Below are 57,671 nucleotides of genomic sequence, written 5' to 3'. Positions count from 1 at the left end.
TATTCACTCTTTCATCCCCTCTAGAATTCTTTCATCGCGGTGGAATTTTCCTTAAACGCGACAGCGCAGCTGTTTTAACAAGCCTATTATATCCTGACAAGCCCGAACCAAACGGCGACCAAGCATGACAACTACCTAACTTAACGGTACAAAAAAAGACTGGCAAGTGTGATTTCGCCTACCAGCCAGTTTTTTAACAATAACGGCTACTTTACACCACTATTTGGCGGCCGCAGTGGCAATTTCAATACCAAAAGGCGAGTTCTGCAACGCCAGTGTCAGCACTTCATCAATGCGCTGGACCGGATGGATATCCATATCGTTGATCACATTCGCCGGCATGTCTTCCAAATCGCGTTTATTTTCGAAAGGGATTAATACCGTTTTGATACCACCACGGTGTGCAGCCAGTAGTTTTTCCTTCAGACCACCGATGGGCAACACCTGCCCACGCAGGGTAATTTCACCGGTCATCGCCACATTGGCTTTAACCGGATTCCCCGTTAGACATGAAACCAGCGCAGTGCACATGGCAATACCGGCGCTCGGCCCATCTTTTGGCGTTGCACCTTCCGGTACGTGGACATGGATATCCCTTTTCTCGTAAAAATCGGGATTAATACCCAGCTTGTCCGCGCGCGCACGCACTACGGTCAGCGCTGCCTGGATAGATTCCTGCATGACTTCACCCAGAGAACCCGTATAGGTCAATTTACCTTTACCTGGCACGCAGGCGGTTTCAATAGTTAATAATTCACCGCCCACCTCAGTCCAGGCCAGGCCAGTAACCTGCCCCACCCTATTCTCGCCTTCAGCCCGACCGTAGTCGAAACGCTGGACACCCAAATAGTCCTTGAGGTTGTCGCCGTTGACCAGGATATGCTTAACCGTCTTATCCATCAGCAGCGTTTTAACCGCCTTGCGGCAGATCTTGGAGATTTCGCGCTCCAGATTACGCACCCCAGCCTCACGGGTATAATAACGAATGATACCAACCAAAGCGCTATCTTCAATGGTTATTTCACCGCTTTTCAATGCATTACGATCAATTTGTTTTTGCAACAAATGTTCGCGGGCGATATTGAGCTTTTCGTCTTCGGTATAACCTGACAAACGGATGACTTCCATACGATCCAGCAGTGGTGCCGGAATATTCATCGAGTTGGATGTCGCCACAAACATCACATCGGAAAGATCGTAATCCACCTCAAGATAGTGATCGTTAAAGGCTACATTTTGCTCAGGATCCAGCACTTCCAACAATGCCGATGCGGGATCGCCACGCATATCCGAAGACATTTTGTCGATTTCATCGAGCAAAAACAGTGGGTTTTTAACCCCTATCTTGGACATTTTCTGAATGAGCTTACCCGGCATGGAACCGATATAGGTACGGCGGTGACCGCGAATTTCCGCCTCATCACGCACCCCACCCAGCGCCATGCGCACGTATTCACGCCCAGTGGCCTTGGCAATTGACTGGCCAAGCGAGGTTTTACCTACCCCCGGCGGCCCTACCAGGCACAGAATCGGTCCCTTTATTTTACTGACTCGGCTTTGCACCGCCAGATATTCAAGAATACGATCCTTAACCCGTTCCAGACCATAATGATCTTTATCCAGCACTTCCTGCGCCTTGACCAGATCTTTCTTTACCTTGGTACGGGAATGCCATGGCACCGCCAGCATCCAATCAATATACCCGCGCACCACGGTGGCCTCGGCGGACATCGGCGACATCATTTTCAGCTTTTGCAATTCGGCTTCGGTTTTTTCCCGCGCCTCTTTAGGCATTTTCGCTGCTTCAATTTTGCGTTTTAGTGCCTCATTTTCATCAGGGGCGTCATCCATTTCACCCAGTTCTTTCTGAATCGCCTTCATTTGCTCATTCAGATAGTACTCGCGCTGACTTTTTTCCATCTGTTTCTTGACGCGATTACGGATACGTTTCTCGACCTGTAGCAAATCGATTTCCGATTCCATCATCGCCATCAAATATTCTAGCCGCTCCGTCACGTCAGCCATTTCCAATACTGTCTGCTTGTCGCTGAGTTTCAACGGCATATGGGCGGCAATGGTATCGGCCAATCGCGCGGCGTCATCAATACTGTTTAATGACGTAAGGACTTCCGGCGGAATTTTTTTATTGAGTTTTATGTACCCTTCAAATTGATTAATCGCAGTGCGCACCAGAACTTCCTGTTCGCGCTCATCGATTTCGGGCGTTGCAAAATATTCAGCCTGGGCGGCAAAATGTTCGCCGCTATCCGACAAAGTGGTAATGCGGGCACGCTGCAAACCCTCAACCAGTACTTTAACCGTACCGTCGGGCAGCTTAAGCATCTGAAGAATCGATGAAACGGTCCCAACTGAAAATAGATCGTTTACGCCCGGCTCATCCGTCGAAGCTTCTTTCTGCGCCACCAGCATGATTTTTTTGTCGCTATCCATGGCTGCTTCAAGGCACCGAATCGACTTCTCCCGTCCGACAAACAGCGGGATGACCATGTGCGGATAGACCACCACATCACGCAAAGGTAATACGGGGATTTCTATGCGTTCGGAACGCTCAGCATTCATAGAGCTCTCTCTTAGTTTTGACCCGTCATCTTTTATGTTACAGGGGTAATGGCTACGCTCATTCCCCCAGATTACTTACCTGAGCAAGCCTCGAATTCTTTCGCTTGCCGCCTTCCTGCAACACTAAATCCGTCGAGCATAGCTTCCGCCAAGTTAGGGGATTCGCGAAACGCTTCTGTTGGCAGTTTCAACAAATAGGTAATTGAGTATATGGGGGCAAATCGCTTACATTCAACAGGCTGAATAGTGGAAAAACAAATGGGGGATAAAATCCCCCATTTGTTTACTTTTTGCCAGATATTATACCCGCCATCGATAACACTACAGAGGCGTTAGCAGTACCCGTTCACCCGAATCATTTATCTCAGTACGGTCCGGGTTTTTCGTTTGCCGCCTTCCTGCAACACCAACGCTATCAGGTATACTCTGTGCCATCGTCTGTTGGATTATTCGCCGGAAGCCTGCTGAGTTTCATGCTTACCATAAATCAACAGCGGCTCGGATTGCCCTTCAATGACCGATTCGTCGATAACCACTTTTTCAACGCTATCTTGAGAAGGCAGTTCATACATGGTGTCCAGCAGGGCACCTTCCACGATGGAACGCAGCCCACGGGCGCCGGTTTTGCGCGCCATGGCTTTCTTGGCTATTGCCGTGAGCGCTTCATCACGGAATTCCAACTCTACCCCTTCAAGATTGAATAACGCCTGGTATTGCTTGGTCAGGGCGTTCTTCGGCTCTTTAAGAATCTGTATCAACGCATCCTCACTGAGCTCATTGAGTGTAGCGAGTACCGGCAAACGGCCAATGAATTCAGGGATCAGGCCAAATTTAATCAGGTCCTCTGGCTCAACTCTAGACAAAAGCTGCCCTTCGGATGCCTTTTGGGCACTGCCTTTCACCGTGGCGCTAAAACCGATACCCCGGCCCGTATCAATCCGCTGTTCAATCACTTTATCCAAACCGGCAAAAGCACCGCCGCAGATAAACAGAATCTTGGACGTGTCCACCTGCAGGAACTCCTGCTGAGGATGTTTACGTCCACCCTGAGGAGGAACGGCAGCAACGGTACCTTCGATCAGTTTTAGCAGTGCCTGCTGCACACCTTCACCTGATACATCACGCGTAATCGACGGGTTATCTGATTTACGAGAAATCTTATCAATTTCATCGATATAGACAATCCCACGCTGCGCTTTTTGCACATCATAATCGCATTTCTGCAACAGTTTTTGAATGATGTTTTCGACATCTTCGCCAACATAACCCGCTTCCGTCAGGGTAGTGGCATCAGCCATGGTAAAGGGCACATCCAAGAATCGGGCCAGCGTTTCCGCCAGCAGCGTTTTACCACTACCGGTCGGTCCGATCAGCAGAATGTTGCTTTTACCAAGCTCAATACCGTTGGTGGTGTCGATGTTACGTAACCGCTTGTAGTGGTTATACACGGCCACCGCCAGCACTTTTTTCGCTTTTTCCTGGCCGATCACGTAGTCATCCAGATGGTAGCGAATTTCATGAGGCGTCGGTAACGCACTGCGTTCACGGTGCGGGGCCACTTCCTTGATCTCTTCGCGAATAATGTCATTGCATAAATCGACACACTCATCGCAGATATACACTGACGGCCCAGCAATTAGCTTACGCACCTCATGCTGGCTTTTCCCGCAGAAAGAGCAATACAGCAGCTTTCCTGAACCGTCTTTGCGCTTATCTGTCATCAGTAAACCTCTTTCTCTAGTCTTTGTCCCGCAGGCCAACCACGGCGGCAACGCGACTGCTTAACGTAAAACCGGCGCTTTGAGTGGTATTAGTCTACTCGAATGACTCACTACTGTAACTATAGTCTATCGGTATTCAGAATTACGCCGTCAATTCACGCTTGCTCAAAATGGAATCAACCAATCCATAGTCTACCGCCTCTTCGGCGGATAGAAAACGATCGCGCTCCGTATCTTTTTCTATCGATTCCAGCGAACGGCCAGTATGTTTGGCCATCAACTCATTCATGCGCGCCTTCACCTTAAGAATTTCCCGCGCATGAATTTCAATATCGGTAGCTTGCCCCTGGAATCCACCCAGTGGCTGATGGATCATCACCCGTGAATTGGGCATACAGAATCTTTTACCCTTGGCACCAGCGGTCAGCAGAAAAGCGCCCATTGAGGCAGCCTGTCCCATGCAAAACGTGCTAACGTCAGGTTTAATGAATTGCATCGTGTCATAAATGGACATCCCGGCGGTGATCACACCACCCGGTGAATTGATATAAAGATAAATATCTTTTTCCGGGTTTTCCGCTTCCAGGAACAGCATCTGCGCCACAATTAAGTTCGCCATATGATCTTCAACTTGACCGGTCATAAAGATGATTCGTTCTTTCAGTAGACGCGAAAAGATATCGTAGGAACGCTCTCCACGGGAAGTCTGCTCAACCACCATCGGCACCAATGCCATCTGGGGTGCCTGTTGTTCTATATCGCCACTGTATGACATGTCATCTCCTAGATAAAATTCACTCGGCGCCATTATTTTCCGATTCTACTTGAGATGAACAACAATCGCCATGCTCAAGGTGTCGACTGTGTTATTAGTTGGGGGGTCAATCGCCTATTTTCAACCAATTGCCCTATATTCTTTTACGGCGGGTTCCTATGCAACGGCCCACGTCGCGCTAATCTGCGCTCACTTTTAGCATTGTGACAGTGTTAAATATAGCCATAATTACTGATTTCTTTCATAGGGAAGCACAAACGAACAAAAAGCCCGCCATCGGATGATGACAGGCTTTAAATGATAAACATACCGTCTACGGGAAACGCAGAATCGAATATGGAGATCAGGCCGCGTTTGGCTGGTTCATCAATTCAGTGAACGTGGTCGGTTTGTCAACAACCTTAGCCTTGGCAAGCAACGCTTCGACCGCTTGTTCTTCCAAAGCAACATTACGCATATTATTCATCATTTCTTGATTTTTTGCGTAATACTCAATCACTTCACTAGGATCCTCATACGCTGACGCCATCTCTTCGATCAACGTTTTCACGCGGGCATCATCGGCTTTGAGCTCGTTAACCTGGATCACTTCACCAAGAAGCAGACCCACGCGTACACGTCGTTTTGCCTGTTCTTCAAACAGTTCACGCGGCAGTTCAAGCGCTTGCTTTTCATCCCCACCGAAACGTTGTGCCGCCTGACGACGCAGGACGTCGATCTCACCATCAACTAGCTTCGACGGAACGTCGATTTCATTCGCACCGATCAGTCCGTCAATCACCTGGTTTTTGACCCGATTACGCACAGCATTTTTCAGCTCGCGTTCCATGTTTTTACGCACTTCGGCACGCAGACCGCTAATGGAACCATCGGCTACACCAAACCGTTTAATAAAATCTTCGGTCAATTCAGGCAACTCACGTTCTTCAACTTTCTTTAGAACGATGGCGAACTTAGCGGCTTTACCCTTCAGATTTTCGGCATGATAGTCTGCTGGGAAATTCACATCGATCTCAAAGGATTCGCCGGCCTTATGACCGATGACGCCTTCTTCGAAACCGGGGATCATCCGGCCCTGACCCATGGCCAGAACAAAGTCGGTGGCTTTGCCGCCGTCAAATTCCTCGCCGTCAATGGTGCCAGAAAAATCAACGGTTACCCGATCTTCCGCAATGGACGCGCGATCGGTTTCTTTCCAGTCAGCCTGCTGCTTACGCAGAGTTTCCAACATCTGATCAACATCGGCATCGTTAACCTCAACCACCGGTTTTTCGACTTCAATAGCGTCCAGACCCTTCAACTCCACTTCCGGATAGACTTCAAATTCCACATGGAACATGAAATCTTCACCGTTTTTGTATTCAACAGGCACATAGCTAGGCGCGCCAACCGGATTAATCTTTTCCTGGATAATCGCGTCGACAAAATTACGCTGCATAATATCACCCAGTACGTCTTGGCGAACCGAAGCGCTATAACGCTGCGCCACAACGTTCATGGGGACTTTCCCTTTACGGAAGCCATCAATGCGAACCTTCTTGGCAACATTCACCAGTTCGCTTTTTACCGCTTGCTCTATGGTATCGGCGGCAACGGTAATGGTTACGCGGCGCCCCAGGCCTTCAGTGGTCTCAACAGAAACTTGCATCTTGTTACCTCAAAAAATCACAGTGCTCGGTCAACTCCAGAAGCCGTTTTCAAAGAAGCGGTCATCCAGGTCCACTGACATGAAAATGGCCTCTGAGAACCGGGAGGTCGGAGTGGATATAAACCTGTTCCCCGTCGTCGTCAGAAGCATCCCGAATACATTTCGGAAATATAAGACGCGGCATTATAGCGGCATAGAGTTTATGAGTCGAGAACAGCGCGAAAATTGCCACACACAGAGCGCCATGACGCACAAAATTAAAAAAAATGTCAACTTTACACGCCAAACCAACCGGCCGGTTCTGCACCCAAGCCAATCCGAGGGAGAGCGTACCAATGAGGCCGAAGCGGACATTTTCTGTCCGCCAGAGCGCCTCATGGTGCGCTAGGCCCTCGGCTCTTGGCACCAACCGGCCGGCCGGTTCTGCACCTAAGCCAATCCGAGGGAGAGCGTACCAATGAGGCCGAAGCGGACATTTTCTGTCCGCCAGAGCGCCTCATGGTGCGCTAGGCCCTCGGCTCTTGGCACCAACCGGCCGGCCGGTTCTGCACCTAAGCCAATCCGAGGGAGAGCGTACCAATGAGGCCGAAGCGGACATTACCGCGTACAGCCTCAGACAATAAGCTTGGTACCACGGCATGGCGGTGACACCGGCACGGAGTTATGCAAATTTGACCACTCGTCCAGCGTATACGCATGCAGCGCCAGAGCATGTACCGGCCCAGCCAACTCCTCCGATAGCACGCTATAAATCGCGCGATGGCGTGCCAAAATACGTTCCCCGCTAAAACGTTCGCTGGCCATCACCACCTTAAAATGGCTCTCCGCCCCTGCTGGAACATTATGCTGGTCGCTTTCGTTCATGACCTCAAGGTAAACAGGATCAAACGCGGCCTTTAATTTTGCTTCAATTTGTTCAAGAAACATGTTCTCCTCCTTACTGCGTCGGCAACGCGCGTTGCGCGATCTGTTAAATTTTAGCTTACGTTTTATTAACACAAAGTACTATTGCCATATGATTTTGTCTCGCTAAACCGGAACGTCATTCAGACAAATGGCAGCGTCGCCCGAATAATACCACGTGATAAAACAGACCTTTTGTGCCAGGCGTTCTGGCACGGGCCAAGAGACTCGCTCGTGACATGATTTAGCGTGATTCAGCGCTTCCCCCGGCGAACGGCAATGATATGATGTGGGCTATTGTCCCATCCCCCGTGCATCTTAATGATTGAGAAGGCGATTATGTTCAGAAAAATGTTTTTCCCCTTATTAGCCGTGCTGCTACTTGCCGGCTGTGCCAGCACCAGCAACACCATTGAAGTCACTCCCAAAATAGATCTGCCGCAACAAGATCCCACCATCCGTGGCACCACCATCAGCATCAACGGTGCCGACCAGCGCCCGGATCACGCGTTGGCCAAAGTCAACCGCGACGGACAACTGGTGTCACTGACGCCATCGCGCGACCTGCGTTTCTTATTGCAGGAAGTGTTGGAAAAACAGATGACCACCAGAGGTTACATGGTCGGTCCTAACGGCAGCGTCGATCTGCAAATCATTGTTAATAAACTTTATGCTGATGTCTCTCAAGGGGACGTACGCTACAACATTACCACCAGTGCCGATATCTCCATCATTGCCCAGGCCCGCAACGGCAGCAAACAGATTAAGCATTATCAATCGGTATATAATGTGCAGGGTGCATTTACCGCCAGCAATCAGAAAATTGCCAACGCGGTTAACAGCGTGCTCAGTGACGTGATCAGCAACATGGCGCAAGACACCAGTATCAGTGACTTTATCAAGCAAAACGCCAACTAATCCCTTTAGATCCCTTGTCCGATATGCTTCGGACCGGGGATCATCCCTAACGTCTTCCAAAATGAAAAGCAGCCGATGCCAAACCACTCCCTAAGTTTTGCCACGCTCGCTCAGCCACGTTCTCTGATGTTGTTATGCCTAGGGTTTGCCTCCGGACTGCCCTTGGCATTAACTTCAGGCACGCTGCAGGCATGGATGACAGTGGCGAACGTCGATCTCAAGACTATCGGCTTCTTTTCATTGGTCGGACAAGCCTACGTTTTCAAATTTCTCTGGTCGCCGGTGATGGACCGCTATACACCACCGCTATTTGGCAGACGACGGGGCTGGATCATTATTACCCAGTTGCTATTAATCGTCGGTCTTATTGCCATGGGTACCCAGGATCCCAGTCATGATTTATTAATGCTGGCACTACTGGCCGTGTGGGTTGCATTTTGTTCAGCCTCGCAAGATATTGCCTTCGACGCGTATAAAACCGACCTGCTGCCCGCGCAGGATCGTGGCACCGGTGCGGCAGTATCGGTGTTAGGCTATCGCATCGCGATGTTGGTATCTGGCGGTTTGGCTTTATGGATGGCAGACCGGTACCTCGGCTGGCAAGCGACCTATTGGCTGATGGCGGGCCTTATGCTGATAGGCTTGGTGGTGGCGTTCATCGCGCCGGAACCAGACGATGCCATTCCGGCGCCACGAACCCTTGAACAGGCCATTGTCGAACCGCTGCGGGATTTTTTTAGCCGCAACAACGCCTGGCTCATCCTAATGCTGATCGTGTGTTATAAGCTGGGTGACGCCTTTGCCGGCAGTCTGAGCACCACGTTTTTGATTCGTGGTGTCGGCTTTGCCGCAGGCGAAGTGGGCGTCGTTAATAAGAGTTTTGGGCTGATTGCCACCATTGTCGGCACCCTTATCGGTGGGCTACTCATGCAACGCCTATCGTTATTTCGCGCCCTGATGCTGTTCGGCGTGCTACAAGCGGTCTCTAACGCAGGATATTGGCTGCTGGCAGTAACCGATAAGCATCTGATCACTATGGGCGCCGCGATTTTCGTGGAAAATCTGTGTGGCGGTATGGGCACGGCAGCCTTTGTTGCCTTGCTGATGACATTATGTAACAAATCATTTTCCGCTACACAATTCGCCCTGCTTTCTGCACTGTCGGCGATTGGCCGCGTTTACGTCGGTCCCTTCGCTGGATGGTTTGTGGAACTCCACGGCTGGGCCTGGTTCTATATTTTCTCAATAGTCGCTGCATTGCCTGGGTTACTGCTTTTGCTATTGTGTCGCCACACATTGAAGTTCACCCAGGACACCGGCACCTTTTTACAGCGTGATAAATTTAGCGCGCCCTATCGCTGGGCCTTACGCCTGTTGATGGCCGGCGCCGCATTGCTTGCTATGGGCCTTATCCTGGAATTGCTTCAGGCGCTTGACTGGATTGTTGTCACGCAGATTACCGACTTATGCTGGCAAACTGGCAGCGTACTGCTGCTATTGAGTATATTTGCCGGTTGTTGGTTTGATTTTATTGCTTTGCGGCATGCGCGGCTCGGTGTTTAACACTCAAATTGTATATAAAAACCACAGTATTTAAGCCCACAAGGTGATAGTTAAAAACATCAATTATATTTCACAGAACATCTTCGTCGATTTATGGCCTATATTGTCTAAAAGTGCTATTTTTATGTTAATGCGATGCAGTCAAAAACGCAGTTTTATTCTTTCTTGTGGTATAAAAATAACGAAAAAAAAATTTTCGAGCTAAGCAGTTGGTAGTATTTGTGTTTTGTTATGGTTTTTTGTGTTTTGTTATGGTTTTTTCCGTTTGATCGTGCACAATTCAAAAATCGGAAACATGTTTCTGACAAAGACTTAAGCGTGTTTACAGTGCTGCAACCTTCCCGTAAAATACCCATACACAAGAAACGACATTAGAGCCCTTTTTATTGAGGTCGTTAGATGAGACTCAGGAAATACAATAAAACTTTAGGGATTCTGTCATTAGTTTGCGTCTCCGCGCTATTGAGCGGTTGCGATATGGCGTTAATGAATCCAAAAGGACAGATTGGACTAGAGCAGCGCTCACTGATACTGACCGCCCTTGGGCTGATGCTATTGGTGGTTGTACCTGCGATCGTTATGGCAGTGGTGTTTGCCATTAAATATCGCGCATCCAACACTGAGGCGACGTACAGCCCCAACTGGTCCCATTCCAATAAAGTGGAACTGGTGGTCTGGTCTGTGCCGATCCTGATTGTCATCTTCCTGGCGATACTGACCTGGAAGTCAACCCATGCCCTTGATCCCAGCAAACCCATACAATCTGACGCCAAACCGATAACTATCGAAGTGGTCGCGATGGATTGGAAATGGTTTTTTATTTATCCAGAGCAGGGGATCGCTACCGTGAACCAGATCGCATTCCCGAACAATGTGCCGATCAGGTTTAAGATAACCTCAAATTCAGTGATGAATTCTTTCTTTATCCCACGCCTCGGCGGACAGATTTACGCCATGGCGGGCATGAACGCGACCTTGAATTTGATTGCCAACGAGCCAGGCACCTATAAAGGATTTTCGTCGAGCTTTAGCGGGAGAGGATTTTCCGGCATGAAGTTCACCGCTATCGCCACACCGGATCGGCAAGGATTCGACGATTGGGTTGCTAAAGTGAAAGCTTCGCCGGAGACGCTCAATACTATGCAAGCCTATGAGAAGTTGGCTGCTCCCAGCGAAAACCACCCGGTAGAATTTTTCTCTAGCGTTAAACCTGACTTGTACCAAGCGGTCATTGGCAAATTTATGGATATGGGCAAAAGCACGGACATGACCAAGAAAGACGGTATGAAGATGGACATGAGTGAGCACTCTCACGCAGGAACCGAGGAATAACTACGATGTTCGGAAAATTAACGTTGGATTCGGTTCCGTTCCACGAACCGATTGTCATGGTCACCGTTGCCGCTATTATTGTTCTCGGCCTGGCGCTGTTGTCCATAATCACTTATTTCGGCAAATGGGAATACCTTTGGAAAGAGTGGTTTACTACCGTCGATCATAAAAGAATCGGCGTTATGTACATGATTGTGGCTTTTGTGATGCTGCTGCGCGGTTTCGCCGACGCTATTATGATGCGCTCGCAGCAGGTACTGGCATCGGCCGGCGAGGCCGGTTTCCTGCCACCACATCATTATGATCAGGTCGTGACCGCTCACGGTGTGATCATGATCATCTTCATGGCGACACCGTTTGTGGTCGGCCTGATGAACTTGGCGGTGCCGCTGCAAATCGGCGCACGCGACGTGGCTTTTCCATTTCTTAACTCACTGAGTTTCTGGTTCTTTGTGGCGGGGGTTGTATTAATTAACGTCTCGCTGGGCGTGGGTGAGTTTGCCCAGACCGGTTGGGTAGCCTATCCGCCGCTGTCCGGTAAGGAGTTTAGCCCAGGGGTCGGTGTGGATTATTGGATCTGGAGCATACAGATCGCGGGTATAGGTACCACGCTTACCGGCGTCAACTTCTTCGCCACTATCCTGCGGATGCGCGCGCCCAACATGCCGCTGATGAAAATGCCGGTGTTTGTCTGGACCGCCTTGTGTACCAACGTGCTGATTATCGCTGCATTCCCAATCCTGACTGTGACCATTGTCCTGCTAACCCTAGACCGCTATCTGGGCACCCATTTTTTTACCAACGAAATGGGTGGCAACATGATGATGTATGTCAACCTGTTCTGGGCCTGGGGACATCCTGAGGTGTATATCCTGGTACTGCCGGTATTCGGCGTATTTTCGGAAGTTGTGGCCACCTTTTCCAAGAAGCGATTGTTTGGTTATACCTCGTTGGTATGGGCCACTATCGCCATTACGCTGCTGTCATTCTGCGTTTGGCTCCATCACTTCTTTACCATGGGGTCAGGCGCTAACGTCAACGCCTTCTTCGGCATCATGACGATGATCATCGCCATTCCGACCGGGGTGAAGATATTTAACTGGCTGTTTACCATGTACCAGGGCCGGATTGTGTTTCACTCAGCCATGCTCTGGACGATAGGTTTTATCATCACCTTCTCTATCGGCGGCATGACCGGGGTGTTGCTGGCGGTGCCGGGAGCAAACTTTGTATTGCATAATAGTCTGTTTCTGATTGCCCACTTCCATAATGTGATTATCGGTGGCGTGGTGTTCGGCTGCTTTGCCGGCATGACCTATTGGTGGCCAAAGGCATTCGGTTATACCCTGAATGAAAAATGGGGCAAGCGCGCATTTTGGTTCTGGATTATCGGTTTCTATTTTGCCTTTATGCCGTTATACGTGCTTGGTTTTATGGGCATGACCCGTCGTCTGAGCCAGGATATCGATCCCCAGTTCCACACCCTGCTGGTCGTCGCTGCAGGCGGCGCGGCGTTAATCGCCATCGGCATTCTCTGCCAGGTGATCCAAATTGTCTTGAGTGTGCTCCAACGTGACCAAAACCGCGATTTGACGGGCGACCCATGGGGCGGACGTACCCTGGAATGGTCAACATCCTCACCGCCGCCGTTTTATAACTTTGCCATAGTGCCAGAGGTAAACAATCATCGCGATGCATTTTGGCAGATGAAAGAAGACGGTACCGCTTATCAGAAACCTACCGCATACGAGTCGATCCATATGCCGAAGAATACCGGTGCTGGTGTGGTAATTGCCGCCTTTAGCCTGGTGTTTGGTTTTGCGATGATATGGTATATCTGGTGGTTAGCGATTATCGGTTTTGCCGGCATGATCGTGACCTGGATTGTGCATAGCTTCAATGAGGACGTAGATTACTACGTGCCGGTCGCTGAGGTGGAACGCATCGAAAACCAGCATTTTGAACAAATTAGCGAAGCGGGCCTAAATAATGTCAACTGAGACTTTACATAATCACGACAGCCTGAATGCCCATGACGCCCATGGGCACCACGATGCAGGAGCCACAAAGGTATTCGGCTTCTGGATCTACCTGATGAGCGACTGTATCCTGTTTGCCACGCTGTTTGCGACCTATGCCGTGTTGGTTAACGCCACGGCGGGCGGCCCGGCCGGCAAGGATATTTTTGAGTTGCCCTTCGTACTGGTTGAAACCTTTTGTCTGTTATTTAGCAGCATAACCTACGGCATGGCTATGTTGGCCATGAATAGGGGGGAAACCAGTAAAGTCACCGCCTGGCTGGGAGTGACGTTCCTGTTCGGCCTAGCATTTATCTGTATGGAACTGTATGAATTCCATCATCTGATCGGTGAAGGCTTTGGGCCCGATCGCAGTGCGTTCCTTTCGGGCTTCTTTGCACTGGTCGCAACACACGGCTTGCATGTCACCTCGGGTCTGGTCTGGATCCTGGTCATGATGACCCAGGTATCGCGCCGTGGGTTGACCAAGACCAACCAAACCCGCTTGATGTGCCTTAGCTTGTTCTGGCATTTCCTCGACGTCGTATGGATTTGCGTATTTACCGTGGTGTATCTGATGGGGGCCATGTGATGAGTCAAACAACGACAGGGCACGGCGGCGCTAGCCACGGTAGCCTGAAATCTTACTTAACGGGTTTTGTACTCTCGGTCATACTCACGCTGATTCCGTTCATCATGGTGATGAACGGTTCCGCCACCAAAAGTACGCTAATCGTTGTACTGGTGGGATGTGCAGTGGTGCAGATCCTGGTCCATCTGGTCTATTTCCTGCATTTGGACTCGTCGTCCGAACAGCGCTGGAACGTGGTGGCTTTAGCCTTCGCGGCATTAATAATCACCATTCTGGTTGCAGGCTCCTTGTGGATTATGTGGTACCTCCACTACAACCTGATGATCCATTAATAGAGCGCGCCCTGATGATTAAGCAATACCTGCAAGTAACCAAGCCAGGAATTATTTTTGGTAATTTGATTTCTGTGATCGGCGGATTTCTTCTGGCCTCCAAAGGCCAGATTGACCATGCCTTGTTTCTCGCCACCTTAGTCGGTGTGTCCCTGGTGGTAGCCTCAGGTTGTGTATTTAACAACTTTATCGACCGGGACATCGACAAAAAAATGGAAAGGACCAAGAATCGGGTCCTGGTGAAAGGACTCATTTCGCCGAAAGTGACTCTGGTTTATGCTACGGTGCTGGGTATTGTCGGTTTTGTGCTGCTCTATCAGGCAGCAAATCCGCTGGCCATGTGGCTGGCGGTGATCGGTTTTATTGTCTACGTGGGGGTTTATAGCCTCTATATGAAACGCAAATCGGTTTACGGTACGTTGATTGGCAGCCTGTCCGGTGCCGCTCCGCCGGTGATTGGCTACTGCGCCGTTAGCGGTTCATTTGACATGGGGGCGCTGATCCTGCTGTTGATTTTCAGCCTGTGGCAAATGCCCCACTCTTATGCCATCGCAATTTATCGTTTTAACGATTACCAGGCGGCATCCATTCCGGTACTGCCGGTGAAACGTGGCATATCGGTGACTAAACACCATATCATCCTTTATATCATTGGTTTTATGGTGGCCACATTGATGCTAACGCTGGGTGGTTATGCGGGATATAAGTACTTTATCGTCGCAGCAGCGGTAAGTGTTTGGTGGTTGGGTATGGCGCTGCAAGGCTATAAATCCGCCAACGACGACAGGATCTGGGCGCGTAAGCTGTTTATCTTCTCCATTGTGGCAATTACCTCCCTAAGCGTAATGATGTCCGTGGACTTTATGGTACCAGCAAGTGGTAGTTTATTGTCTTATGTTTGGTAGTTCCCACCGCGATTGAACGCTGACAAAACCCGGGTTTTGTCAGCCACCGCCCCTGCCGAGATCATCATTCACCCTAGCGTTATTTATTGCCGCTGCCGTAAATCTGTTACATCTGTTTAAAGACGTTTAGTTTACCTAAAGTCACGTTAGGAATTACAATGGTCTGCTGTATCCTGCAATCACACATGAGTACCACTGGTAGTCATCTAGCGCGACAGGCGCGCACCACGCAGTAGAGTGGCACAAATCAGCAGCGAGCAACGCAGTGGCACACTTAACTCGCCCCAGTTAAAAGAGCCTCGACCCATTGCGAAACTCAGCCTAGGGTAATTCTTTTGAGGTAGCAATGAACGATAATAAAATGACCGGGGTCGAACTACGCGCCACCTGGGGTTTAGGCACCGTATTCTCATTGCGCATGTTGGGCATGTTTATGGTTTTGCCGGTACTGACCACCTACGGCATGGCGTTACAAGGCGCGAGCGAATCGTTAATCGGACTGGCCATCGGCATCTATGGCCTGGCGCAGGCGATTTTCCAAATTCCATTTGGCCTGATTTCCGATCGTGTGGGGCGCAAACCATTAATTATCGGCGGGCTACTGGTATTTGCCCTGGGTAGCGTTATTGCCGCCCTTAGCAACTCCATTTGGGGCATCATTCTCGGCCGTGCACTGCAAGGATCAGGTGCTATCGCCGCTGCAGTGATGGCGCTACTGTCTGATTTAACCCGCGAACAAAACCGAACCAAAGCCATGGCGTTTATCGGCATCAGTTTTGGCATCACGTTTGCCATTGCTATGGTGCTTGGCCCTATCATCACTCATGCCCTGGGGCTGCATGCCCTGTTCTGGGGTATCGCCATTTTGGCGCTGGCCGGCATCGCCATCACTCTGCTGGTGGTACCCGATACCACCGCCCACGTCCTGAACCGTGAATCCGGCATCGTCAAGAGCAGTTTTTCCAATGTACTGGCCAACGGGCAACTGCTGCGATTAAATTTCGGTATTTTCTGTCTGCACGCGCTGCTGATGTCCAGTTTTGTGGTCCTGCCGCTGATAATGGCCAAGGCCGGACTGGCCCCCGCCGATCATTGGAAAGTGTATTTGGTGACCATGTTGGTGTCGTTTGCCGCTGTAGTACCCTTTATTATCTACGCCGAGGTCAAACGGCAGATGAAACGGGTGTTTATGGGCTGTATCAGCGTGCTTTTGGTGGCTGAAATCGTACTGCTCGGTTCGGGCCAGCACTTGTGGATTATCTTTGCAGGCATCCAGCTGTTTTTCCTGGCGTTTAATATCATGGAAGCCATCTTGCCCTCGCTTATCAGCAAAGTGGCCCCGGCCGGATATAAAGGCACCGCCATGGGCATTTACTCCACTAGCCAGTTTCTTGGTGTTGCCATAGGCGGTAGCCTTGGTGGTGTGTTATATCAGTGGCATGGCGCCTGGCTGGTATTTGCGTTTGGCGCGGCACTGGCCTTGGTGTGGTTTGGGGTGAGTGTGAGTCTGCGCGAGCCGCCTTATGTCAGCAGCTTGCGGCTTACACTGTCAGCGCTGTCGGTAAAGGATAGTGCGCTGGAGCAGCGGCTAAAATCGCAGCCTGGTGTCACTGAGGTGGTGGTGATCCCGGAAGAACGCAGCGCGTATGTCAAAATCGATACCAAACGCACTAGCCGGCTTGAGCTGGAACGTCTAGTGGATGCAGCTTGAGTAAATATCCCGCCTCGGCGGGATATTCCATGATTAATCGCGAAAGTTAGTAAACTGAAAAGGTTGACCGAGTTCGCCGCCTTTCACTAGCGCCATGGCGCCTTGCAAATCATCACGAGATTTTCCGGTGACACGCACCTGTTCGCCTTGGATTTGCACCTGTACCTTAAGTTTGCTGTCTTTGATTAATTTTACGAGTTTCTTGGCCAGGGTGGTTTCAATCCCTTGTTTGAGTTTAGCCTCGATGCTATAGGTTTTGCCACTGCGACCCAGTTCGTCGGGTAGCTCAATGGCACCGCCCTCAATGCCGCGCTTCGCCAGTTTTTCACGTAGAATCTCTACCAATTGCTGTACCTGGAAATCAGATTCACTGGTGGCAGTGATACTTTGATCTTTTTCGTTGAGCTCAAAACTTGCGGGAACGTTACGAAAGTCCCAACGGGTGGTCAATTCTCGATTAGCGTTCTCCACCGCGTTACGAACTTCCTGCATATCTATTTCTGAAACGATATCAAATGAGGGCATAATGTCTCTCCGGCTGTCATTCTTTCGTGCGTATCATACCTGCTTGGTTTGCCAGATACAAAACAGTCAAGTAAGTGATGCTCGTCATGGCGCACAGACAGCAGATGGCATTAACTTTAGTAAAGGGTGAAGGAACATGAATATTACCGTTCTAGGTTGTGGCGCTATAGGTCAACTGTGGTTGGCGGGACTTTCTCGCCAAGGGCATAACCTGCAAGGTTGGCTGCGGGTACCACAACCGTTTTGCCAGGTCGATGTGGTGTCGACGCAGGGAGAGGAAACCCATTATCAGTTGCCTGCCAATAATAGTGCGCAGTTGGCCGATTGCGACCTATTATTGGTGACGCTAAAGGCCTGGCAAGTCTCCGGAGCCATCAGGACATTATTGCCACAGCTCAAGCCCGATTGCGCTATTTTACTGTTGCATAATGGTATGGGAACCCGGGATGAACTGCCTGCCCTCACGCAACCGTTATTGCAAGGCATTACCACACATGCCGCCTATCGTGGCGATAACGGCAATATTATTCATGTTTATGACGGCACCACCCGCATCGGCCCGTTAACCGCCAACGCACAACCCATTAGCCAACTGGCGGAAGTGTTGCATAACGCGCTGCCCGACGTTGCCTGGCATAACCACATTGCCGCCCCCTGTTGGGTAAAATTGGCGGCGAACTGCGTGATTAATCCGTTAACGGCGGTGTACGAATGCCGCAACGGTGAGATCGAGCAGTATAGCGATGAAATCGAAAATATTTGCCGCGAAGTGGCCATGGTGATGGAGCGGGAAGGTTACCATACTTCTTATGAAAGCCTGTTGTTCTACGTTGGGCAAACCATCCGTAGCTCGGCAGGCAATACATCATCGATGCTGCAGGATATACGTGCCCAGCGCCACACGGAAATCGATTATATCAACGGTTACCTGCTGCGCCGGGCGCGGGTTCACGGCTTAAATGTGCCGGAAAATCAACGACTGTATGAACTGATCAAACAAAAGGAAGATCATTATGATCGTCTCGGTTCCGGCATGTCTAGTGAATGGTAGTGAAAAGCCCTAAGCGCTAGGGCCGATACACTTTAACGTTAGCAAAACCCTGTTCACGCAGATACAGCGCTTGCAACCGGCTCATCACACCTCTATCGCAATACAGCAGATAAAATTTTGACTGATCAAGCGCGCCAAACTGGGTACCCAACTTGTAGAATGGCAACGTCTGTACCACGGCATTTTCCATTAACAAAGGCTGACTTTCCTGCTCATCCACCGAACGGATATCGAGCACGATGTCGTTGCTGCCCACTTCAGCGGCGGTTTCCACTTCCACCACATCCTGGCGAGTCTGCTCCACAATATCGCGAATATCGATACTTTGGGCGGCGGCCACCGCGCTATCCAATACGCCAAAATCGAAGTGAGACTCTTCTTGTTCAATACGCTGCTTGACCGCTTTTACCGTGGGACTTTTAGAAATCACGCCGCAGTATTCCGGCATGGTTTTGGCAAACTCCTCGGTACCTATGGTACGGGCCATATTGATGATGTGTTCTTTATCATGTGAAATCAGCGGGCGTAGGATCAAGGTGTCGGAGACATTATCAATCAAGCGCAAATTGGTCAGCGTCTGGCTGGATACCTGGCCTAGAGCTTCGCCGGTGACCAGCGCCTGGATACCAAAACGTTCAGCCATTTGCGATGCAGCACGCACCATCATGCGCTTAAGCACCACGCCCATTTGCCCATCGTCCACTTTTTCCAGAATTTCGCCCACCACTGCGGCAAAATCAATCGCAATAAAACGTACTCGATGGGAACTGCCGTAACGGCCCCATAAATGATGAGCCACCTGACGCACGCCAATTTCATGCGCCGCCCCACCCAGATTGAAGAAACAGTAATGCACCCGGCAACCGCGTCGCATCAGCATGTAACTTGAAACGCCGGAATCAAACCCACCCGAGATCAGGGATAACACATCTTCCTGAGTACCGATGGGAAATCCACCGATGCCTTCGTAGCGATCTGTTATCAGCAACAGGCGGTCATCTTCAATTTCCAGATGTACCGTTTCCTGCGGATGGTTAAGCTGGACACGGGTACCTTCGACGTTTTGGTTCAGACCGCCGCCAACATAACGTTCCACATCCTGGGAGGTAAAATCGTGAGTGCCGCGGCGTTTGACTCGTACGCAAAAGCTCTTGCCTACCAATCGGTCGTGGTTCAAGGCCAAGGTTTGCAGATAAATATCATGCATATCCTCGTAGAGATGATCCTCCACCGCCAGGATATGATGGATGCCAGGAATCCGGGTAAGGGCCTCACATATCGCCAGGCGCCGGGATTCGTCTTTGGCGCGCACAACGATGTGATCCCAATGACGTACAACCGCCAGGGATTCATCATACTGCTTTAAGATATTGCGAATATTAGTGGTAAGGATTTTAATAAAGCGCAATCTGACAGATTGACTCTTTATCGTGATTTCCGGAAACAATTTGATGATAAACTTCATGGCGATTGTCGTTATATGATCTTAAAGGGGCAACGTTGGGAAACACGTCATATAATGTGTCATGGAAAAGCACAGCGCCGGGGCCTGAGCCACATCCATAGCATTCGAGGCGCGGAGTATAACACTTTCCATCGCTGGAATGAGGCCCTATTTGCTTCTCGCCGCACTCTGGGCTAACGTTATTGGTTTACCATGCCTTGGCCCCTCATTGTATAGAAAATAAAATTATGCCTAAAAAAGCCGAACAACCCGCCAGTTTCGAAACTGCGCTGAAAGAATTGGAACAAATCGTCTCACGCCTAGAATCTGGTGAACTCCCTCTGGAAGACGCACTTAACGAATTTGAGCACGGCGTACGTCTTGCGCGTCAAGGCCAACAAACCTTGCAGCAGGCGGAACAGCGCGTGCAAATCCTGATTAACGACGATGAAACGAGTCCCCTTGCGCCGTTCACCCCGGACGCAGAATAACAATGAGTGACTTTGCGCTACAGCTTCAGGAAAGCCATGAACGGGTCGACCGGGCGTTGGATCGTTTTTTTCTCCCGTTGGATCAGCATGAACCGTTAACCCAGGCGATGCGCCACGGGGCGCTATTGGGTGGAAAGCGCCTGCGGCCATTTCTGGTTTATCGTACCGGCGCTTTATTTGGCCTGCCGGATGACGCGCTGGATGCCCCAGCCGCGGCGGTGGAATGTATCCATGCCTACTCATTGATTCATGATGATTTGCCGGCAATGGATAATGACGATCTGCGGCGTGGACAGCCAACCTGCCACATTAAATTTGGCGAAACCACCGCTATTCTGGCAGGGGACGCGCTGCAAACGCTGGCATTTTCCATACTGGCAGACGCGCCGATGCCGACGGTGGCACCCAAAGATCGCCTGCTGATGGTGTCAACATTGGCCCAGGCCAGCGGCGCCGTCGGTATGTGCCTCGGACAGGCACTGGATCTGGCTGCAGAATCCAGCCCGGTAAGGTTATCCGAGCTTGAGAATATCCATCGGCATAAGACCGGTGCGCTGATAAGAGCAGCGGTGAGACTGGGTGCGTTGGCCGCCGGTGATCTCGGCACGTTGGCGTTGCCCCATCTCGATTGCTATGCGGCCGCCATTGGCTTAGCCTTCCAAGTCCAGGATGATATTCTTGATGTGGTGGGTGATACCGCGACGCTGGGTAAACGCCAGGGCGCGGATCAACAACTGGGTAAAAGTACCTACCCGGCGCTACTGGGCCTGGATAATGCCAGAATAAAGGCACAAGATTTATTCCAAGAAGCACTGACCTCCTTGGCGCGAGTCGCGGCATTGGGATACGATACGTCCCCGTTGGTTGCGCTAGCGCGTTATATCATTGAACGCGATAAATAGAACAGTGCGTTTTTTTTCTACCCGAATATGAGTAACCAATGAGCATTGACCTGACAAAGTACCCAACGTTAGCATTAGCGGAAATTCCGGCGGAACTGCGTCTACTGCCCAAGGAGAGCCTGCCGAAGTTGTGTGACGAACTGCGGCAGTTCCTGCTTGATAGCGTCAGCCGCTCCAGTGGCCATTTCGCCTCAGGGCTGGGTACCGTGGAGCTCACTGTTGCCTTACATTACGTGTACAACACCCCCTTTGATCATGTGGTATGGGATGTGGGTCATCAGGCCTATCCGCACAAAATTTTAACCGGCCGCCGTGAGCGCATCGGCACCATTCGTAAGAAAGATGGATTGCATCCGTTTCCCTGGCGCGGTGAGAGTGAATTTGACGTGCTGTCGGTCGGTCATTCGTCAACCTCCATCAGCGCCGGACTCGGCATGGCGGTGGCGGCTGGGCATGAAGCAAAGGGGCGGCGCACGGTCTGTGTCATCGGCGACGGCGCTATTACTGCAGGCATGGCGTTTGAGGCAATGAATCATGCTGGTGATATCAAAGCGGATCTGTTGGTGGTGCTCAATGACAATGAAATGTCGATCTCAGAAAACGTCGGCGCACTGAATAACCATTTGGCGCAGATTCTCTCCGGTAAACTGTACTCCACATTACGTGAAGGGGGTAAACGGGTGCTATCGGGGATTCCACCCATTAAGGAGTTGGTCAAACGTACCGAGGAACATATCAAAGGCATGGTAGTTCCGGGCACCTTGTTTGAGGAACTCGGCTTTAACTATATCGGCCCGGTTGACGGTCACGATGTTCTGGGTCTGGTGCAAACCCTCAAAAACATGCGTGGTATGAAAGGTCCGCAGTTCCTCCATATTATGACCAAAAAAGGCAAAGGTTATGCCCCGGCGGAAAAGGATCCGATCAGCTGGCACGCGGTGCCCAAATTCGATCCCAGTGCCGGAACCTTACCCAAAAAAGCCGGTGGTTTGCCTACCTACTCGGACATATTCGGTGCGTGGTTATGTGAAACTGCTGCGGGTGACGAAAAGCTAATGGCCGTGACCCCGGCGATGCGTGAAGGATCCGGCATGGTGGCGTTTTCCCGTCAGTTTCCCGGACAATATTTTGACGCGGCCATTGCTGAACAACATGCGGTAACTTTTGCCGCAGGCCTGGCCATTGGTGGTTACAAGCCGATAGTCGCCATCTATTCTACGTTCCTGCAGCGGGCTTACGATCAACTGATCCATGATGTGGCCATTCAAAATTTACCCGTGTTGTTCGCTATTGATCGTGGCGGCATTGTGGGTTCCGACGGACCGACACATCAGGGTGCCTTCGATCTATCCTACCTGCGGTGTATCCCAAACATGGTGATCATGGCGCCGAGTGATGAGAATGAATGCCGCCAGATGCTGCATACCGGCTATCACTATAATCTCGGTCCCTGCGCCGTGCGTTACCCGCGCGGCGCAGGCACTGGCGCGGTGCTAGCGCCGCTGGTACCGCTGGAAATAGGTAAAGCCAAGCTCAAACGCCGGGGTGAAAAGCTGGCCATATTGAATTTCGGTACATTGCTGGCCGACGCGGAGATTGTGGCGCAGCAACTGAATGCCACGCTGGTGGATATGCGTTTTGTTAAGCCCTTGGATGAGGCGTTGCTGCGGGAGTTGGCTACCGATCACCACGCGCTGGTAACACTGGAAGAAAACGCCGTTTTGGGTGGCGCCGGCAGTGGTGTCAACGAATTTATGCTCTATAACCGATTGATGTTGCCGGTATTGAATATCGGCCTGCCCGACCGCTTTATCCCACAGGGTTCCCAAGATGAGGTCCGCGCTGACATGGGACTAGACAGCGCGGGCATCCTTGCGCAAATCGAGCAGTGGCTTAAATAATCTTTACCGGCTGGTGGGCGACCTTGCTTAATGGTTACCCTCCAGTTCCACCTCTCCTACCGACTCGGTTTGGGAACGAGACAGCATAGCGGTAGCAATACCGTTACCCAGGACATTGATGCCAGAACGGCCCATATCCAGTACGTGGTCGATACCCATCAGTAATAAAATTCCCGCCACCGGAATATTAAAACTCGGTACTGTGGCCGCCAGCACCACCAACGCGGAGCGCGGTACGCCAGCAATCCCCTTTGATGCCAGCATCAGCGTCAACATCAGGGTGGCGATTTCATAGCCGGTCAGCTGGATGTTATAGGCTTGGGCGATAAACATGGCGGCAAAGGAACAGTAAATCATCGATCCTACCAAATTAAACGAATAACCCAGCGGCAGCACAAACGAGGCAATATTGTTAGGACAACCAAAGCGGCGCAATTGCTCTAGGGTCTTAGGATAAGCTGCTTCGGAACTGCTGGTGGTAAACGCTAACAGCACTGGCTCCTTAAGTAGACTTAACAGACGGAATGTGGATGATTTTAATACCAGATAGCAAAATGCGATCATCAACGCGCAGCACAAGATGATGGCCAGATAATACCCGCCGATAAATGATGCATAACTTTTCAGGATGCCCAGGCCTTCATTGGCGATCACTGATGACACAGCGGCGAAAATAGCTATCGGGGCCACATACATCACATAACCCGTCACCTTAAGCATAATATGGGAGACGACATTGAGCCCTTCCAGCAGTGGTTTGTTGAATTTCTCGCCCAGTGAGGCACCTGCGATACCAAAAAACATCGAAAATACGACGATTTGCAAGATCTCGTTATGCCCCATGGCATCCACGATACTAGTAGGGAAAGTATGGGCAATAAACGTCTTCAATGACATGCCGCTGACCGCCAGGCCGGTATCCACCGCGTGGGCTGGGATAGGTAGATTTAATCCCGCACCCGGCTGCAAAATACTCACCACCGTCAGCCCCAGCAGAATGGACACCACGGATGAGGAAATAAACCAGGTAAAAGCCTTGCCCCCCAGCGCACCGATGGCCGAGGTATCACCCATACTCATGATACCCACGGTTAGCGTGGTGAATACCAGGGGCGCGATGACCATTTTGATCAGCCGCAGGAAAACATCCGTCAGCAACGCGATATTATCGGCATACTCCCGGGCGTTTTGTGGTGAGGCAAATTGGTGTACCAATGCCCCCATGATGATGCCTAATACCATGAATACTAGAATAAAAACAGTTAATTTATTAGATTTCGACATAGCTTCCCGCTGTTCAGTTACCTGAAGCGTTTTATAGGGTGGTCAAGGGTTGAGGTTAAGTCGCATAATCATCCTTAATCAAGCGTTCACATTCCATGTAATGGGTCAAGAAAACCCGGATAAAGCAGCGCCGGCGACATGAGTTTACTCATTGCCACCCGCTATAATGTAAAAAGCACCGGCTGAATGCCGGCAGTCACGTTAGATCGCATTTTTTCCGATCAACGACACCATCCTACAGGAGATGAATATGCAGTTTACCACGCTTGGCCAGACCGATCTTCGGGTATCCCGCCTGTGTTTGGGGTGTATGACGTTTGGCGAACCGACCCGGGGCAAACACGCCTGGACATTGCCGGAGGAGAGTTCTCGTCCGTTGATTCGCCAGGCTTTTGATTTGGGGATTAATTTTTTCGATACCGCCAACAGTTATTCCGACGGCAGCAGTGAAGAAATCGTCGGACGGGCGTTGAAAGACTTTACCCAACGCGACCACATCGTGCTGGCCACCAAGGTTTTTTTCCCCATGAGCAACCTGGCGGGGGGATTATCGCGCGCCAATATTATGCAGTCCATTGATGATAGCCTGACGCGTTTGGGTACTGATTATGTCGACCTGTTGCAAATCCATCGCTGGGACTACCATACGCCATTGGAAGAGACCTTAGAGGCGCTGCATGATGTGGTGAAAGCGGGCAAAGCCCGTTATATCGGCGCATCGTCAATGTATGCATGGCAATTTGCCCGCGCCTTGTACACCTCAGATTTACATGGCTGGACTCGTTTTGTCAGCATGCAGGATCAATATAACCTGATCCAGCGCGAGGAAGAGCGCGAAATGCACCCTTTGTGCCAGGCGGAGCGAATCGCAGTATTGCCATGGAGTCCTCTGGCGCGCGGCAGGTTAACCCGTCCCTGGGGAGAAACCACCGCCCGTGACGCATCGGATCTGGTTAGCAAGGCCATGTATGATCACAGCACCGAGACCGACGGCCGCATCGCCGAACGGGTGGCGGCGATCGCTGAACGCCGTGGTGTTTCCCGCGCACAGGTGGCACTGGCCTGGGTACTGAGCAAACCGGCGGTCACCACCCCCATTGTTGGCGCGTCACGCGCTGAGCAGTTGGCTGATGTCGTTGCTGCGGTGGAACTACGGCTTGAGGCACAGGAGATTGCCGAATTGGAAAGCAGCTACACACCGCATTATCCGGCAGGTTTTGAATAAATCTGGCAAGGTGCGAGCATAGCGGCCGTTTATGTTTGATCAAAAACAGCTTTGGGTATGGCAACCAGGAGCCAGCGATAACCGTTATCTGCGGCAACATGCGCGGCCAAAACCGGTGAACAGCAGAGGCAAGGGATTGCACTGATTCACTCGGCTTTTGGCAAGCGCGATGTCCAGGGTCAGGATCAGTGTTTGGCGCTACTCAAAGTGGTCGAACCCTCGCCATTCGGACGTCACCGGTTGGTTATCCCGCAGTAGCTGTAATCCCTCGCTACGCGGTCCAATCTGACCAATACAGGTAAAATCAGCACCCGTATTGCCTAATGCTACGTCCAGAGCACCGCGATTGATCTCCGGCACGGTAAAGCAAAGTTCGTAATCTTCTCCACCGCTCAGTGCCCAGCGCAACGCCTGATCTGGCGATGCATGACGGCGCAGTGCCGTGGAAAAAGGTAAATCTTCTAAATGAACCCGCGCACCGCATTCACTGCTATCGAGAATATGCTGCAGGTCGGCAATCAAACCATCCGACAGATCGATGGCCGAACTGGCCAGATCACGTAGGGCCTGACCTTGTAAGATCCGCGGTTGAGGACGTAAATGGCGTGCCAGCAGATATTCACGGTCCGTAGTCGACTCGACCAACAGCTGGTCTTGCAATATTGCCAGGCCGGCGGCGCTGTCGCCGAGGGTACCGGTGACATAGATCCAATCGCCAATCCGGGCACCTGCACGAGTTAACGCACGACCGGTTGGGATCAAACCCTGGATCGTAAGAGTCAAACTCAACGGGCCACAGGTCGTATCGCCGCCAATCAACTGCATACCATAATAATCCAGTTGCTCAAACAGACTGACGCTATAGGCGTCAAGCCAGGCTTCATCCACCGAGGGTAAGGTCAACGCCAACGACACCCAAGCGGGATCCGCGCCCATGGCAGCCAGGTCGCTGAGGTTCACCGCCAAGGATTTATAGCCTAAATCGGCAGGAGAGATATTCGGTAAAAAATGGACTCCCGATACCAGAGTATCGGTACTTACTGCTATTAGGTGTTTTTCATCCACCGACAGCAGCGCACAATCATCACCAATACCCACTACCACATCCCGACGTGCGGTTCTTACGCGGTTAAAGTAGCGGGTAATAAGGTCAAATTCGCCACAGGCCATAACCTATCCAATTGTTGTATACCCGTCATCATTCTGTTTGCCGGCATGTTGGCCGCACGCGGTCAGTTGAATCACCTGCTAAAGCATGATCCTTGGCACTACCTCACTGACCGTGTTTCTGCAACGCAAAGTATGTAGAGTATAGTAGAGGTATCGCAGCAAAGGGCTACGGCCGGAAATCCGGCCGTAAAAGTCATTTTCGATTGGGGCGGATATGCGGGGCTGCTTTATCCAGCACGCCATTGACAAACTTATGGCTCTCTTCTGCGCCAAACGTTTTGGCCAGTTCAATAGCTTCGTTGATCGCGACTTTGTACGGCACATCCAGGCGTTTGCTCAGTTCATAGAGCGCCAGGCGCAAAATTGCCCGTTCCACATGGCCTAACTCGTCAAGTTGACGTGAAAGGTAGGGTGCCATAAGCTGATCCAGCTCCGCTGCATGCGTCGCCGTACCTGTATACAGCTCGCGAAAATAAGCGATATCGACGTCGGAGACGTCCTGTTCCGCCAGGAACTGAACTTCAATATCAGCGATATCGTTATGAGATAACTGCCATGAGTAAAGCGCCTGAACGACACATTCACGGGCACGGCGACGAGCAGCAGGTTTCACGAATTTCCCCTTTACTTACGCTTTGATAGCTTTCAGTACGTTGATCATTTCCAGCGCGGTCAACGCGGCTTCCGCACCTTTGTTACCGGCTTTAGTGCCAGCGCGTTCTATTGCTTGTTCGATGCTTTCCGTCGTCAATACGCCAAAAGCCACTGGCAGTTCACTGCTCATGGCAACGCTTGATAAACCAGAACTGCATTCACCTGCAACATATTCAAAATGCGCGGTGCCACCACGAATTACCGTACCCAGCGCCACCACGGCATCAAATTTTTTACTGTTCGCCAACGCACGGGTTGCCAACGGCAACTCATAAGCGCCCGGAACCCACACCACGGTGATATTCTCGTCTTTAACCTGACCAATACGTTTCAACGCATCAATGGCGCCGTCAAGCAGACTGTCATTGATGAAGTGGTTAAAGCGCGCAATCGCAATCGCTATACGGGCATTCGGGGTTGCAACAACACCTTCAATAACGTTCATGGCTTTCCTTACAATTAGCAAATGGCGGTAATTGCCCCACGAGGGGGCGGATTCTAACATATTCTTTTGCCCGCTGCTCGGCCCAATTACTGCGGGTAGCAAGGTTTGAGCCGTAGCCGGATATCCGGGCCGACCTGGCGCAGATCGGTCACCGTAAACTCCGGCGCCTGAGCCAGTGTTTCCAGGCCAGGCAGCATGCATAAACCACGAGCCCCACTGCCAAGCAGCTTGGGGGCTAAGTACAGTATCACTTCATCCACCAAACCTGCACCAAGCAAGGCTCCCGCCAATGAAGCGCCGGCCTCGACCCATAGGCTGTTAACCTGCCGTTGAGCCAGCAGCAACATCAACGCCACCAGATCAATCTTGGGTGTATCGCCTGGAGAATCGGCATTACCCCGCGCCGGCAGGATCAGTTGCTCTACATCCTGCGGCCAATCCAGGCCATCGGGGTAGAGACGGGCCAACCAGATCTGTCCGCCTGGTGAGACAACCCGGTGCGCGGGTGTCACCCGATTAGCGCTATCAATAATAACGCGTGTCGGCTGGCGCAATGATTCACGAGGATAAGCGGTGCGGAGGGTTTCCGGCAGCTCATCCCAGCGTACGTTGAGAGCCGGATTGTCGGCCAATACCGTGGCACTGGTTGACAGTATTGCTCCGCTTTGCGCACGAAAAGTCTGCACGTCCCGTCGTGCGTGGGTCGAGGTGATCCATTGGCTCTCACCTGACGCCATTGCGGTACGCCCATCAAGAGACGCGGCCAGCTTGAGCTGAACATAAGGAAACCCCGTGCGCATACGCTTAAGAAAACCGAGATTAAGTCTTTCCGCTTCTTTAATCATCAAGCCATGTTCAACCACTACGCCCGCCTGCTGGAGCCGGTACATACCACGGCCGGAGACTTGGGGATTGGGGTCCTGCATTGCCACAACCACCCGCGCCACGCCCGCCGCAATCAGCGCGTCACAACACGGTGGGGTGCGGCCGTAATGGCTGCAGGGCTCGAGCGTGACATAAGCCGTAGCACCGCGAGCTGCGTCGCCGGCCATGCGCAATGCATGGACTTCTGCATGCGGTTCCCCGGCGCGCAGATGATAGCCTTCTCCAACGATCCGCCGTTCGCGCACAATGACACAACCTACGTTCGGATTGGGCGCTGTGGTAAACCGGCCTCGACGAGCCAGTTCAATTGCGCGGGCCATATAGAATTCATCTGGCTGCATCACGAGGGTCCTTAGTCTTGGAGACGGGCAATTTCTTCACCAAATTCACGCACATCCTCAAAACTGCGATAAACCGAGGCGAAGCGTATATAAGCAACCTTATCCAGTTTTTTCAGTGCGTCCATCACCAAATTACCAATCATTTTACTGGGCACTTCACGCTCACCGGTGGCGCGCAGTTGGGATTTTATGTGATTGATCGCCATTTCAACATCATCTGAATTTACCGGTCTTTTTTCCAGCGCTTTTAAGAAACCACCGCGCAGCTTGTCCTCATTAAACGGTTCACGGATATCATTACTTTTTATCACCCGAGGCAAAACCAACTCTGCCATCTCAAAGGTGGTGAATCGTTCATTACAGACCAGGCATTGCCGGCGACGGCGAACCTGCGATCCTTCGCCCACCAAACGGGAATCGATGACTTTGGTGTCGACTGCGGAACAAAATGGACAATGCATAAGGCATCCTGACGGCTGATACGGATAAGATAGTTTAGCGCGAACCGCAGCGACAACAAAGAGGCAACCCTATGAGATAGCGTGATCCTGAGCGCTTGTACTCCTTTCATTCCATGACATTTACTGGGTTACAGGCTAAGCTGTAGCTAACTGACAAAAAAAGGAAACTGTATTGATGACAACCAGTTATCGTTCATTTTACGCTATTGCTGCGTTGCTGTTCCTTTCAGGCTGTGCGCAACAACCGAATCCTAATTCCTCCGCACTTAAGGGTGAAGTCAGACAGCTTAACCAGCGGCTAGATTACCTCAACCATCAGGTTTCCGCGTTGATGCAGCAAAATGCCCTTAATGAACAGTCTACCGGCGGGGTGTATCTCTACCCAGCAGCACGTACCGGTGCACAGGTGGAAAGTCAAATCGGTAAACTGATGGTATCCCTAGGTCCGGTGGGAACCGAAGCCAACGGTTCTCGGGCACTGCTGCAAATACGCACCGCCGACAACTCGCCTCTGACAGCATTTCACGCTATAGTGGATTGGGGTCAGGTCGATCCCTCTTCCGGCAAACCCCTGCTCGCCGATACGCTTAGCCAGCCGATTACCGTACCGGCTTCACTGCTGCCCAAGCCCCAAGCCACTATCGAGCTACTCCTTAGCGGCCTAGCCCCTGAGCAAGTGGGGTATATTCGATTACACAGCATCACCGCCAACAGTGCGGATAACCCCGCTGCGCACGACGCTATCAAGCCGCGGTCCCGGCAATAGCGCTTGATACCCGTCATACTGCCTGTTGCATAGGCGTTGGCAATACTCGGCCCAATACCTGGGCCCCGCCTAGCGGGGCCGCGACCTATCGCGTTGGTTTTCGCTCAAAAAAAATCCCGCCGAAGCGGGATTTTTGTCTTTTTACAACAATCAGTTAAGGTAGCATGGACGGCTGATCCGCGCCCTCTTTCTCTACTTTTTGCTGCAGCATATGTTCACGTTTCATGCCCAGTTTAAGTGCCAGGGCAGAGGCGACATAGATGGAGGAGACCGTACCGATGGTCACACCAATCAACATGGTTACCGAGAAGCCGGCCAATATCGGTCCACCAAAGATAAACAACATCAATACCACCATCAAGGTAGTGGCCGACGTCATTAAGGTTCGGCTTAGCGTTTGGGTCAGAGATACGTTGATAATTTCGTAAGAGTTGCCGCGACGAATTTTACGGAAGTTTTCGCGGATACGGTCGGAAACCACAATACTGTCGTTAAGTGAATAACCGATGACCGACATCAGCGAGGCAACGATGGTCAAATCGATTTCCACATGAAATAGCGCCAGTACCCCCATGGTAATCACCACGTCATGGGCAAGGGCCAACACTGCCCCCAGCGCCAAACGCCATTCGAACCGGAAACCAACGTAAATCAGGATACAAATCAGCGCCACCAGCAGCGCCATACCGCCGGCTTGTGCCAGATCGCTGCCCACACTTGGCCCAACGAACTCAATACGTTTAACCACCGCGTTTTGGTTGAACGTCTGGTTAATCACACCAAGCACTTTATTACCCAGTTCCTGGCCGGCACCTTGCTGAACCGGAGGCATACGCACCATAAGATCACGGCTGCTGCCAAAGTTCTGGACCAAGGGATCCTTGAAACCGGCTTTTTCCAATGAACTACGCATGACGTCCAAATCAACGGCTTTTTCAAGGTTGACTTCAATGACCGTCCCGCCGGTGAAATCCAGTCCCCAGTTAAACCCTCGCACCGACATAATGGCGACAGAGATAATTAACAGCGTGATCGAGATACTGAACGCCACATAATCCCAGCGCATAAAGTCATAGACTTTACGACCGTAATTTAAATCTTCAACACTATGTTGTTTCTGAGCCACGACCCACTCCTAAATTGACAGCTTGCTGATACGTTTACCGCCGTAAAGCAGGTTAACGATGGCACGAGTGCCGACAATCGCCGTAAACATCGAGGTGGCAACCCCAATGGCGGTGGTAATGGCAAAACCCTTAATAGAACCGGTGCCTACCGCATACAGAATAATAGCGGTAATCAACGTAGTAACGTTGGCATCCACGATACTGGAGAAGGCACCACGATAACCTTCATGGATGGCCTGCTGGACGGTGCGCCCATTCTTCAGTTCTTCTTTGATACGCTCGTTGATCAACACGTTGGCATCCACCGCGACGGCGAGGGTCAACACAATCCCGGCAATACCCGGCATGGTTAGCGTCGCCCCCGGCAGCAAGGACATAATGCCCACGATCATAACCAGATTGGCTACCAGCGCGGTGGTGGCAATCAAACCAAACTTCTTATACCACACCACCATAAATACGATGGAGGCCACCAGTCCCCACAGGCAAGCCTGTAGCCCTTGGTTAATATTCTGCATTCCCAAGGTTGGCCCGATAGTGCGTTCTTCCACAATCTGGATCGGTGCGATTAGCGCCCCGGCACGCAGCAACAGCGATAGCTGACGCGCTTCATTAGGATTATCGATACCGGTAATACGGAAACTGTTGCCAAGACGTGACTGGATAGTGGCAACATTGATGACATCTTCCTTTTTCACCAGAATAGCGCGTCCGTTGGCGTCTTTTTTACCACTGTCCTTATATTCAACAAACAGTGTCGCCATCGGTTTGCCAATATTGTCCTTGGTAAAATTGGACATATTGGTGCCACCGGTACTGTCGAGCGATATATTCACCTGCGGGCGATTGTACTCATCGGTGCTGGAGGTTGAGTCGGTGATATGATCGCCGGTGAGGATAACCCGTTTGTACAGCACGACCGGTTTGCCTTCACGGGTGTATTTTACCTCTGAATCTCCCGGCACTCGTCCGCTAGCGGCGGCGTCAGCATCGACTGAAGTGTTCACCAGGCGGAATTCCAGGGTGGCAGTAGCACCGAGAATTTCTTTGGCACGGGCGGTATCCTGGATGCCGGGCAGTTCAACCACGATGCGATCGGCCCCCTGGCGTTGTACCAGCGGTTCTGCTACACCAAGTTGATTGACTCGGTTACGCAAGATAGTGATGTTCTGCTGCACCGCGTATTCTCGCGCTTCACGCAGTCGAGTGTCCGAAATCATAGCACGCAGGCCTGTGTCGCCCACTGCGCTCAGAACCAGATCCCGGTGGCGGGGCGAGAGGTAGGACATTGCCTGATCACGCGCGGCCGTATCCCGAAAACCGATTTCGGTGCCATAGTTGTCAGTTTTACGCACCGTCGCGTAAGGAATGCCTTTTTCGCGCAAATCAGTGCGCAAGGTATCCATGGTCTGCTCCTGGAGTTTACTCAGGGCGGTGCTCATATCAACTTCCATCAGGAAGTGAACGCCACCACGCAGATCAAGGCCCAGCTTCATCGGTTCAGCGCCCAGCATTGCTAACCAGGGCGGAGTGGCCGGGGCCAAGTTCAGCGCAACGACATAATTATCGCCGAGCGCGGCCAATAACGCCTCACGAGCGCGCAACTGCACGTCCGGATTGGCGAAACGCGCCAGGATTACACCTTTCTCCAATGCAATAGATTTAGTGGTGATATGTTGTTCATTCAGGACGTTTCGGATCTGGTCCAGCGTCGTTTCACTGGCGGCGGCACCCCGCACACCAGTGATTTGTACGGCCGGATCCTCACCATATATATTTGGAAGCGCATACAGCAACCCGACAAGGAGTGCCAGGATAAGCATAATGTACTTCCATAAAGGATAACGGTTTAACACGGCAGTTCCCTTCGGGAAAATCGACTATTACAGCGCTTTTATCGTACCTTTCGGCAGAACAGCGGCCACAAAATCACGTTTGATGACCACTTCATTGGTATCATTAAGCGCAATCGAAATATAGCCAGTGTCTGAGACTTTGGTGACCCGACCAACCAGACCGCCGGTAGTCAGCACTTCATCGCCTTTACCAATGGAGTCCATCAGTTTTTTATGATCTTTAGCGCGTTTTTGCTGTGGACGCAGAATCATGAAATAAAAAATCAAACCAAATACGACCAGCATGATCACCAGAGAGTAAGGACTTCCCTGAGACGAGCCAGCAGCAGCGTCAGAACTGAAAAAACTCATTTAAATTCCCTCATTGTTATTTAACTCGACGACTAAAGGTGGAACAGGTTGCCCTCTTCGACCATAAAATTCTTCAACAAAGCGATCTAATTTACCCTCATCAATAGCTTGACGCAAACCTGCCATCAAACGCTGATAATAACGCAAATTGTGGATGGTATTCAGACGGGCACCCAATATTTCGTTGCAACGATCGAGATGATGCAAGTATGCACGACTATAATTGCGACATGTATAACAATCACAGTGTTCATCCAGCGTCGATGTATCGCTTTTATGGATGGCATTGCGAATTTTCACCACGCCGCCAGTAACAAATAAATGTCCATTACGGGCATTGCGGGTGGGCATGACGCAATCGAACATATCAATGCCGCGTCGCACGCCTTCCACCAAATCTTCCGGTTTGCCCACCCCCATCAAATAACGGGGTTTATCCGCCGGAATTTGTGGGCAGACGTGTTCGAGGATGCGGTGCATGTCCGCTTTCGGCTCACCCACGGCCAAGCCGCCCACAGCGTAACCATCAAAGCCGATCTCTACCAGTCTTTTTACCGATACATCTCGTAAATCTTCGTAAACACCGCCCTGAATGATACCAAACAGTGCATTTTTATTTTGCATTTCGTCAAATCGTTGCCGACAGCGAACTGCCCAGCGCAACGACATTTCCATCGACTTTTTAGCATAATCGTGCTCGGCCGGATAAGGCGTGCACTCATCAAATATCATCACGATATCGGAGCCCAGATCATACTGGATCTCCATCGATTTTTCGGGGCTAAGAAAGATGGCGTCACCGTTGATGGGGTTGCGAAAATGTACCCCCTCCTCCGTGATCTTTCGAATATCACCCAAACTGAACACCTGGAAACCGCCGGAGTCGGTCAGGATCGGCCCGTGCCATTGCATAAAATCATGCAGGTCACCATGTAGTTTCATGATCTCCTGACCGGGGCGCAGCCAAAGATGAAAAGTATTGCCCAGCAAAATTTGCGCGCCGGTTTCTGTTACTTCCTGAGGCGTCATGCCTTTTACCGTACCGTAGGTCCCCACCGGCATAAAGGCCGGCGTTTCCACCACGCCGCGATCAAACACCAGTCGTCCCCGGCGGGCGAGCCCATCGGTTTTAATTAATTGATACTTCACTCAACCTCCAACACCGGATAAACAGTCCAATGCAGTAATTACCGGGCCGTAGCCCCGGCAAGATAGCTGGGCAGAGCACCCACCCAGCCTGTTAAACGTTGCCGATCGTTTCTTGGCCGGCAGCGGGATTGGCGGTGATAAACATGGCATCGCCATAGCTGAAAAAATGATACCCCCGCGCGACCGCTTCACCATAAGCGGCCATAGTATGCCGGTAACCGGCGAAAGCGGATACCAACATAATCAAGGTTGACTCAGGTAAATGGAAATTTGTGACCAGCACATCAATGATGCGAAAGCGGTAACCAGGATAAATGAAAATACTGGTATCGCCAAAAAACGGTACCAACGGTCCTTCCCCGGAGGCTTGAGCCGCACTTTCCAATGAACGCACCGACGTTGTGCCCACCGCCACCACCCGATTGCCGCGTTGCTTGCAGGCCAATACCGCATCAACCACAGACTGAGGAACCTCTGCGTATTCCGAATGCATCACATGCTTTTCCAGCGAGTCCACCCGCACTGGCTGAAAAGTGCCGGCCCCCACGTGCAGGGTGACAAACGCCATCTCGATACCTTTCTGGCGCAACGCATCCAGCAGCGGATTGTCGAAATGCAGCCCGGCGGTGGGAGCGGCCACCGCACCTGGACGCTCGCTATAGACAGTTTGATACCGTTCACGATCCGTCGCCTCGTCCGGGCGATCGATGTAAGGTGGCAGCGGAATATGACCCGCCTCGTTGAGCAGGGTTAAAACGTCGCGCTGCTCATCGAATCGCAGTTCAAACAGCGCGTCGTGGCGAGCGATCATGGTAGCGTGGATACTTTCATCATCCCCCAACAGCAGAGCGGTTCCCGGCTTGGGTGCTTTAGAGGCGCGCACATGAGCCAAAACACTGTGATCGGTCAATACCCGCTCCACCAGTACTTCAATTTTGCCGCCGCTGGCTTTGCGGCCGAACAGGCGCGCCGGAATCACCCGGGTATTGTTGAAAACCAATAAGTCACCGGGGTGCAGTTTGTCCAGCAGATCGGTGAACACACCATGCTCCATCCCGCCCGACGGTCCGTCCAGCGATAACAGGCGACAGGCGCTCCGCTCCGGCTGTGGATAATGGGCAATCAGGTTTTCAGGTAGTTCAAATGAAAAATCGGCCACACGCATCAGAATTCACTTTAAGACAAAAAACAGGCGGCTTAGTCTAGGGCTATGCGCCGCGAGCTGCAAGAAATAAGCGAATTCCCCTTTTTTTTATCTCGGCGATTTCCTTTTATTTGCATGCTACAGGGGGCGCTTGCCGCATGGGAGATGATCCATGTGCGCATGGGTGGGTTTCGCTTGCCATGTCAACATGGGTCCCACCCATCAAGCCAAGCGAAACACTCCCCATACCAACATGGATCCCACCCATCGCGCCAAGCGCCCCCCCAAGCCAACATGGATCCCTCCATATATCAGCACCAGCTATAACATTATCTTAACAAAAAGCAGATACTGATGGCCTTTACAGTGAGAATAGTGTCAAACTCGAGCCATGAATTATCTCGCCCATCTTCATCTCGCCTCATTGGCCGATAGCTCATTACTGGGCAATCTAATGGCGGACTTTGTTCGGGGTAATCCCGATCGCCAGTTTCCTGACGCCGTGGTGGCAGGTATCCGCATGCATCGGCGTATCGACGTACTGACCGATGTTCATCCACAGGTAAAGGCCGCCAAGGGATTATTTAGTCGCGATTATCGGCGTGTGGCACCCATTGCACTGGACGTGGTCTGGGATCACTTCCTGGCACGGCATTGGTCGCGGGTTGAACCCACGGTATCACTGCGTGAGTTTATTCTCAGCGCCGAGTCCACCATTGCCCCTTCGCTGCCAGGTACCCCACACGACTTTCAATCCCTGAATACTTTTTTGTGGCGTGAACGCTGGCTTGAGCAGTATGCCGAGCTGGGATTTCTGGAACGGGTGCTAAACGGCATGGCGCAACGGCGACCGAGACTGGTAGCCCTCGGCGGTATTTTTACGGAGATCGAACAGCATTACTCCGCGTTGGAGGAGATATTTTGGCGTTTATACCCCGATTTGATGCACATTGCGGCCAGCGGCGCTTATCTGGCACTTGAGCCCAATGGATAAAAATCATACACTTTTTATCAGGCTTGCCCTTTTCGTAGAAAGGGTTATTTTGTAACATTGGTTTTGAATGTTAACCATTTGATAGGTAAAAACTATCTCACTGATTGGTCCCATAGCCTTTTTTGACCGGTAACGAGACCTTATACTGGCTCTCGTTTTCTACGCTAACTTAACAACTAAGCTAACCGCTTTTTACAGGAGTACACATGGTACTGGTAACCCGTCAAGCACCAGATTTTACCGCCGCAGCTGTATTGGGCAGCGGTGAAGTCGTCAATAATTTCAACTTGAAAAGCCACATCCAGGGCAAACCCGCAGTGGTTTTTTTCTGGCCAATGGACTTTACCTTTGTATGCCCAACCGAGATTATTGCTTTTGACAAGCGTTATGAAGAGTTTAAAGAACGCGGTGTGGAAATCATCGGTGTTTCATTCGACTCTGAATTTGTCCACAATGCATGGCGTCAAGTTCCGGTAGAAAAAGGCGGCATCGGTGAAGTTCGTTATCCACTGGTTGCCGACGTGAAACATGAAATCATGCAAGCCTATGGTATCGAGCATCCAGAAGCTGGCGTGGCGCTGCGCGCGTCGTTCCTGATTGACAAAGAAGGCGTGGTTCGCCATCAGGTTGTCAACGATCTGCCGCTGGGCCGTAACATTGATGAAATGATCCGCATGGTCGACGCCCTGCAATTCCATGAAAAACACGGTGAAGTTTGCCCTGCTCAATGGGAAAAAGGGGCAGAAGGTATGGGTGCTTCCCCGGAAGGCGTGGCCAAATACTTGTCTGAAAACGCTAACCTGCTGTAATAAGGTTACCTGTACCTGGTTTTTATGTCCGGGTACATGCTGTAAAAAAACCGCCGGTTTTCCCCGCGGTTTTTTTTATGGCCAAACCCATGAACCTGGCCACCGTACCCGCGTGATTCAGCCTCGATCAACCGTTCCTACTGGTCGCCAACCGCTGCGACTTATGCCACTGCATAATGACGAAACCCATTAACAGTGCCACGACCCACACTCCGCCGACATACAGTGAAATCCGCGTTGTTGGAAAATAACCAATCAGGCCAATGATAAACAGCAGGAATGCCACCCCTATTACCGAGGTCACCACGCCGCCCGGCATCGGGAATACCAGCGCCTTTACCTGCTGAGCGCTGAGTTTGCGCCTAAAGGCAATTTGTGAGCATAAAATCATGATCCAGACCCATACTGTGGCAAAGGTTGCCAGCGAGGCGATCACCAAAAAGATGTTTTCCGGCATGATGTAATTCAGGTAGACCGCCAGCAGCAGCGCCATCATCATAACCAGCACCGTCACCCATGGGATACCTTGACGCGATACCCGCGCGAATATCGCCGGAGCATGTCCCTGACCCGCCATGCCGTGCAGCATACGCCCTACGCCGAAGACATCACTGTTGATCGCCGAGAGCGACGCCGTAAGCACCACGAAATTAAGGATGCCGGCAGCAGTATGGATGCCCAGTTTCTGAAAGGTCAACACAAAAGGGCTGCCTTCGGTGCCGACCTGATCCCACGGAAAGATCGACATGATGACAAACAAAGTGCCGACATAAAACACCAGGATCCGCCAAGGTACCGAGTTAATGGCTTGAGGAATCGATTTTTCAGGTTCGCTGGCTTCGCCCGCGGTAATACCGATAATTTCAATTCCACCATAGGCAAACACCACCATTTGCAGCGACAGGATCATGCCCATAACGCCATGGCTGAAGAAACCGCCGTTGGTCCATAAGTTATGAATGCCGGTCGGTTGCCCCCCATTACCTATGCCCCAAATGATGATGCCCAGCCCGGCGACGATCATGACGATAATGGTGGCGACCTTGAAAAAAGAAAACCAGAACTCCAGCTCACCAAAGGCCTTCACATTGAGCAAATTAATCACGCCGATGATCAGCACCACGCTGAGCACCCATACCCAATGCGGTACCGCAGGGAACCAGACGCCCATATAGATGCCAAACGCGGTGACGTCGGCAATGGCGACAATCAGGATTTCGAAGCAGTAGGTCCAGCCGGTAATATATCCCGCCAATGGGCCAAGATTATCCTGGGCATAACGGGAAAAAGAGCCGGCATTAGGGCTATGGACCGACATTTCACCCAAGGCGCGCATAATGATATAAGCCACTACCCCACCGATCAAATACGCCAATAAGACACTCGGACCGGCCATTTGAATGGCGTTGGCTGAGCCATAAAATAACCCGGTACCAATTGCGGATCCTAAAGCCATAAAGCGGATATGCCGGGTGGTAAGACCCCTTTTTAGTGTGGCGGGTGGTTGTTGCATGGCCCATTAACCCTGTTGATTTTAAACAAAAAAATAACCACGGAAAACCTCCTGTGGTTAATCGTACCTCAAACGGTCACGACCTGATGGTCAACTCGTGGTTTGCCCCGAATTTATCATAAATGGCGAACAGCGCACCGGTTGCCAGCGCCGGCGGCAACCAGGACAACCTTTGGGCTGACAGCGGCAAATGCGCAACCCACTCAGGCAACAAATTGAGGAATGGGGTGCCTTTTAGCGCGTCCACGCAGCCAAACACCAGGCTGACGAACATGATTGGAGAAATGATTAGGGTGCAATTGTTCCACCACCGCAGGGTAAAACTCATCAGAATCAACACAATGCACGGCGGATAAATGGCTGTCATGACTGGAACGGAAAACTGGATCAGATGGTCGAGCCCAAGATTGGACACCAGCATGGAAAACGCCCCGAGAATAAAGACCAGCGTCCGATAAGATAAGGGCACGTGTGCGCTGAAGAACTCCGCGCAGGCACAGGTCAACCCCACGGCAGTTACCATACAAGCGACAAAAATCAGGACCGCCAGAAACACGCCACCACTCAAGCCAAATGTATAATTAACATAGGCTTGCAAAATATTGGCGCCGTTCTGGGCCCCAGGCACTAACACGCTGCTACCCGAACCCAGTTTAAATAAGCTGATATAGACTGCGGCCAACCCCACGCCGGCGATCAGTCCGGCCAGGATGGTATAACGGGTAAGCAATGCGGCATTATTCACCCCACGCGATCGGGCTGCATTCACGATCACAATACCAAAAACCATGGCGCCTAACGTATCCATAGTGAGGTAGCCTTCGATAAATCCTTTGGAAAACGGTATATTGGCATAAACCTCAGTCGCCGGTGCAGGACTGCCGGCCGGCCACAATAGTGCAGCCATGCCCAGAATACCCAGGGCAACAATTTTCAGCGGCGCCAGATAATGCCCAACCGTATCCAGCAGGCGGCCGGGATAGAGCGAGATACCAATGACCAACGCGAAATAGACCAGGCTGTACAATAACAACGGCAGCGTCGGTGATACCCCCTGGCTGAGAAAGGGTGCCAAGCCAACCTCAAAGGATACGGCCGCAGTACGCGGCGTGGCAAACAACGGTCCCACCGCCAGATAACACACCACCGCCAACAGCAGCCCGGCTTTACGCCCGATGGGTAACGTGAGTGCGTCGATGCCGCCACCAACCCGTGCCAAGGCAATGATCGCCACCACCGGTAAACCGACGGCCGTAATCAGGAAACCGACTGCCGCCCACCACACATGATGTCCGGCCTGTAACCCAACTAAGGGAGGAAAGATGATATTGCCCGCGCCGACAAAGAGGGCGAAGGTCATAAAACCGAGTGCGAGGATATCGTTGAAGCGTAAACGCTGACTCATGGGATAATGCCGTGCCTGTTCGAGAAAGAAGAAATAAGTAAAACCTATGACTATCGGCGCATCAAGGCCGCCTAGCACAATAAACCGCGCAATTTAAACGTTTTATGCCTTTCAAGGCAATAGACTAACCCCAATGCAGAACTATCGCCTGAAAAAAAGCACTTATGCTAGTGAATACTTTCACTATTATGGGAGTTAACATGATAAATCAGCTGAACAAGTTCTGATTAAATCTTGTCCAATCCATAATAAAAAACGATGTATAGCCGGGGCAAGCAAACTTGCCCCGGAGGGATTACCAGGCGCGCTTCGACACATCTACTACCAGGCGAAGTTTGTCCCATTGCTGTTGTTCCGACAGCGAATTACCCTCTTCGGTGGAGGCAAAACCGCACTGTGGACTCAGACATAACTGGTCCAACGCTATATAGCGGGTAGCTTCTTGCAGACGGGTCACAACGGCATCAGCCTCTTCCAACTCCCCGTTTTTTGAGGTAATCAACCCCAGTACCGCCTGTTGATGACCGGGTTTGATAAAACGCAAAGGCTCAAAACCGCCGGCACGTTCAGTATCATACTCCAGGAAAAAAGCATCTACATTGACTTGGCCGAACAATATAGGTGCCACCGGTTCGTAGCCCCCTTCGGAAATCCAGGTAGAGCGAAAATTGCCTCGACAGACATGCAAACTGATCACCATATCGTCAGGTTTACCCACCAGCGCCTGATTAAGCACCTCGGCATAGATTTTCGCCAATTGTCCAGGGTCTTCGCCGCGCTCGCGGATTTGCCGCTGCTGCTCGGTCGAGCAAAGATAGGCCCAGACGGTGTCGTCAAGCTGAAGATAGCGGCAACCGGCAGCATAAAACGCCGCGATAGCATCGTGCCACACCTGTGCCAGATCGGCGAAGTACTCGGCCAAATCGGGATACACGTCAGCATCTATCGCCGCACGTCCACCACGAAAATGCATAACACTCGGGCTGGGAATGGTCATTTTGGCCACCGCATCACCGGCAATACTGTTCAGAAAACGAAAATCCTCAAGCATCGGATGGTGATTAAAGGCCATTTTACCGGTCACCTTGATGCTGCGAGCTTTAGTCTGGATGCCGTTAAATTGAATACCCTGCTCAGCGTCGTAAGCACTCACTCCATCCAGACCTTCAAAAAAGTCAAAATGCCACCAGGCGCGGCGAAACTCTCCGTCAGTGACCACTTGCAAACCCAGCTCCCGCTGTAGGGCAACCACCCGGGTAATTTCCTGGTCTTCCACGCTACGCAGTTGTGCCGCGGTGATGCTACCGTGCTGGAACTGCTGGCGCGCCAGTTTAATGGCCTGCGGCCTTAGTAGGCTACCGACCACGTCGGCGCGAAAAGGGGGAACATCTCGTTGCAAATTTTTCGACATAACATAGCTCCGATATCACGGCAGGCATAAGGTATCACCCAAAGTTGGGTTAAATCATCGAGAATGTAAGACAGCGGATTGCCGGTTAACCACCTAGTGACCAAATAGTTCACCAAGGAAACAGTTGCGGTCCGTTATTCATGGACATCCGGACGTCCATTTTTCAAGGGGAATGGTAACATGTACCCTGCAAACCGGCGGCGAAATAACCTCATAAGACATGAAAATTATTCACATTCCATTTATTCAAAGCCGATATCATACCAGGCTTTTTAGTCGGGCCGACTCGGACAAAAAAGGGTACCCCGCCGTTCAGCTCGGCCTTGTCCAACGCGGCGACCAGGGGAATTAACCGTAGTCAGGGCAAGACGCCCTGTGGGCGGGATTAATCATACAGATTAGGCAGGCGGCTGGGTTATTGCGTTGTTTTCCAACAAAAGGGGCGGGACAATCAACCGGTTAGGCAGAGTAAATACAAAACGGGTACCCGCGCCCGGCTCGCTGATGATATCCAATCGCGCATCATGATTGCTCAGCGCATGTTTAACAATGGCCAATCCTAATCCACTGCCCCCGGTCTGACGTGAACGGGCTTTATCGACCCGGTAAAAGCGCTCGGTCAGGCGCGGCAGATGTTCAGGGGCAATGCCCGGGCCATTATCACTGACCTGAAATTGCGCCCCAGCGGCAGTACGCTGCCAGCATATTTCGATACGCGTTCCAGCAGGGGTATGAATCACCGCGTTATAAATCAGGTTCGACATGGCACTGCGTAACTGCTCCTCATTGCCGCGCACCTGCAATTGTTCGTTGATACGAAACACCATATCGTGCCGGCCTTGACTGAGGCCCGCAGCGCTTTGTTGCAGACGTTTCAGAATGGCAGGAACATCGATCCGTTCATTAATTTCTCCCTGAGGTGCTGCTTCCATACGCGATAGCACCAATAGTTGTTTCACCAGTCGTTCCATACGCTGAGTTTGATCTTGCATGGTATGGACAGCTTTGATCCGCATCGCTTGATCCATATCCAGATCATTCATCATTTCCAAATACCCCTGCAACACGGTTAATGGTGTGCGCAGTTCATGGCTGGCATTGGCAAAAAAGTTACGCCGGGCACCTTCAAGCTGGCGCATTTGCGTGACATCACGAATCACCATTAATAGCTGATCGTCAGTGTAAGGCATGACGCGAAATTCTACATAACGCTGATTACTGAGCAGCAACGTGAGCGGACGCTGAAAAGACTGGCTGTGCATATACGCATTAAATTCAGGATAACGCAGAAGATTCAAGATGTGTTGCCCGTTATCTTCCGGCCAACGAAACCCCAGCAGTTGCTGTGCTAGACCGTTACACCAAAAGATATGACCGTCGATGGTCAACATTACCAAGGCGTCAGGCAGGGTCTCGGCCCCGCTGCGAAAACGTTTGAACAAGGTCGCCAACTCGCGCCGACGACGACGATGACGCAGTTGCATCTGATGCAGACCATAAAATAGCGGTTCCCACGTGCCTTTACCCACTGGCGGTGTTCGGCGCAGATCCTGCCATAACCAGTGCGACAGCCGCAGCTGGTAAAAATAGTTTCGTACCAGTGCGACCAGCAACGCTGCTGCCAGCAGCCAGCCAAGGTGGCCAACAAACACCGACAATAGCAACGCCGGCAGGCAAAAAGCCCCCAACTCCACCAACAATTTTCGCCAGGATAAAGGTTCTAGCACCAGGCGATCTCCTCTGATGTCGCGTTAATAGCGGGCCGAAAAACGGTAGCCAGTACCACGTACCGTTTGCACCATTCTATCGTGCCCACCCGATTCCAGCGCTTTGCGCAAGCGGCGAATATGCACATCCACCGTGCGGTCTTCCACATAGACATTTGTACCCCAGACATGGTTGAGCAGCTGCTCACGACTATATACCCGTTCGGGATGGGTCATAAAGAAATGCAATAACTTAAATTCGGTTGGTCCCATATCCAACGCCAGATCATTAGAGGTTACCCGGTGCGACGAAGGATCCAGGCTGAGTCCCTGTACCTCGATTTTGTCTTCCACTGCCATCGGTGAAATCCGGCGCATCACTGCTTTAATTCGTGCCAGCAACTCTTTTGGGGAAAACGGCTTGGTGATATAATCGTCCGCGCCCACCTCCAGTCCTCGGACACGATCTTCCTCCTCCCCCCTGGCGGTCAACATCATAACCGGAATATCGCGGGTGAGTATCTCTCGCTTCATATGTTTGATAAATTGAATTCCCGAACCGCCCGGCAACATCCAGTCGAGTAATACCAGATCTGGAAAAGGCTCAGCCATTAAGCCGACCGCTACGCCATAATCCTCGGCCTCAATCGGGTGGAAACCATTTTGCTCTAATACAAAGCACACCATTTCACGAATCGGTGCTTCATCTTCCACGACCAATATGCGTTTTGCCATTATTTTCCTGCCATGAATCTCTGCGGTTAACATGCCCGGGCATTATGCGTCACTTTTATGACAGATTTATTAAAATCAGCGCTTCCTGCTGCAAGCATAGTTGCAGGTCCTTTTTTTTGGTATAACTTGCCGAAGATAACCTTTACCACGGCATCGTCCAGGGGAACGCTTTATACTCTCACCCTGACGTAAGCACTCACGCTGGAGTTCCATGCGGATCATTCATACTTCCGACTGGCATTTGGGTCAGTCGTTTTACACTAAAAGTCGGGCCAGGGAACATCAAGCATTTCTAGACTGGTTGGTGGCGCAGGTAGAGCGGCACCAGGTCGACGCGGTGATCGTGGCCGGTGATATTTATGACACTGGGACCCCACCCAGTTATGCCCGCGAACTGTTTAACCATTTTGTGGTGGCGTTACAAGCACTACAGCCCACCGGCTGCGAGCTGATTGTCATGGCCGGCAACCACGACGCGGTAGCAACCTTAAACGAATCCCGTTCCCTGCTGGCTTGTATGCACACGAGAGTTATTGCAGGCGTCGGGGTGACTAACGGTGTCGATAACCCAGTGATGGTGCTTAACCAGCGTAACGGAAAGCCAGGTGCCATTCTGTGTGCCATCCCATTTTTAAGACCGCGCGACATGCTGTTAAGCCACGCCGGACAATCCGCGCCGGATAAACAACGGGCGTTGGTCGATGCCATTGCCGGACATTACCAGACGCTATACCAACAGGCACTTAACCTGCGCGCGCAACTGCCGGGGTCGCTACCAATCATCGCCACCGGCCACTTGACCACCGTCGGTGCCAGCACTACGGACTCCGTGCGTGATATCTATATTGGCAGCCTGGAGGCATTTCCCGCCCAGCTGTTTCCGCCGGCGGATTACATTGCCCTGGGCCATATCCACCGACCGCAGTGCGTTGCTGGCCAAGAACATATTCGCTACTGCGGTGCCCCCATTGCCCTGAGCTTCGATGAAGCCGGACAACCAAAACAGGTGAATCTGGTCAGTTTTGATGAAAACAATTCGCCCGATACCGTGCCGCTGTTGGTACCGGAAACTCAAGCCCTGCGCCTGCTTAAAGGTTCACTAACGGAAATCGAAGCCAGCCTTCAGGCGTTTAGCCATACCCCCCCAGGCCCTCCGGTGTGGCTGGATATCGAAGTGACCACTGATGTTTATCTCAACGATATTCAGCAGCAGATCCAACGAATGGCAGCCGACCTGCCGGTGGAAATCGTGCTTCTGCGCCGAAATCGGGAACAGCGGTTGATGGCCCTGACGCGCCAACATCACGAGACGCTAACTGAGCTGAGCACAGCAGACGTTTTCGAACGGCGATTGGCGTTAATACCTCAACCGGAATCAGAACAACTTGACCGGATTCGGATTTTATATCAACAGGTTGCCGACGACGTTAATTCAGCCCAGTCCACACCTGGAGACACGCATTGAAAATTTTGACCCTTCGGCTAAAAAATATTAATGCGCTACAGGGTGAGTGGAAAATCGATTTCACCGCTGCGCCCTTTGATCGCAGTAGTCTATTTGCCATAACCGGACCAACCGGCGCAGGCAAAACCACGCTGCTCGATGCGATTTGCCTGGCGCTTTATCACCGCACACCGCGCCTGGACAGGACACCGGGGCAAGATTTAATGACTCGGCATACTGCCGAATCCCTGGCAGAAGTTGAATTTGAGGTCAAGGGTGTCGGCTACCGTGCGTTCTGGAGCCAGCGCCGGGCCAAAAATCAGCCTGAAGGCAAGCTGCAGGATATCAAGGTAGAGCTGGCGCGTATCGGAGATGGAGTGATCCTGGCGGAAAAAATCAGCGATAAACTGCGCCTGACTTGCGAACTCACCGGGCTGGATTTTGCTCGTTTCACCAAATCGGTACTCCTGGCACAGGGGGACTTTGCCGCCTTCCTTAATGCCGATGCCAAACAACGTGCGGAGCTGCTGGAAGAACTCACCGGTACCGATATCTATGGGCGCATCTCCGCCGATATTTTCGATCATCATAAACAGGTCAAAACCGATCTCGACATTCTGCAGGCGCGCGCCGCAGCCATCGAATTACTCACTGAAAGCCAACTCGCGCAGCTTGATGCTCAACAGTTGGCTCAGCAAACCGAATTGGCCCGTCTCAACGATCTGCAGGCACTGGAGCAGCGGCATCACGCCTGGCTGACCGGGCATCGCCAGCGACGAGATCAACTCACCAAAGCCGAGACCGAACGCCAAACGACCGACACTGCCCTCCATGAGTCCGAAGATGCTCTCGGGCGTTTGGCGCGTGGAGAACCGGCGGAAAAGCTCAGGCCGTTGCTCGATGGACTGCAAACCTGCATCCAGGCCCAGACCCGTCAGCACGATGATCTTATTGCCTCGGATGTTCAACAAACCCAACTGCAACAAGCGCTGCAACCCCTAAGCTCAGGTCTGGAGACTGCGCGTCAAGCCAGTCAGCAACAGGCTGAGTACCAACAGCAGCAGCAGCAGTTGATCGATGAACAGATCGTTCCGTTGGATCAAAAAATAGCCGGACTCGATCAACTGGCCGTACAACAACAGCAGCAAAACGACCTGTTGATCGGTCAACTAAAACAGCGACAAGCGACACTCGCGGTAACTGAGCAACAGCAACGGCAAGTCATGGCATTGGCCGCTGAAACCGAAGGTTTTCTGCGCCAACATGCACCTTGCCAACAATGGGGGGAACTGTTGCCACTCTGGCGCGAAAATGTCGCTTATCATCGGCGTGAGCAACACGAAATCAGCGAGCTAACCCACCAAACCACCGCGTTGGCAGGTGAATGGCAAGCACGAGAAACTGCCCGCCAATCTGCGCTGGACAGCACCAACCAGATTCGCCAAAGCGTCGATACCGCCCACCAGGAACTGGCGTCACTGCAACAACAGCGGCAAACGCTGGAAACGGAATATTCAGAGACCAACCTGCGCACCGAGTTGCAACAAAGCCAACAACAAAGCCTTCTGCGCGCCAGGCTTTCAACCTTATGCACGCAGATCGAACCACTGAACCGGGATCTGTCCAGGCAGCAACTGCGCGAAACCCAATTACAGCAGGAGTGTGCCAAGCTTACCGAGAGCCTCTGCGGGCAATTACGCATCCAGGCAGATAAAACGGCACTGCTTGAAGAAGTGCGTGCCCGATACGTGCTGGAACAGCAAATTGTCTCGCTTGAACAACACCGAAAAAGCTTACAACCCGGCATCCCGTGCCCCGTCTGCGGGGCCATCGAACATCCGGGCATCGACACGTATCAGGCTCTGCGCCCTGAGGAAACCGACCGGCGCCGGCTGGCGCTGGATAAAGAAGTGAAAGAGATTAACGCCGGTGTGGTAGCGGCACAAACCCGTTATGACATGCTGCAAACCCAACTACACCAGATCAACGACGAGCTGACGCAGCTAAAACTGCAATCCATCACGCTTGATGAAAACTGGCATCAGACCACCGCCGCGCTAGGCGTCAGTCTGTCCGCCGACGATACGGCTGCAGTCAACCACTGGCTAACACAGCATGATACCCACGAACAGGAATTGGCCCACCGACTGGATGCCCGACGACAGCTTAATCAACGCTGGCAGACGGCGCGCGATGCCCTTAACGATGCCAACACTCTTTGCCAACAGGCCGAAGGGCGATTAACGCTGACCAGCCAACAGCGGGATGCCGCAGCGCAGACGCTACTCGAGGTACAACAACGTCTCCAGTCTCGAACGCACCACATTGCACAGTGGGTGACACAGCGTGACGAAGCCATCGCACAGCTTGGGCTAACAATGCCCGCGGATGGCGATATGGATCACTGGCTGACGGAACGCCAACACGAATGGCGCCAATGGCAAGAACATAGTCAACGGGAACACGAAGTTAAAAATCAACTTGTCGCCCTTAACGGCAACCGGGTTAATCAGCAGGAGACTTTGCTGGATCTGACGCAACAGATCCAGCACCTGGCCGAGCAACATCAACAGACCCTCAGCACGCTTGGTCAACTAAGGGAAAATCGCATTCGGCTCGGTGGTGATTTAAGCGTGGCACAGCTTGGCGCCCGATTACGTACCCGGGCGCAGGAACTAGAGCACACGCGTCGCCAGGCGGAACAGCATCTGCAACAGGCGCAAGAACAATTACACCGGCTTACCGGGAACATTGATGCGCAGCGGCGCCAATTGACCACGTTTACCGAACAAGCGCAACGGGCGCAAGCAGCCCTTGACGAGGCTCTGGTCTCGAGTCCTTTTGCCAATGTCGATGCGCTGCGCGCTGCACTGCTGCCAGCGCAGGAACGTGACCGATTGCAAAAATTGCGGGATCAATTGGAACAACGGCGCCAACAGACGGACATACTATGGCAACAGGCGCAACACAGTCTACGGCAGTGGCAGGATGAGCGCCCCGCCACACTGGACGTCGCAACCGATTTGCCTGCGGTCGAACAACACCTAGCCGAATTGCAAACCCGACTCTGGGAACAGGCGCGGCTTTCAGGCCAAATCCAGCAACAACTGGCTAATCATCAGCAACACCGCCTCGAGCAACAAACACTGCTAGATCAGATAATGCAAAGCGAACGACACTATGCGGACTGGAGCTATCTCAATGAGTTGATCGGTTCCAAAGAGGGGGATAAATTCCGCAAATTTGCCCAAGGGCTGACGCTGGAACACCTGATTTACCTCGCCAACCAACAGCTCTCACGCCTGCATGGCCGCTATCAACTACAACGCAAATCCGCAGCAGAACTGGAACTCGAAGTGGTGGATACCTGGCAAGGCGACGCGGTGCGCGATACCCGCACGCTCTCTGGCGGAGAGAGTTTCCTGGTAAGTCTGGCGCTCGCCCTGGCGCTTTCGGATCTGGTCAGCCATAAAACCCGCATTGATTCGCTGTTTCTCGACGAAGGATTTGGCACCCTGGATGCCCAAACACTGGATATTGCGCTCGATGCACTGGATTCACTCAATGCCACCGGCAAAACGATTGGCGTGATAAGCCATGTGGAAGCCATGAAAGAACGTATTCCAGTGCAAATCAAGGTCAAAAAGATTAACGGACTTGGGCTCAGTCGCCTGGAAGCGCGCTTTGCAGTACATCAATAAAAAATGTCGAATTAAGGTTAATTAAATAATGAAGTCATTGTGTTTTAGGATAATTCGTCATAAAGCAAAAAAAATCCTTGCCGATTTTACGCGCTCAATGCGCTATCATGCGCGCTGCGTATGAATAACCCGCGCGCGTGCAGGCGTGCCCGGTCAGGGACATAACATCATGTTTTGGTTTAAGAATATTATGATTTACCGTCTAAACCGCGAGCTCGTGTTATCGGCGGAAGAGATGGAAAAACAATTGGCGGGCGCCGCATACACCCCGTGCGGCAGCCAGGATATGGCAAAGTCGGGATGGGTGTCCCCATTGGGTGACAAGAGCCAGGCGTTAACCCACGCTGTCAACGACCAGATTTTAATTTGCGTGCGCAAAGAAGAAAAAATCTTACCGTCCTCGGTGATAAAACAGGAATTGCAGGGCAAGATTGAGAAACTGGAAAACGATCAAAGCCGCAAGCTGCGCAAAACGGAAAAAGACGCGCTTAAAGATGAGGTCCTTTTTAGCCTGATGCCACGAGCGTTCAGCCGCTTTAGTCAGACCTTCATCTGGCTGGACACCACGCGCAGCCTGGTCATTGTTGATGCCGCCAGCGCAAAAAAAGCAGAAGATGCCCTGGCGCTATTGCGTAAATCCCTTGGCTCGCTGCCGGTGGTGCCGCTGACGCTGGAAAATCCTATTGAGCTTACCCTGACGCAATGGGTGCGCGGTGGCGAAGTGCCCGCGGGTTTCCAGGTGCAAGATGAGGCTGAATTAAAGGCACTGCTGGAAGATGGTGGGATTATCCGCTGCAAAAAACAAGATCTGGCCAGTGACGAAATCGCCGCACATATTGAAGCCGGGAAAGTGGTGACTAAACTTGCCCTTGATTGGCAGGAGCGAATTCAATTTATCCTGGCCGACGATGCCACCCTCAAAAGGCTGAAATTCGCCGATACGCTGCGCGAACAAAACGATGATATCGATCGGGAAGATTATGCCCAACGTTTCGACGCTGATTTTATCCTGATGACCGGCGAGCTTGCGGGATTAATTGAGCAACTCATCACCGCCCTCGGTGGCGAAGCCCAGCGCTGAGCATAATGTCAGGTCGGTAGCCCGCAATGCCCATGGCGGCATTGCGGGCTACGCTCATGAGGCAACCGCCAATGGGCGCCTCAGGCAAAAATCATTTACTTAAATATTTGCATAGGTAGGCGCTGGCTTCCGCCACTTGCACAATAAATTCACTTTGCGTTGGCACAAAAAACACCTCGCCAGGCATAAAGACCTGCCAATCATGGGAACCCGGTAATAACACCCGTAATGCGCCGTTTAGTACGGTCATTTCTTCGGGCTGGGCAGTGGTGAACGTATATTCGCCGGTTTCCATCACACCGACGCTGGCCCGGCCAATACTTGCGGAATCAAATCCAATGGACTTTACTTTTCCAGCAAAATACTCATTAACGTTCAGCATAAATCTATTCCTTTACGATAATAATTTCAGTCATTCATATTAAAAGGCGAATCAATGATTTGTCACGCCTTATTGCCAAAAAATGACGGACCAAAAGCAGAATCGATATGTTGTCTCGCCAACGAATAGATTAACCGGAATCAGTCGGTTGATTCCCTGGGGCAAAAGCTGAAGTTTAGCCTTTATCTACGCCTTGATAACGCTGTTTGGCATCCTGCGCTTCCGACTCAGTATCATGTTCACTGATAAGAGTATTCGGCTTAGGATGATCGGCGCGCAGCTCGAACTTTTGCTTGGTTTCGCCCGGCAGTCCTTGTTCTTTTCGCACAATACGCGCTTCACGTGGATAGGGGGGATTGCTTGCCATGCGACTATTCCTTCTAGAGTGGGTTCATTAATCCAGTATAGCTTAAGCCACTGGATTGCACTCAGGGTCTTGAGCAACCCAATTGGCACTGCGGCTGCAACTGCCGGACTATCGCGGCAACGACCCCATCAGGCGACACGGCAGCGTCGAACACATGATGGGCAGCATCCTGGTACAACGTTTCCCGCGCTAACAGGACCTCGGCAATTTCCTCAACGATCGGCCGTCCGGTAAGACTCGGACGCTGATCGTCTTGCGGAAAGGCTTCAAGTCGCCGTGCCAATACATCGGCGTGCGCATGCAGATAAATTACCGTGCCGTGGCTTTGCATAAACTGGCGATTGGCTGCCGCCAAAACGATACCGCCGCCTGTCGCGATCACCTTGCATACACCGGTGACCCTTTTTAATACTTCGCTCTCTTTTGCCCTGAAACCCGCCCATCCTTCTCTCTCAACGATTTGTGCCACACTTTGGCCGGTAGAACGCAGCAACATTTCATCGGTATCGGTAAATTCATACCCCAGCGTCAGGGCCAATAGCTGGCCAACGGTGGTCTTGCCGCAACCCCTTGCGCCAACCATAAAAATGGGCTGTGTCATTAACTGCATATCCTTTTGTTTTTTTTGTATCAATTGTTATTCACTCTCTCCGCCAAGCGTCGACACCTGGGGATAACGGCCTTGTTCTATCGAGCTGCGCATCATATCACCGACTGCACGCAGGCACTAACCGGCGAGTTTGCTTTTGGAAAAAATGGTTGCATGCCTAAAGGAAATAACTGGGACGAGAATATAAATCATTAAATACCCTATTTTGATAAGGTTGTCCCTACTTAAATTCCGAATAATAGATCATGTTGCAAAAACGTCAGCACCGATTTTAGCGATTTGCTCACCCGCGGAATGTTTCGTACCACACACTGGACTGGATTCAATAACGATCATAGCAGTAATAGTCATAACTGGACGATAGCGGAGGCAAAAACCCTGCATAAAAAAACGCGTGATACCGTAGGTTCGTCGCCTTACTGGTGATTCATGGCGGTAAGAGGGTCAGTCACGTTGCCGGTCCACTTTTCTACTGCGCTCGCTCATCGCTGGCACGATAAGTGAAACGGTTCAGCTCATGACGTATTCATTGGCCAAACGATAGGCCAAACATCATATTCCAAGGGTTATAAGAAGATCATCAAGGGGATAGGACGGACAATGCGTCGCGAGGAAGAGACATCATAGGGGATGGCATGGGATGTTAATGCCCACTGGCGGCTAAACTGCCAGTGGGGGAGGTTCGAATTTGACTTAATTGTGAATAGCAGTCTGCAACTTCATTGCACTCTTTTCGCCAGGCTTACGCAGCGTTAATGATATTATTAACGACACGATCAGGAGAACCAGAATTAAATGGAAAGTGGCAAGAAATCCACCAAAGAGTGAAGCAACAATAGAACCGATAATACTACCAATACCAAAACCCAGATAAATCACACCGTAGTTTTTAGTCAGGTTATTCAACCCAAAGAAATCACTTACCAGTGAAGGGTACACCGTAATCGTGCCGCCAAAACTAAACGCAATGCAGGCAATCGACATAAAAAACAGCACCGGACTGAGGTGAGTGAATAACAATGATACCATACCAACCAGCGAGACGACCTGCGCCAGGGAGATCACACGAATACGCGACATTCTATCGGAGAGCACACCGAGTACCAGTCGGCCACCGAGGTTTGCCACCGCGATAATGGTTACCGCATTAGCCGCCGCTAGCGGGGACATATGGACCAGGCTTTCACCGATATCCTTCGCCACACCGATAACATACAGTCCGCTCATGCAGGCAGTTAAAAACATCATGGCCAGCAGCCAGTACTGCGGCATACGGATACATTCTGCCAATGAAAAGTCGCGAACCGCGCGGGTTTTTATGGTCTGTTGCGCCGGAGCATCCTTCATCAGCAGTCCGCCGGCGATCACCATGAGCATGGCTATCAATCCCCACAATTCAAAGGTCCGTTCCAGGCTGTAATGCGCCAACAATTGGCTATTGATATATTTAAACCCCAGACTCCCTAAACCATAGGCTCCAATCGCGCAGGCGGATATAACGCCCTTACGTTCTGGAAACCATTTTACACAGTTGGACAAGGTCATCAAATAACCAATGCCATCAGCAAACCCGACTAGCAGCCCAGCACAGACCCAAAGCATCACCAAGTTACTGGCATACGCCGTCAGGCAAAATCCTATCCCTAACAGCAGGCCTGCGCCGAGGGTCACGTTACGTACGCCAAACCGGTCCTGAAATTTACCGGCCACCGATGATGCCACCGCCAGCGCCAGGCTTAGCAGCCCAAAGGCGAAAGCAACCTGGCTGACGGGCTGGTGCAGTTTATCTGCCAATGGGCTATTGAATAGACTCCAGGTATAAACCGACCCCAAAGCGAATTGCGTCACGATGGTGCCAAACAACGTCAGCCACCGCATACGATTATGACTTTGCGTTTTCATGTGTTGCCTCGCGTTCATTAGTTTTTAAAAGCCGATACCCAGCGTTCGGGTTTGATGGCTTTACTATATGGGAAGGGCAACATGAGCAGATCAAATAAGGAATGAAATACCGCTAATCAGGAATGAACTGCCCGTCAGCGGGTATGAAATAACAGATTAATCCTGCGGATGAATACGCAACGGGGATAAAAAAATGAACAGGTTAACTAATATAAACATATATTAAACATTATCGTTTATGTCCGCAATTTAATTAACACATTTAACCCTATATTAATCTGGCAGCAGTAACCATTATAGAAAAGTATTGTTGCTGAAAAGTATTGTTGCCACGCATGCCATGACCCCGGTTCGTCAACCCATTGCAGCCGATTCAGATGGTGTCAAAGGTCCACCGAGGCGGGTTCGTCACTACCACCCGTATTTTGATTCGGTTGCGGCTCGTCGCCATAAAAGGTCGTACCGATACGGATAATATCCCGTCCTTGTCCCCGTCGATGTTTATTCGTGTCGCGCAGTGAATAAATGCACCCACAATACTCCTGTTGATAAAAACGCTCCCGTTTGCTGATGTCAATCATGCGCGCGGACCCGCCCTGCTTGCGCCAGTTATAGTCCCAATAGGTCATGCCGGGATAATGGCCTGCTGCGCGCTGACCGCAGTTGTTGATCTGATCCTTATTTTTCCAGCGTGAAATGCCCAAGCAGCTGGATATCACACTAAACCCATGTTCATAGGCATAAAGCGCGGTACGCTCAAAACGCATATCAAAACACATGGTGCAGCGAATGCCTCGCTCAGGCTCGCTCTCCATACCTTTCGCCCGGGCAAACCAGTTATCGCTGTCATAATCCGCATCCACGAACGGCACCTGGTGTTTAGCGGCAAAACGGATATTTTCATCCTTGCGAATCAGGTATTCGCGTTGCGGATGAATATTGGGATTATAGAAAAAAAGGGTGTAATCGATACCGGACGCACTCAAGGCTTCCATCACTTCACCGGAACATGGGGCGCAGCATGAGTGCAATAGCAGCCTATCGGCGCGCTGGGGCAGTACCAGAACCGTTCGTTGAGGGTCTTTTGTCATGGGCATTCTCCCGCAGGCTGTGAATAAAAGCAGTTGCCGGAAAAGATAGCATAAAAAAAACCGCGACTGTCCAGGCAGCCTAAACGAACCGGATAAAAAGAGGTAATAATTAAAAAAGAGTTGTTATACATTGAAAAGCCGCATTACGCGGCTTTAATCACACATTAAGCGGGCACGTCACGCCAGACGGATCAACTCGTAAGGAACAAAGCGTTCTGAGCGGTCCTTTACCTGGACACAATGTGCACGTTCAGCCTTCACGGCCGGTAGTCCCTGGGTATCAATGGCTTGGGCCACAGACACCTCTCCGGTAGCGGCAATCATCACTTTCTGACCGGGGATAATGGCATTGCGATTCCTGTCATAAACCTGAATCATTTTTTCCTCCAACCTTGATTAAACACTGGTTAAAAGTATAACCCCCATCATTACAAATAGAGTTGTGTTATATCAAAAAAGGTTTAATAGACATTGTGTAACCCTAACAGTGTAAATTGGTAACAATTTACTAAAAACCTTTACGCCTGCCATCTTTCGCATAGGTCATTAACGGGCTAAATTTATGCTCATCAGATTGAGCAAATAACCGCATCCGCTGCGCAGATATACACGTTTAAGGGTCAAGATTATGCAATCAGAAGAACAACGTCTTATTGAGGGTCTGTTTCAGCGTCTGAAGCAAACGGAACAGCAGGCCGGACCGCGTGATACCGGGGCTGATCGTCAAATCCAGGAATTTATCCAACTGCAACCCGCCGCGCCTTATTATATGGCACAATCAATTCTTATTCAGGAAGCGGCGCTAAAGAACCTGCATCAGCAGGTTCAGCAGTTGGAAGCACACGTCACTGCACTCAAAAACGCATCGGCGCCCAGCGGTGGTTTTTTGAGTAACCTCTTCGGCGGCGGCGCTTCCAGAACCAGCCGACCGCAGGAAGCGCCGATGTGGAATAATCAGCCGCAGCACCCCTCCGCCGGTGGATATGGCGCCCCGCAGACCCCGCCGCCGGGATACAACGGTTACGCCCAGGGTTATGGGCAGCCACCGGTTCAGGCCCCGGCGCGCGGCAGTGGTTTTATGGCCGGCGCGTTGCAAACAGCCGCTGGCGTGGCGGGAGGCATGGTGCTGGGCAATATGCTAACCGGCATGTTTCACAATAGTCGACCGGAAGAAATTGTGAACGTGATCCAGCAACCGCTGGATGCCGCCACGGATCCGCTGACCCATCAGGATTTTTCCAGTGACAATCTGGACACCTTCAACGATGTATCGGACAGTCGCTTTCTCGGTAATAACGGCATGGGTATAACGGACCGTGATGTGGGGACCGACGACAACTTCGCCGATACCCGCTTTGGCGCCGATAACGATTTCGGCACCAACGATGACTTCAACGACGACGACGACAGCTTTGTGTGACGGCTCCCCGCCGTAAACGGCGAGGTTTCTCACTTCTAGGCCGCAACCGTCTGTGCGACGGATTTACGCTGCATCAGCCAGCAGACAGGATTGTATTAATCGGCTGATAGCGTCGGGTGGCCATCAGCTGATGTGATTCCCAACGATCGTGTGCCGCCTGAAGGTTTAACCAGAAATCATCGTCCATTTCAAACAATGCCGCCAGCCTGGTCGCTTCTTCAACGCTCAAGCGGCGGGTACGGTTCACAATCTGGCCGATCACTTTGCGAGATAATCCCATCGCATCGGCCAATTGCTGCTGAGTGATATTAGACGGTTTCAAAAACTCTTCATGGAGCATTTCACCCACAGTGGTCGGTTCCGCCGTAATAGTGTCCATCTCACCTCCGGTTAATATTTGTATGGGTCCAGATAAACATCAAATGCCGCGCCATCATGCCAGTGAAAAACTAATCGCCATTGAATGTTGACCCTGATGCTAGACCAACCCGCCAAACTACCATACAGACGTTCGTAATGGTTACTGCGGGGTTGGAACAATGAACGCTCCGAACTTGCCGCCGCCAGCATGCTGAGCTTGCGTCGCAGTTGATTCTCTATACTAGCGGGTAGCTCCCCGCTGCGTTGGTTACGTTGGTAAAATCGGCACAGCGCCCCTGTTTCACCTTCTTTAAAGCTTCCTATCATAGGCGCACCTGGCCAAATCCTTTGCGCTAAATGATATCCGGAAAAAACTCTCCATGCCACCATTATGGCACAACGTGCACCCAAAAAAGAACACGTATATCATTAGCACATTAAGCGGTCTTTGTGGTCACGAATAAAAAGTCCCGGCCGCAGGGCCGGGACTTTTTGACATAGCGCGCCGTTGCAGGGGGCTGAGTCCCCTGCTGCGGGTTATTTACCGCCGCGGTTTTTTATCACCTGGTC

At 51.5% G+C, this 57,671-nt stretch carries 54 protein-coding genes (2 of these 54 running past the window's edge); 21 read left to right on the top strand and 33 right to left on the bottom strand.

The genetic code is table 11. The annotated features are described in order from the left end of the window. From hupB to tig, 5 genes are all read right to left on the bottom strand, one after another. On the bottom strand, positions 1–7 hold the beginning of the coding sequence (gene hupB, locus SJI19_RS09665) for a nucleoid-associated protein HU-beta (protein ID WP_323478051.1). It extends 266 nt beyond the left edge of the window; 7 of the gene's 273 nt are visible here — the first part of the coding sequence; its start codon is at positions 5–7; its stop codon lies beyond the left edge, outside the window. A 212-nt stretch (positions 8–219) separates the two neighbouring features. After that, the gene (gene lon, locus SJI19_RS09660) at positions 220–2,580 is read right to left on the bottom strand and encodes an endopeptidase La (RefSeq protein ID WP_323478050.1); all 2,361 of its coding nucleotides are present in this window, start codon (positions 2,578–2,580) and stop codon (positions 220–222) included. Between the two features lie 446 nt (positions 2,581–3,026). Continuing rightward, the gene (clpX, locus tag SJI19_RS09655) at positions 3,027–4,301 is read right to left on the bottom strand and encodes an ATP-dependent protease ATP-binding subunit ClpX (protein ID WP_323478049.1); all 1,275 of its coding nucleotides are present in this window, start codon (positions 4,299–4,301) and stop codon (positions 3,027–3,029) included. A gap of 142 nt (positions 4,302–4,443) precedes the next feature. Continuing rightward, positions 4,444–5,076: an ATP-dependent Clp endopeptidase proteolytic subunit ClpP gene (gene clpP / locus SJI19_RS09650; RefSeq protein WP_323478048.1), complete on the bottom strand. Its 633-nt coding sequence runs from the start codon at positions 5,074–5,076 to the stop codon at positions 4,444–4,446. 343 nt (positions 5,077–5,419) lie between these two features. Then, positions 5,420–6,724, bottom strand: coding sequence for a trigger factor (gene tig, locus SJI19_RS09645; RefSeq protein ID WP_323478047.1), 1,305 nt, complete (start codon positions 6,722–6,724; stop codon positions 5,420–5,422). A gap of 79 nt (positions 6,725–6,803) precedes the next feature. Here tig and SJI19_RS09640 point away from each other — a divergent pair, with 79 nt between their 5' ends. Further along, positions 6,804–7,112 carry a hypothetical protein gene (locus SJI19_RS09640; protein ID WP_323478046.1) on the top strand — a complete coding sequence of 103 codons (309 nt, stop codon included), beginning with the start codon at positions 6,804–6,806 and terminating at the stop codon, positions 7,110–7,112. A gap of 224 nt (positions 7,113–7,336) precedes the next feature. Here the strand turns inward: SJI19_RS09640 and bolA are convergent, their stop codons facing one another. Next, a complete protein-coding gene (bolA, locus tag SJI19_RS09635; RefSeq protein ID WP_323478045.1) occupies positions 7,337–7,651 on the bottom strand; it encodes a transcriptional regulator BolA in 315 nt (104 codons plus the stop codon). Between the two features lie 315 nt (positions 7,652–7,966). Between bolA and SJI19_RS09630 the strand changes: the two genes are divergently transcribed. The 8 genes from SJI19_RS09630 to SJI19_RS09595 all read left to right on the top strand — a co-directional run bounded on the left by SJI19_RS09630 (position 7,967) and on the right by SJI19_RS09595 (position 16,998). Beyond that, positions 7,967–8,545: a lipoprotein gene (locus SJI19_RS09630; RefSeq protein WP_323478044.1), complete on the top strand. Its 579-nt coding sequence runs from the start codon at positions 7,967–7,969 to the stop codon at positions 8,543–8,545. 75 nt (positions 8,546–8,620) lie between these two features. Continuing rightward, complete coding sequence (gene ampG / locus SJI19_RS09625; protein WP_323478043.1) at positions 8,621–10,108, top strand: muropeptide MFS transporter AmpG; 1,488 nt, start codon at positions 8,621–8,623, stop codon at positions 10,106–10,108. Between the two features lie 399 nt (positions 10,109–10,507). After that, entirely contained in the window at positions 10,508–11,440 is a 933-nt protein-coding gene (gene cyoA / locus SJI19_RS09620) for a cytochrome o ubiquinol oxidase subunit II (protein WP_323478042.1), read from the top strand. A 5-nt stretch (positions 11,441–11,445) separates the two neighbouring features. Further along, positions 11,446–13,440 (top strand): cytochrome o ubiquinol oxidase subunit I, encoded by a 1,995-nt coding sequence (cyoB, locus tag SJI19_RS09615; RefSeq protein WP_323478041.1) that lies wholly within the window; start codon positions 11,446–11,448, stop codon positions 13,438–13,440. Then, positions 13,430–14,050: a cytochrome o ubiquinol oxidase subunit III gene (locus tag SJI19_RS09610; RefSeq protein WP_323478040.1), complete on the top strand. Its 621-nt coding sequence runs from the start codon at positions 13,430–13,432 to the stop codon at positions 14,048–14,050. The genes cyoB and SJI19_RS09610 overlap by 11 nt, the downstream gene beginning before the upstream one ends. Beyond that, the gene (locus SJI19_RS09605; protein ID WP_323478039.1) at positions 14,050–14,382 is read left to right on the top strand and encodes a cytochrome o ubiquinol oxidase subunit IV; all 333 of its coding nucleotides are present in this window, start codon (positions 14,050–14,052) and stop codon (positions 14,380–14,382) included. Before SJI19_RS09610 ends, SJI19_RS09605 begins: the two co-directional genes overlap by 1 nt. Positions 14,383–14,396: 14 nt before the next feature. Further along, positions 14,397–15,287 (top strand): heme o synthase, encoded by an 891-nt coding sequence (gene cyoE / locus SJI19_RS09600; protein WP_323478038.1) that lies wholly within the window; start codon positions 14,397–14,399, stop codon positions 15,285–15,287. 346 nt (positions 15,288–15,633) lie between these two features. Next, entirely contained in the window at positions 15,634–16,998 is a 1,365-nt protein-coding gene (locus tag SJI19_RS09595; protein WP_323478037.1) for an MFS transporter, read from the top strand. Between the two features lie 33 nt (positions 16,999–17,031). Here the strand turns inward: SJI19_RS09595 and SJI19_RS09590 are convergent, their stop codons facing one another. After that, positions 17,032–17,523, bottom strand: coding sequence for a YajQ family cyclic di-GMP-binding protein (locus SJI19_RS09590; protein WP_323478036.1), 492 nt, complete (start codon positions 17,521–17,523; stop codon positions 17,032–17,034). Between the two features lie 136 nt (positions 17,524–17,659). Here SJI19_RS09590 and panE point away from each other — a divergent pair, with 136 nt between their 5' ends. Then, positions 17,660–18,574, top strand: coding sequence for a 2-dehydropantoate 2-reductase (gene panE / locus SJI19_RS09585; protein ID WP_323478035.1), 915 nt, complete (start codon positions 17,660–17,662; stop codon positions 18,572–18,574). A gap of 16 nt (positions 18,575–18,590) precedes the next feature. On the opposite strand, the gene thiI is transcribed toward panE, so the two are convergent. After that, positions 18,591–20,039, bottom strand: coding sequence for a tRNA uracil 4-sulfurtransferase ThiI (thiI, locus tag SJI19_RS09580; protein ID WP_323478034.1), 1,449 nt, complete (start codon positions 20,037–20,039; stop codon positions 18,591–18,593). A gap of 227 nt (positions 20,040–20,266) precedes the next feature. On the opposite strand from thiI, the gene xseB reads away from it, so the two are divergent. The 3 genes from xseB to dxs are packed head-to-tail and all read left to right on the top strand — an operon-like array spanning position 20,267 to position 23,312. Next, positions 20,267–20,509: an exodeoxyribonuclease VII small subunit gene (gene xseB / locus SJI19_RS09575; RefSeq protein ID WP_323478033.1), complete on the top strand. Its 243-nt coding sequence runs from the start codon at positions 20,267–20,269 to the stop codon at positions 20,507–20,509. 2 nt (positions 20,510–20,511) lie between these two features. Further along, positions 20,512–21,411 (top strand): (2E,6E)-farnesyl diphosphate synthase, encoded by a 900-nt coding sequence (gene ispA / locus SJI19_RS09570; RefSeq protein WP_323478032.1) that lies wholly within the window; start codon positions 20,512–20,514, stop codon positions 21,409–21,411. Between the two features lie 38 nt (positions 21,412–21,449). Further along, complete coding sequence (gene dxs, locus SJI19_RS09565) at positions 21,450–23,312, top strand: 1-deoxy-D-xylulose-5-phosphate synthase (protein WP_323478031.1); 1,863 nt, start codon at positions 21,450–21,452, stop codon at positions 23,310–23,312. A gap of 27 nt (positions 23,313–23,339) precedes the next feature. Here the strand turns inward: dxs and SJI19_RS09560 are convergent, their stop codons facing one another. Continuing rightward, a complete protein-coding gene (locus tag SJI19_RS09560; protein ID WP_323478030.1) occupies positions 23,340–24,596 on the bottom strand; it encodes a dicarboxylate/amino acid:cation symporter in 1,257 nt (418 codons plus the stop codon). A gap of 250 nt (positions 24,597–24,846) precedes the next feature. Between SJI19_RS09560 and SJI19_RS09555 the strand changes: the two genes are divergently transcribed. After that, positions 24,847–25,821 carry an aldo/keto reductase gene (locus tag SJI19_RS09555; protein WP_323478029.1) on the top strand — a complete coding sequence of 325 codons (975 nt, stop codon included), beginning with the start codon at positions 24,847–24,849 and terminating at the stop codon, positions 25,819–25,821. Positions 25,822–26,019: 198 nt separating this feature from the next. Here the strand turns inward: SJI19_RS09555 and thiL are convergent, their stop codons facing one another. The 5 genes from thiL to nrdR form a co-directional block, all read right to left on the bottom strand. Continuing rightward, positions 26,020–26,991 carry a thiamine-phosphate kinase gene (gene thiL / locus SJI19_RS09550; protein WP_323478028.1) on the bottom strand — a complete coding sequence of 324 codons (972 nt, stop codon included), beginning with the start codon at positions 26,989–26,991 and terminating at the stop codon, positions 26,020–26,022. Between the two features lie 193 nt (positions 26,992–27,184). After that, positions 27,185–27,604, bottom strand: coding sequence for a transcription antitermination factor NusB (gene nusB / locus SJI19_RS09545; protein ID WP_323478027.1), 420 nt, complete (start codon positions 27,602–27,604; stop codon positions 27,185–27,187). Between the two features lie 15 nt (positions 27,605–27,619). Then, positions 27,620–28,090, bottom strand: coding sequence for a 6,7-dimethyl-8-ribityllumazine synthase (ribE, locus tag SJI19_RS09540; protein ID WP_323478026.1), 471 nt, complete (start codon positions 28,088–28,090; stop codon positions 27,620–27,622). An 86-nt stretch (positions 28,091–28,176) separates the two neighbouring features. Further along, positions 28,177–29,316 carry a bifunctional diaminohydroxyphosphoribosylaminopyrimidine deaminase/5-amino-6-(5-phosphoribosylamino)uracil reductase RibD gene (gene ribD / locus SJI19_RS09535; protein ID WP_323478025.1) on the bottom strand — a complete coding sequence of 380 codons (1,140 nt, stop codon included), beginning with the start codon at positions 29,314–29,316 and terminating at the stop codon, positions 28,177–28,179. Between the two features lie 11 nt (positions 29,317–29,327). After that, entirely contained in the window at positions 29,328–29,777 is a 450-nt protein-coding gene (nrdR, locus tag SJI19_RS09530; protein WP_323478024.1) for a transcriptional regulator NrdR, read from the bottom strand. Positions 29,778–29,952: 175 nt separating this feature from the next. Here nrdR and SJI19_RS09525 point away from each other — a divergent pair, with 175 nt between their 5' ends. Beyond that, entirely contained in the window at positions 29,953–30,543 is a 591-nt protein-coding gene (locus SJI19_RS09525; RefSeq protein WP_323478023.1) for a DUF3251 domain-containing protein, read from the top strand. 154 nt (positions 30,544–30,697) lie between these two features. Here SJI19_RS09525 and secF read toward each other — a convergent pair whose 3' ends face one another. From secF to queA, 5 genes are all read right to left on the bottom strand, one after another. Next, on the bottom strand, positions 30,698–31,609 hold the full coding sequence (gene secF, locus SJI19_RS09520; protein WP_323478099.1) for a protein translocase subunit SecF: 912 nt from the start codon (positions 31,607–31,609) through the stop codon (positions 30,698–30,700). A 69-nt stretch (positions 31,610–31,678) separates the two neighbouring features. After that, positions 31,679–33,526, bottom strand: coding sequence for a protein translocase subunit SecD (secD, locus tag SJI19_RS09515; RefSeq protein WP_323478022.1), 1,848 nt, complete (start codon positions 33,524–33,526; stop codon positions 31,679–31,681). 27 nt (positions 33,527–33,553) lie between these two features. Next, complete coding sequence (yajC, locus tag SJI19_RS09510) at positions 33,554–33,877, bottom strand: preprotein translocase subunit YajC (RefSeq protein WP_323478021.1); 324 nt, start codon at positions 33,875–33,877, stop codon at positions 33,554–33,556. After that, a complete protein-coding gene (tgt, locus tag SJI19_RS09505) occupies positions 33,878–35,026 on the bottom strand; it encodes a tRNA guanosine(34) transglycosylase Tgt (protein WP_323478020.1) in 1,149 nt (382 codons plus the stop codon). It lies immediately after the preceding gene. 91 nt (positions 35,027–35,117) lie between these two features. Further along, the gene (gene queA, locus SJI19_RS09500) at positions 35,118–36,191 is read right to left on the bottom strand and encodes a tRNA preQ1(34) S-adenosylmethionine ribosyltransferase-isomerase QueA (RefSeq protein WP_323478019.1); all 1,074 of its coding nucleotides are present in this window, start codon (positions 36,189–36,191) and stop codon (positions 35,118–35,120) included. A gap of 370 nt (positions 36,192–36,561) precedes the next feature. Between queA and SJI19_RS09495 the strand changes: the two genes are divergently transcribed. Then, the gene (locus SJI19_RS09495; RefSeq protein WP_323478018.1) at positions 36,562–37,164 is read left to right on the top strand and encodes an ACP phosphodiesterase; all 603 of its coding nucleotides are present in this window, start codon (positions 36,562–36,564) and stop codon (positions 37,162–37,164) included. Positions 37,165–37,370: 206 nt separating this feature from the next. Continuing rightward, positions 37,371–37,973, top strand: a complete 603-nt coding sequence (locus tag SJI19_RS09490; RefSeq protein ID WP_323478017.1) for a peroxiredoxin C — start codon at positions 37,371–37,373, stop codon at positions 37,971–37,973. Positions 37,974–38,100: 127 nt separating this feature from the next. Here the strand turns inward: SJI19_RS09490 and proY are convergent, their stop codons facing one another. The 5 genes from proY to phoB all read right to left on the bottom strand — a co-directional run bounded on the left by proY (position 38,101) and on the right by phoB (position 44,743). After that, positions 38,101–39,486, bottom strand: coding sequence for a proline-specific permease ProY (gene proY, locus SJI19_RS09485; RefSeq protein WP_323478016.1), 1,386 nt, complete (start codon positions 39,484–39,486; stop codon positions 38,101–38,103). 76 nt (positions 39,487–39,562) lie between these two features. Further along, a complete protein-coding gene (gene brnQ / locus SJI19_RS09480) occupies positions 39,563–40,891 on the bottom strand; it encodes a branched-chain amino acid transport system II carrier protein (protein ID WP_323478015.1) in 1,329 nt (442 codons plus the stop codon). Between the two features lie 295 nt (positions 40,892–41,186). Further along, a complete protein-coding gene (locus tag SJI19_RS09475) occupies positions 41,187–42,302 on the bottom strand; it encodes a cobalamin-independent methionine synthase II family protein (RefSeq protein ID WP_323478014.1) in 1,116 nt (371 codons plus the stop codon). Between the two features lie 398 nt (positions 42,303–42,700). Next, positions 42,701–44,029, bottom strand: a complete 1,329-nt coding sequence (gene phoR, locus SJI19_RS09470) for a phosphate regulon sensor histidine kinase PhoR (protein ID WP_323478013.1) — start codon at positions 44,027–44,029, stop codon at positions 42,701–42,703. Between the two features lie 24 nt (positions 44,030–44,053). Beyond that, positions 44,054–44,743 (bottom strand): phosphate response regulator transcription factor PhoB, encoded by a 690-nt coding sequence (gene phoB / locus SJI19_RS09465; RefSeq protein WP_323478012.1) that lies wholly within the window; start codon positions 44,741–44,743, stop codon positions 44,054–44,056. A gap of 211 nt (positions 44,744–44,954) precedes the next feature. On the opposite strand from phoB, the gene sbcD reads away from it, so the two are divergent. The 3 genes from sbcD to rdgC all read left to right on the top strand — a co-directional run bounded on the left by sbcD (position 44,955) and on the right by rdgC (position 50,969). Continuing rightward, complete coding sequence (gene sbcD / locus SJI19_RS09460; RefSeq protein WP_323478011.1) at positions 44,955–46,208, top strand: exonuclease subunit SbcD; 1,254 nt, start codon at positions 44,955–44,957, stop codon at positions 46,206–46,208. Then, the gene (locus tag SJI19_RS09455) at positions 46,205–49,888 is read left to right on the top strand and encodes an SbcC/MukB-like Walker B domain-containing protein (RefSeq protein ID WP_323478010.1); all 3,684 of its coding nucleotides are present in this window, start codon (positions 46,205–46,207) and stop codon (positions 49,886–49,888) included. Before sbcD ends, SJI19_RS09455 begins: the two co-directional genes overlap by 4 nt. Positions 49,889–50,057: 169 nt before the next feature. Next, positions 50,058–50,969: a recombination-associated protein RdgC gene (gene rdgC / locus SJI19_RS09450; RefSeq protein WP_323478009.1), complete on the top strand. Its 912-nt coding sequence runs from the start codon at positions 50,058–50,060 to the stop codon at positions 50,967–50,969. A 91-nt stretch (positions 50,970–51,060) separates the two neighbouring features. Here the strand turns inward: rdgC and ppnP are convergent, their stop codons facing one another. The 6 genes from ppnP to ydfZ form a co-directional block, all read right to left on the bottom strand. Further along, positions 51,061–51,351: a pyrimidine/purine nucleoside phosphorylase gene (gene ppnP / locus SJI19_RS09445; RefSeq protein WP_323478008.1), complete on the bottom strand. Its 291-nt coding sequence runs from the start codon at positions 51,349–51,351 to the stop codon at positions 51,061–51,063. Between the two features lie 175 nt (positions 51,352–51,526). Beyond that, on the bottom strand, positions 51,527–51,718 hold the full coding sequence (locus tag SJI19_RS09440; RefSeq protein ID WP_323478007.1) for a YaiA family protein: 192 nt from the start codon (positions 51,716–51,718) through the stop codon (positions 51,527–51,529). A 61-nt stretch (positions 51,719–51,779) separates the two neighbouring features. Next, positions 51,780–52,319, bottom strand: a complete 540-nt coding sequence (gene aroL / locus SJI19_RS09435) for a shikimate kinase AroL (RefSeq protein ID WP_323478006.1) — start codon at positions 52,317–52,319, stop codon at positions 51,780–51,782. A 702-nt stretch (positions 52,320–53,021) separates the two neighbouring features. Further along, the gene (locus tag SJI19_RS09430) at positions 53,022–54,248 is read right to left on the bottom strand and encodes an MFS transporter (protein ID WP_416347526.1); all 1,227 of its coding nucleotides are present in this window, start codon (positions 54,246–54,248) and stop codon (positions 53,022–53,024) included. Between the two features lie 365 nt (positions 54,249–54,613). Beyond that, complete coding sequence (locus SJI19_RS09425) at positions 54,614–55,321, bottom strand: epoxyqueuosine reductase QueH (protein WP_323478004.1); 708 nt, start codon at positions 55,319–55,321, stop codon at positions 54,614–54,616. 177 nt (positions 55,322–55,498) lie between these two features. Next, positions 55,499–55,699 carry a putative selenium delivery protein YdfZ gene (gene ydfZ, locus SJI19_RS09420; protein ID WP_323478003.1) on the bottom strand — a complete coding sequence of 67 codons (201 nt, stop codon included), beginning with the start codon at positions 55,697–55,699 and terminating at the stop codon, positions 55,499–55,501. Positions 55,700–55,949: 250 nt separating this feature from the next. On the opposite strand from ydfZ, the gene SJI19_RS09415 reads away from it, so the two are divergent. Continuing rightward, positions 55,950–56,741 (top strand): DUF2076 domain-containing protein, encoded by a 792-nt coding sequence (locus SJI19_RS09415; protein ID WP_323478002.1) that lies wholly within the window; start codon positions 55,950–55,952, stop codon positions 56,739–56,741. Between the two features lie 73 nt (positions 56,742–56,814). Here the strand turns inward: SJI19_RS09415 and SJI19_RS09410 are convergent, their stop codons facing one another. The 3 genes from SJI19_RS09410 to fusA form a co-directional block, all read right to left on the bottom strand. Continuing rightward, positions 56,815–57,120, bottom strand: a complete 306-nt coding sequence (locus tag SJI19_RS09410) for a HigA family addiction module antitoxin (protein WP_323478001.1) — start codon at positions 57,118–57,120, stop codon at positions 56,815–56,817. 11 nt (positions 57,121–57,131) lie between these two features. Beyond that, positions 57,132–57,428 (bottom strand): type II toxin-antitoxin system RelE/ParE family toxin, encoded by a 297-nt coding sequence (locus SJI19_RS09405; RefSeq protein WP_323478000.1) that lies wholly within the window; start codon positions 57,426–57,428, stop codon positions 57,132–57,134. Between the two features lie 210 nt (positions 57,429–57,638). Then, positions 57,639–57,671 carry the end of an elongation factor G gene (gene fusA, locus SJI19_RS09400; RefSeq protein WP_323477999.1) on the bottom strand. It continues 2,070 nt past the right edge of the window, so only the last 33 of its 2,103 coding nucleotides appear in the window; its start codon lies beyond the right edge, outside the window; its stop codon occupies positions 57,639–57,641.

It is taken from the genome of Acerihabitans sp. TG2, from assembly GCF_035013185.1.
Taxonomy (GTDB): Bacteria; Pseudomonadota; Gammaproteobacteria; order Enterobacterales; family Enterobacteriaceae; genus Acerihabitans.
The sequence above is the reverse complement of the archived record's forward strand: the minus strand, read 5'-3'. Positions and strand labels throughout refer to the sequence as shown.

Excerpts from the sequence above, each read along its gene's own strand:
- lon (WP_323478050.1), bottom strand. The coding sequence starts at position 2,580 with ATGAATGCTGAGCGTTCCGAACGCATAGAAATCCCCGTATTACCTTTG.
- clpX (WP_323478049.1), bottom strand. The coding sequence starts at position 4,301 with ATGACAGATAAGCGCAAAGACGGTTCAGGAAAGCTGCTGTATTGCTCT.
- clpP (WP_323478048.1), bottom strand. The coding sequence starts at position 5,076 with ATGTCATACAGTGGCGATATAGAACAACAGGCACCCCAGATGGCATTG.
- tig (WP_323478047.1), bottom strand. The coding sequence starts at position 6,724 with ATGCAAGTTTCTGTTGAGACCACTGAAGGCCTGGGGCGCCGCGTAACC.
- SJI19_RS09640 (WP_323478046.1), top strand. The coding sequence starts at position 6,804 with ATGAAAATGGCCTCTGAGAACCGGGAGGTCGGAGTGGATATAAACCTG.
- bolA (WP_323478045.1), bottom strand. The coding sequence starts at position 7,651 with ATGTTTCTTGAACAAATTGAAGCAAAATTAAAGGCCGCGTTTGATCCT.
- SJI19_RS09630 (WP_323478044.1), top strand. The coding sequence starts at position 7,967 with ATGTTCAGAAAAATGTTTTTCCCCTTATTAGCCGTGCTGCTACTTGCC.
- ampG (WP_323478043.1), top strand. The coding sequence starts at position 8,621 with ATGCCAAACCACTCCCTAAGTTTTGCCACGCTCGCTCAGCCACGTTCT.
- cyoA (WP_323478042.1), top strand. The coding sequence starts at position 10,508 with ATGAGACTCAGGAAATACAATAAAACTTTAGGGATTCTGTCATTAGTT.
- cyoB (WP_323478041.1), top strand. The coding sequence starts at position 11,446 with ATGTTCGGAAAATTAACGTTGGATTCGGTTCCGTTCCACGAACCGATT.
- SJI19_RS09610 (WP_323478040.1), top strand. The coding sequence starts at position 13,430 with ATGTCAACTGAGACTTTACATAATCACGACAGCCTGAATGCCCATGAC.
- SJI19_RS09605 (WP_323478039.1), top strand. The coding sequence starts at position 14,050 with ATGAGTCAAACAACGACAGGGCACGGCGGCGCTAGCCACGGTAGCCTG.
- cyoE (WP_323478038.1), top strand. The coding sequence starts at position 14,397 with ATGATTAAGCAATACCTGCAAGTAACCAAGCCAGGAATTATTTTTGGT.
- SJI19_RS09595 (WP_323478037.1), top strand. The coding sequence starts at position 15,634 with ATGAACGATAATAAAATGACCGGGGTCGAACTACGCGCCACCTGGGGT.
- SJI19_RS09590 (WP_323478036.1), bottom strand. The coding sequence starts at position 17,523 with ATGCCCTCATTTGATATCGTTTCAGAAATAGATATGCAGGAAGTTCGT.
- panE (WP_323478035.1), top strand. The coding sequence starts at position 17,660 with ATGAATATTACCGTTCTAGGTTGTGGCGCTATAGGTCAACTGTGGTTG.
- thiI (WP_323478034.1), bottom strand. The coding sequence starts at position 20,039 with ATGAAGTTTATCATCAAATTGTTTCCGGAAATCACGATAAAGAGTCAA.
- xseB (WP_323478033.1), top strand. The coding sequence starts at position 20,267 with ATGCCTAAAAAAGCCGAACAACCCGCCAGTTTCGAAACTGCGCTGAAA.
- ispA (WP_323478032.1), top strand. The coding sequence starts at position 20,512 with ATGAGTGACTTTGCGCTACAGCTTCAGGAAAGCCATGAACGGGTCGAC.
- dxs (WP_323478031.1), top strand. The coding sequence starts at position 21,450 with ATGAGCATTGACCTGACAAAGTACCCAACGTTAGCATTAGCGGAAATT.
- SJI19_RS09560 (WP_323478030.1), bottom strand. The coding sequence starts at position 24,596 with ATGTCGAAATCTAATAAATTAACTGTTTTTATTCTAGTATTCATGGTA.
- SJI19_RS09555 (WP_323478029.1), top strand. The coding sequence starts at position 24,847 with ATGCAGTTTACCACGCTTGGCCAGACCGATCTTCGGGTATCCCGCCTG.
- thiL (WP_323478028.1), bottom strand. The coding sequence starts at position 26,991 with ATGGCCTGTGGCGAATTTGACCTTATTACCCGCTACTTTAACCGCGTA.
- ribE (WP_323478026.1), bottom strand. The coding sequence starts at position 28,090 with ATGAACGTTATTGAAGGTGTTGTTGCAACCCCGAATGCCCGTATAGCG.
- ribD (WP_323478025.1), bottom strand. The coding sequence starts at position 29,316 with ATGCAGCCAGATGAATTCTATATGGCCCGCGCAATTGAACTGGCTCGT.
- nrdR (WP_323478024.1), bottom strand. The coding sequence starts at position 29,777 with ATGCATTGTCCATTTTGTTCCGCAGTCGACACCAAAGTCATCGATTCC.
- SJI19_RS09525 (WP_323478023.1), top strand. The coding sequence starts at position 29,953 with ATGACAACCAGTTATCGTTCATTTTACGCTATTGCTGCGTTGCTGTTC.
- secF (WP_323478099.1), bottom strand. The coding sequence starts at position 31,609 with ATGCGCTGGGATTATGTGGCGTTCAGTATCTCGATCACGCTGTTAATT.
- yajC (WP_323478021.1), bottom strand. The coding sequence starts at position 33,877 with ATGAGTTTTTTCAGTTCTGACGCTGCTGCTGGCTCGTCTCAGGGAAGT.
- queA (WP_323478019.1), bottom strand. The coding sequence starts at position 36,191 with ATGCGTGTGGCCGATTTTTCATTTGAACTACCTGAAAACCTGATTGCC.
- SJI19_RS09495 (WP_323478018.1), top strand. The coding sequence starts at position 36,562 with ATGAATTATCTCGCCCATCTTCATCTCGCCTCATTGGCCGATAGCTCA.
- SJI19_RS09490 (WP_323478017.1), top strand. The coding sequence starts at position 37,371 with ATGGTACTGGTAACCCGTCAAGCACCAGATTTTACCGCCGCAGCTGTA.
- proY (WP_323478016.1), bottom strand. The coding sequence starts at position 39,486 with ATGCAACAACCACCCGCCACACTAAAAAGGGGTCTTACCACCCGGCAT.
- brnQ (WP_323478015.1), bottom strand. The coding sequence starts at position 40,891 with ATGAGTCAGCGTTTACGCTTCAACGATATCCTCGCACTCGGTTTTATG.
- SJI19_RS09475 (WP_323478014.1), bottom strand. The coding sequence starts at position 42,302 with ATGTCGAAAAATTTGCAACGAGATGTTCCCCCTTTTCGCGCCGACGTG.
- phoB (WP_323478012.1), bottom strand. The coding sequence starts at position 44,743 with ATGGCAAAACGCATATTGGTCGTGGAAGATGAAGCACCGATTCGTGAA.
- sbcD (WP_323478011.1), top strand. The coding sequence starts at position 44,955 with ATGCGGATCATTCATACTTCCGACTGGCATTTGGGTCAGTCGTTTTAC.
- rdgC (WP_323478009.1), top strand. The coding sequence starts at position 50,058 with ATGTTTTGGTTTAAGAATATTATGATTTACCGTCTAAACCGCGAGCTC.
- ppnP (WP_323478008.1), bottom strand. The coding sequence starts at position 51,351 with ATGCTGAACGTTAATGAGTATTTTGCTGGAAAAGTAAAGTCCATTGGA.
- SJI19_RS09440 (WP_323478007.1), bottom strand. The coding sequence starts at position 51,718 with ATGGCAAGCAATCCCCCCTATCCACGTGAAGCGCGTATTGTGCGAAAA.
- aroL (WP_323478006.1), bottom strand. The coding sequence starts at position 52,319 with ATGACACAGCCCATTTTTATGGTTGGCGCAAGGGGTTGCGGCAAGACC.
- SJI19_RS09430 (WP_416347526.1), bottom strand. The coding sequence starts at position 54,248 with ATGAACGCGAGGCAACACATGAAAACGCAAAGTCATAATCGTATGCGG.
- SJI19_RS09425 (WP_323478004.1), bottom strand. The coding sequence starts at position 55,321 with ATGACAAAAGACCCTCAACGAACGGTTCTGGTACTGCCCCAGCGCGCC.
- ydfZ (WP_323478003.1), bottom strand. The coding sequence starts at position 55,699 with ATGATTCAGGTTTATGACAGGAATCGCAATGCCATTATCCCCGGTCAG.
- SJI19_RS09415 (WP_323478002.1), top strand. The coding sequence starts at position 55,950 with ATGCAATCAGAAGAACAACGTCTTATTGAGGGTCTGTTTCAGCGTCTG.
- SJI19_RS09410 (WP_323478001.1), bottom strand. The coding sequence starts at position 57,120 with ATGGACACTATTACGGCGGAACCGACCACTGTGGGTGAAATGCTCCAT.
- SJI19_RS09405 (WP_323478000.1), bottom strand. The coding sequence starts at position 57,428 with ATGATAGGAAGCTTTAAAGAAGGTGAAACAGGGGCGCTGTGCCGATTT.